The 55,781-nt window shown below is 64.6% G+C and carries 56 protein-coding genes (2 of these 56 running past the window's edge); 24 read left to right on the top strand and 32 right to left on the bottom strand.

The genetic code is table 11. The annotated features are described in order from the left end of the window. On the bottom strand, nt 1-622 hold the 5' portion of the coding sequence (locus RAD10_RS07580) for a 4-oxalomesaconate tautomerase (RefSeq protein ID WP_461616926.1). 452 nt of this gene lie to the left of the window's left edge; only the first 622 of its 1,074 coding nucleotides appear in the window; its start codon is at nt 620-622; the stop codon falls past the left edge of the window. A 119-nt stretch (nt 623-741) separates the two neighbouring features. On the opposite strand from RAD10_RS07580, the gene RAD10_RS07575 reads away from it, so the two are divergent. The 5 genes from RAD10_RS07575 to RAD10_RS07555 all read left to right on the top strand — a co-directional run bounded on the left by RAD10_RS07575 (nt 742) and on the right by RAD10_RS07555 (nt 6,259). Continuing rightward, the gene (locus RAD10_RS07575; RefSeq protein ID WP_461616925.1) at nt 742-1,722 is read left to right on the top strand and encodes a LysR family transcriptional regulator; all 981 of its coding nucleotides are present in this window, start codon (nt 742-744) and stop codon (nt 1,720-1,722) included. Nucleotides 1,723-1,951: 229 nt separating this feature from the next. Continuing rightward, nucleotides 1,952-3,337 carry an ABC transporter substrate-binding protein gene (locus tag RAD10_RS07570; RefSeq protein WP_461616924.1) on the top strand — a complete coding sequence of 462 codons (1,386 nt, stop codon included), beginning with the start codon at nt 1,952-1,954 and terminating at the stop codon, nt 3,335-3,337. A 95-nt stretch (nt 3,338-3,432) separates the two neighbouring features. Beyond that, nucleotides 3,433-4,305 (top strand): carbohydrate ABC transporter permease, encoded by an 873-nt coding sequence (locus RAD10_RS07565; RefSeq protein WP_461616923.1) that lies wholly within the window; start codon nt 3,433-3,435, stop codon nt 4,303-4,305. Further along, complete coding sequence (locus tag RAD10_RS07560; RefSeq protein ID WP_461616922.1) at nt 4,302-5,153, top strand: carbohydrate ABC transporter permease; 852 nt, start codon at nt 4,302-4,304, stop codon at nt 5,151-5,153. Before RAD10_RS07565 ends, RAD10_RS07560 begins: the two co-directional genes overlap by 4 nt. 113 nt (nt 5,154-5,266) lie before the next feature. Continuing rightward, complete coding sequence (locus RAD10_RS07555) at nt 5,267-6,259, top strand: hypothetical protein (RefSeq protein WP_461616921.1); 993 nt, start codon at nt 5,267-5,269, stop codon at nt 6,257-6,259. Here RAD10_RS07555 and RAD10_RS07550 read toward each other — a convergent pair whose 3' ends face one another. The 6 genes from RAD10_RS07550 to RAD10_RS07525 form a co-directional block, all read right to left on the bottom strand. Then, on the bottom strand, nt 6,260-6,757 hold the full coding sequence (locus RAD10_RS07550) for a DUF6622 family protein (RefSeq protein WP_461616920.1): 498 nt from the start codon (nt 6,755-6,757) through the stop codon (nt 6,260-6,262). Nucleotides 6,758-6,773: 16 nt separating this feature from the next. Next, nucleotides 6,774-7,586, bottom strand: a complete 813-nt coding sequence (locus tag RAD10_RS07545) for an ABC transporter permease (protein ID WP_461616919.1) — start codon at nt 7,584-7,586, stop codon at nt 6,774-6,776. A 4-nt stretch (nt 7,587-7,590) separates the two neighbouring features. Beyond that, entirely contained in the window at nt 7,591-8,505 is a 915-nt protein-coding gene (locus RAD10_RS07540; RefSeq protein WP_461616918.1) for an ABC transporter permease, read from the bottom strand. After that, the gene (locus tag RAD10_RS07535; RefSeq protein ID WP_461616917.1) at nt 8,502-9,674 is read right to left on the bottom strand and encodes an ABC transporter ATP-binding protein; all 1,173 of its coding nucleotides are present in this window, start codon (nt 9,672-9,674) and stop codon (nt 8,502-8,504) included. The genes RAD10_RS07540 and RAD10_RS07535 overlap by 4 nt, the downstream gene beginning before the upstream one ends. Nucleotides 9,675-9,748: 74 nt before the next feature. Beyond that, nucleotides 9,749-11,209: a glycerol-3-phosphate dehydrogenase gene (locus RAD10_RS07530; protein WP_461617069.1), complete on the bottom strand. Its 1,461-nt coding sequence runs from the start codon at nt 11,207-11,209 to the stop codon at nt 9,749-9,751. Between the two features lie 130 nt (nt 11,210-11,339). Further along, nucleotides 11,340-14,027: a sensor domain-containing protein gene (locus tag RAD10_RS07525; RefSeq protein ID WP_461616916.1), complete on the bottom strand. Its 2,688-nt coding sequence runs from the start codon at nt 14,025-14,027 to the stop codon at nt 11,340-11,342. Between the two features lie 202 nt (nt 14,028-14,229). Here RAD10_RS07525 and RAD10_RS07520 point away from each other — a divergent pair, with 202 nt between their 5' ends. Next, nucleotides 14,230-15,333: an NAD(P)/FAD-dependent oxidoreductase gene (locus tag RAD10_RS07520; RefSeq protein WP_461616915.1), complete on the top strand. Its 1,104-nt coding sequence runs from the start codon at nt 14,230-14,232 to the stop codon at nt 15,331-15,333. A 174-nt stretch (nt 15,334-15,507) separates the two neighbouring features. Here the strand turns inward: RAD10_RS07520 and RAD10_RS07515 are convergent, their stop codons facing one another. Then, the gene (locus RAD10_RS07515; protein WP_026201910.1) at nt 15,508-15,687 is read right to left on the bottom strand and encodes a YdcH family protein; all 180 of its coding nucleotides are present in this window, start codon (nt 15,685-15,687) and stop codon (nt 15,508-15,510) included. Between the two features lie 329 nt (nt 15,688-16,016). Here RAD10_RS07515 and RAD10_RS07510 point away from each other — a divergent pair, with 329 nt between their 5' ends. The 3 genes from RAD10_RS07510 to RAD10_RS07500 all read left to right on the top strand — a co-directional run bounded on the left by RAD10_RS07510 (nt 16,017) and on the right by RAD10_RS07500 (nt 16,839). Beyond that, nucleotides 16,017-16,223: a YdcH family protein gene (locus tag RAD10_RS07510; RefSeq protein WP_008546179.1), complete on the top strand. Its 207-nt coding sequence runs from the start codon at nt 16,017-16,019 to the stop codon at nt 16,221-16,223. Between the two features lie 122 nt (nt 16,224-16,345). Beyond that, nucleotides 16,346-16,564 carry a hypothetical protein gene (locus RAD10_RS07505; RefSeq protein ID WP_028140284.1) on the top strand — a complete coding sequence of 73 codons (219 nt, stop codon included), beginning with the start codon at nt 16,346-16,348 and terminating at the stop codon, nt 16,562-16,564. Between the two features lie 23 nt (nt 16,565-16,587). Further along, on the top strand, nt 16,588-16,839 hold the full coding sequence (locus RAD10_RS07500) for a hypothetical protein (protein WP_461616914.1): 252 nt from the start codon (nt 16,588-16,590) through the stop codon (nt 16,837-16,839). Here RAD10_RS07500 and RAD10_RS07495 read toward each other — a convergent pair. After that, the gene (locus tag RAD10_RS07495) at nt 16,836-17,471 is read right to left on the bottom strand and encodes a GGDEF domain-containing protein (RefSeq protein ID WP_461617068.1); all 636 of its coding nucleotides are present in this window, start codon (nt 17,469-17,471) and stop codon (nt 16,836-16,838) included. The genes RAD10_RS07500 and RAD10_RS07495 overlap by 4 nt on opposite strands. Between RAD10_RS07495 and RAD10_RS07490 the strand changes: the two genes are divergently transcribed. The 3 genes from RAD10_RS07490 to RAD10_RS07480 all read left to right on the top strand — a co-directional run bounded on the left by RAD10_RS07490 (nt 17,416) and on the right by RAD10_RS07480 (nt 19,291). Further along, nucleotides 17,416-17,607, top strand: a complete 192-nt coding sequence (locus tag RAD10_RS07490; protein WP_461617078.1) for a hypothetical protein — start codon at nt 17,416-17,418, stop codon at nt 17,605-17,607. The two genes, RAD10_RS07495 and RAD10_RS07490, sit on opposite strands and share 56 nt — an antisense overlap. 92 nt (nt 17,608-17,699) lie before the next feature. Further along, nucleotides 17,700-18,188, top strand: a complete 489-nt coding sequence (purE, locus tag RAD10_RS07485; protein WP_018317812.1) for a 5-(carboxyamino)imidazole ribonucleotide mutase — start codon at nt 17,700-17,702, stop codon at nt 18,186-18,188. Continuing rightward, entirely contained in the window at nt 18,185-19,291 is a 1,107-nt protein-coding gene (locus RAD10_RS07480) for a 5-(carboxyamino)imidazole ribonucleotide synthase (protein WP_091956452.1), read from the top strand. Before purE ends, RAD10_RS07480 begins: the two co-directional genes overlap by 4 nt. A 145-nt stretch (nt 19,292-19,436) precedes the next feature. Here RAD10_RS07480 and aqpZ read toward each other — a convergent pair whose 3' ends face one another. Next, a complete protein-coding gene (gene aqpZ / locus RAD10_RS07475; RefSeq protein ID WP_018317810.1) occupies nt 19,437-20,159 on the bottom strand; it encodes an aquaporin Z in 723 nt (240 codons plus the stop codon). Nucleotides 20,160-20,421: 262 nt separating this feature from the next. On the opposite strand from aqpZ, the gene rpsU reads away from it, so the two are divergent. Together rpsU and RAD10_RS07465 are read left to right on the top strand one after the other, a co-directional pair. Next, complete coding sequence (rpsU, locus tag RAD10_RS07470; protein WP_008546194.1) at nt 20,422-20,718, top strand: 30S ribosomal protein S21; 297 nt, start codon at nt 20,422-20,424, stop codon at nt 20,716-20,718. 272 nt (nt 20,719-20,990) lie between these two features. Continuing rightward, on the top strand, nt 20,991-21,641 hold the full coding sequence (locus tag RAD10_RS07465; RefSeq protein ID WP_461616913.1) for a tetratricopeptide repeat protein: 651 nt from the start codon (nt 20,991-20,993) through the stop codon (nt 21,639-21,641). A gap of 25 nt (nt 21,642-21,666) precedes the next feature. Here RAD10_RS07465 and RAD10_RS07460 read toward each other — a convergent pair whose 3' ends face one another. From RAD10_RS07460 to RAD10_RS07400, 13 genes are all read right to left on the bottom strand, one after another. After that, a complete protein-coding gene (locus RAD10_RS07460; RefSeq protein ID WP_461616912.1) occupies nt 21,667-22,668 on the bottom strand; it encodes a hypothetical protein in 1,002 nt (333 codons plus the stop codon). Between the two features lie 92 nt (nt 22,669-22,760). Further along, nucleotides 22,761-23,045: a cupin domain-containing protein gene (locus RAD10_RS07455; protein WP_091956448.1), complete on the bottom strand. Its 285-nt coding sequence runs from the start codon at nt 23,043-23,045 to the stop codon at nt 22,761-22,763. A 27-nt stretch (nt 23,046-23,072) separates the two neighbouring features. Further along, nucleotides 23,073-24,170, bottom strand: a complete 1,098-nt coding sequence (locus RAD10_RS07450; protein WP_461616911.1) for a calcium:cation antiporter — start codon at nt 24,168-24,170, stop codon at nt 23,073-23,075. A gap of 50 nt (nt 24,171-24,220) precedes the next feature. Then, a complete protein-coding gene (locus tag RAD10_RS07445; protein ID WP_461616910.1) occupies nt 24,221-25,699 on the bottom strand; it encodes a sodium:proton antiporter in 1,479 nt (492 codons plus the stop codon). Then, complete coding sequence (locus tag RAD10_RS07440) at nt 25,653-26,450, bottom strand: alpha/beta hydrolase (protein ID WP_461617067.1); 798 nt, start codon at nt 26,448-26,450, stop codon at nt 25,653-25,655. The genes RAD10_RS07445 and RAD10_RS07440 overlap by 47 nt, the downstream gene beginning before the upstream one ends. 28 nt (nt 26,451-26,478) lie before the next feature. Beyond that, nucleotides 26,479-26,649: a hypothetical protein gene (locus RAD10_RS07435; protein WP_461616909.1), complete on the bottom strand. Its 171-nt coding sequence runs from the start codon at nt 26,647-26,649 to the stop codon at nt 26,479-26,481. A gap of 19 nt (nt 26,650-26,668) precedes the next feature. Continuing rightward, nucleotides 26,669-28,066, bottom strand: coding sequence for an NAD(P)(+) transhydrogenase (Re/Si-specific) subunit beta (locus RAD10_RS07430; RefSeq protein WP_028140295.1), 1,398 nt, complete (start codon nt 28,064-28,066; stop codon nt 26,669-26,671). A 39-nt stretch (nt 28,067-28,105) separates the two neighbouring features. Beyond that, nucleotides 28,106-28,423: a proton-translocating transhydrogenase family protein gene (locus RAD10_RS07425; RefSeq protein ID WP_018317801.1), complete on the bottom strand. Its 318-nt coding sequence runs from the start codon at nt 28,421-28,423 to the stop codon at nt 28,106-28,108. Between the two features lie 11 nt (nt 28,424-28,434). Next, nucleotides 28,435-29,562, bottom strand: coding sequence for a Re/Si-specific NAD(P)(+) transhydrogenase subunit alpha (locus tag RAD10_RS07420; protein WP_461616908.1), 1,128 nt, complete (start codon nt 29,560-29,562; stop codon nt 28,435-28,437). Between the two features lie 137 nt (nt 29,563-29,699). Next, nucleotides 29,700-29,852: an aa3-type cytochrome c oxidase subunit IV gene (locus RAD10_RS07415; RefSeq protein WP_018317799.1), complete on the bottom strand. Its 153-nt coding sequence runs from the start codon at nt 29,850-29,852 to the stop codon at nt 29,700-29,702. 97 nt (nt 29,853-29,949) lie between these two features. Next, nucleotides 29,950-30,336 carry a type II toxin-antitoxin system death-on-curing family toxin gene (locus tag RAD10_RS07410; protein WP_461616907.1) on the bottom strand — a complete coding sequence of 129 codons (387 nt, stop codon included), beginning with the start codon at nt 30,334-30,336 and terminating at the stop codon, nt 29,950-29,952. Continuing rightward, nucleotides 30,333-30,599 (bottom strand): AbrB/MazE/SpoVT family DNA-binding domain-containing protein, encoded by a 267-nt coding sequence (locus tag RAD10_RS07405; protein WP_038948412.1) that lies wholly within the window; start codon nt 30,597-30,599, stop codon nt 30,333-30,335. Before RAD10_RS07405 ends, RAD10_RS07410 begins: the two co-directional genes overlap by 4 nt. Before the next feature lie 72 nt (nt 30,600-30,671). After that, the gene (locus RAD10_RS07400) at nt 30,672-32,594 is read right to left on the bottom strand and encodes a M3 family oligoendopeptidase (RefSeq protein ID WP_461616906.1); all 1,923 of its coding nucleotides are present in this window, start codon (nt 32,592-32,594) and stop codon (nt 30,672-30,674) included. A 127-nt stretch (nt 32,595-32,721) separates the two neighbouring features. Here RAD10_RS07400 and RAD10_RS07395 point away from each other — a divergent pair, with 127 nt between their 5' ends. The 3 genes from RAD10_RS07395 (at nt 32,722) to RAD10_RS07385 (ending at nt 38,649) form a co-directional block, all read left to right on the top strand. Continuing rightward, nucleotides 32,722-34,218 (top strand): sigma-54-dependent transcriptional regulator, encoded by a 1,497-nt coding sequence (locus RAD10_RS07395; protein ID WP_461616905.1) that lies wholly within the window; start codon nt 32,722-32,724, stop codon nt 34,216-34,218. Nucleotides 34,219-34,565: 347 nt separating this feature from the next. Then, nucleotides 34,566-36,752, top strand: a complete 2,187-nt coding sequence (locus RAD10_RS07390; RefSeq protein ID WP_461616904.1) for a L,D-transpeptidase family protein — start codon at nt 34,566-34,568, stop codon at nt 36,750-36,752. A gap of 268 nt (nt 36,753-37,020) precedes the next feature. Further along, nucleotides 37,021-38,649, top strand: a complete 1,629-nt coding sequence (locus RAD10_RS07385) for a DUF882 domain-containing protein (RefSeq protein WP_461616903.1) — start codon at nt 37,021-37,023, stop codon at nt 38,647-38,649. Between the two features lie 35 nt (nt 38,650-38,684). On the opposite strand, the gene RAD10_RS07380 is transcribed toward RAD10_RS07385, so the two are convergent. The 3 genes from RAD10_RS07380 to RAD10_RS07370 all read right to left on the bottom strand — a co-directional run bounded on the left by RAD10_RS07380 (nt 38,685) and on the right by RAD10_RS07370 (nt 40,047). Beyond that, complete coding sequence (locus RAD10_RS07380) at nt 38,685-39,119, bottom strand: DUF1801 domain-containing protein (RefSeq protein ID WP_461616902.1); 435 nt, start codon at nt 39,117-39,119, stop codon at nt 38,685-38,687. 147 nt (nt 39,120-39,266) lie between these two features. Then, entirely contained in the window at nt 39,267-39,539 is a 273-nt protein-coding gene (locus RAD10_RS07375; protein WP_014492426.1) for a DUF2312 domain-containing protein, read from the bottom strand. A gap of 196 nt (nt 39,540-39,735) precedes the next feature. After that, a complete protein-coding gene (locus tag RAD10_RS07370) occupies nt 39,736-40,047 on the bottom strand; it encodes a DUF1244 domain-containing protein (RefSeq protein ID WP_028140305.1) in 312 nt (103 codons plus the stop codon). Between the two features lie 179 nt (nt 40,048-40,226). On the opposite strand from RAD10_RS07370, the gene RAD10_RS07365 reads away from it, so the two are divergent. Continuing rightward, the gene (locus RAD10_RS07365; RefSeq protein ID WP_461616901.1) at nt 40,227-40,820 is read left to right on the top strand and encodes a DUF1036 domain-containing protein; all 594 of its coding nucleotides are present in this window, start codon (nt 40,227-40,229) and stop codon (nt 40,818-40,820) included. Next, on the top strand, nt 40,817-42,253 hold the full coding sequence (gene pyk / locus RAD10_RS07360) for a pyruvate kinase (protein ID WP_018317789.1): 1,437 nt from the start codon (nt 40,817-40,819) through the stop codon (nt 42,251-42,253). The genes RAD10_RS07365 and pyk overlap by 4 nt, the downstream gene beginning before the upstream one ends. Before the next feature lie 151 nt (nt 42,254-42,404). Here pyk and RAD10_RS07355 read toward each other — a convergent pair whose 3' ends face one another. Further along, the gene (locus tag RAD10_RS07355) at nt 42,405-43,085 is read right to left on the bottom strand and encodes a TetR/AcrR family transcriptional regulator (protein ID WP_026201906.1); all 681 of its coding nucleotides are present in this window, start codon (nt 43,083-43,085) and stop codon (nt 42,405-42,407) included. Nucleotides 43,086-43,373: 288 nt separating this feature from the next. On the opposite strand from RAD10_RS07355, the gene RAD10_RS07350 reads away from it, so the two are divergent. Then, a complete protein-coding gene (locus RAD10_RS07350) occupies nt 43,374-44,864 on the top strand; it encodes a hypothetical protein (RefSeq protein WP_461616900.1) in 1,491 nt (496 codons plus the stop codon). A 103-nt stretch (nt 44,865-44,967) separates the two neighbouring features. On the opposite strand, the gene RAD10_RS07345 is transcribed toward RAD10_RS07350, so the two are convergent. Continuing rightward, a complete protein-coding gene (locus tag RAD10_RS07345; RefSeq protein ID WP_461616899.1) occupies nt 44,968-45,132 on the bottom strand; it encodes a Flp family type IVb pilin in 165 nt (54 codons plus the stop codon). A 414-nt stretch (nt 45,133-45,546) separates the two neighbouring features. On the opposite strand from RAD10_RS07345, the gene RAD10_RS07340 reads away from it, so the two are divergent. The 4 genes from RAD10_RS07340 to RAD10_RS07325 all read left to right on the top strand — a co-directional run bounded on the left by RAD10_RS07340 (nt 45,547) and on the right by RAD10_RS07325 (nt 50,555). Continuing rightward, on the top strand, nt 45,547-47,037 hold the full coding sequence (locus RAD10_RS07340; protein WP_461616898.1) for a hypothetical protein: 1,491 nt from the start codon (nt 45,547-45,549) through the stop codon (nt 47,035-47,037). 102 nt (nt 47,038-47,139) lie between these two features. Beyond that, complete coding sequence (locus RAD10_RS07335; RefSeq protein WP_461616897.1) at nt 47,140-48,702, top strand: hypothetical protein; 1,563 nt, start codon at nt 47,140-47,142, stop codon at nt 48,700-48,702. A 165-nt stretch (nt 48,703-48,867) separates the two neighbouring features. Then, a complete protein-coding gene (locus RAD10_RS07330) occupies nt 48,868-49,863 on the top strand; it encodes a glycosyltransferase family 2 protein (protein ID WP_461616896.1) in 996 nt (331 codons plus the stop codon). Between the two features lie 8 nt (nt 49,864-49,871). Beyond that, entirely contained in the window at nt 49,872-50,555 is a 684-nt protein-coding gene (locus RAD10_RS07325; RefSeq protein WP_461616895.1) for a class I SAM-dependent methyltransferase, read from the top strand. Nucleotide 50,556: 1 nt separating this feature from the next. On the opposite strand, the gene RAD10_RS07320 is transcribed toward RAD10_RS07325, so the two are convergent. The 4 genes from RAD10_RS07320 to ybgF form a co-directional block, all read right to left on the bottom strand. Further along, nucleotides 50,557-52,002, bottom strand: coding sequence for a hypothetical protein (locus RAD10_RS07320; protein WP_461616894.1), 1,446 nt, complete (start codon nt 52,000-52,002; stop codon nt 50,557-50,559). A 168-nt stretch (nt 52,003-52,170) separates the two neighbouring features. Continuing rightward, complete coding sequence (ftsH, locus tag RAD10_RS07315) at nt 52,171-54,096, bottom strand: ATP-dependent zinc metalloprotease FtsH (protein WP_018317780.1); 1,926 nt, start codon at nt 54,094-54,096, stop codon at nt 52,171-52,173. Between the two features lie 264 nt (nt 54,097-54,360). Next, entirely contained in the window at nt 54,361-55,419 is a 1,059-nt protein-coding gene (gene tilS, locus RAD10_RS07310; RefSeq protein WP_461616893.1) for a tRNA lysidine(34) synthetase TilS, read from the bottom strand. 76 nt (nt 55,420-55,495) lie between these two features. Next, nucleotides 55,496-55,781, bottom strand: partial view of a tol-pal system protein YbgF gene (gene ybgF / locus RAD10_RS07305; protein WP_461616892.1) — the final stretch only. Its footprint extends 755 nt past the window's final position; the window shows 286 of its 1,041 coding nt (coding positions 756-1,041); its start codon lies beyond the right edge, outside the window; the stop codon is at nt 55,496-55,498.

Genomic DNA, 55,781 nt, shown 5'->3' with positions numbered 1-55,781 from the left:
CTGCCGCGCGGACCAGCATGACGGGCATGGCTGCGTCGATGCAGGTCACGTCGATCCCTCCGATGCGGTCGACCGGACGTCCTGTCGGCAGCAGGCGACCGGTGCGTGCGCCGGCGGCGTTGGGGAACGACAGTTCGATCGGCGCGGCCGTTCCCGGTACCCCATCGATCCGCGCTTCGCCCTCATAGGTCACCCGTCCTTCCGGAGTGGCGACCGTCGCGTCGATCAGCTTGCCGGTGTTGACATTGTGAATGCGTACATGCGTGCGATCTGCGCTAGCGGCGACGAGGCCGGCTTCGATTGCGAATGGGCCGACGGCCGCCAGCATGTTTCCGCAGTTCGGCGAGGTATCGACGATCCCTTCGCGAACTCGCACCTGGGCGAACAGGTAGTCGACATCGGCGCCGGGCACCGTTGCCGGTCCGATGATCGCGACCTTGTTGATCACGGCATTGCCGCCGCCGATTCCATCGATTCCGAGATCGTGCCCACCTCCCATTACCGACAACAGGACCGCGTCGCGCGAACTGGGGTCGGCCGGAAGGTCGCGGGCCAGGAAAAACGGTCCGCGCGAGGTCCCACCGCGCATGACCACGCAGGGAATGGCAATCTGATCGTTCATGATGTTCTTCCGTTCGGCGACATGCTCGCCTGAACCAGAGCATCCTCCCTCCGAACTCTTTTGTGAAATGCAAATATCTGAGGTATTATTTCGTCAATCGACATAATGGGAGCCTTGTCATGAACGCAGAACTGCTCGACCTCAAGGCGTTCATCACCGTCGCGGAGATGGGCAGCTTCGTCCGGACCGCGAAGGCGCTGAATCTGTCCCAGCCGGCGCTCAGCCGACGCATTCAGAAGCTGGAGGAAAGTCTCGGTGCGCCGCTGCTCGAACGGTCCACGCGCCACGTCAATCTCACCATGACGGGCCGCGACTTCCTGCCGAAGGTCCGCCGCCTCATCGACGAATTTGAGACTTCGGTGTTAGCCATCCACGATATCGGCGCGCGAAGTTCGGGTTTGGTCTCCGTGGCTGCGGTGCCGACGGCGGTGTTCTATTTTCTTCCGCGAGCGATCGGCCGGTTCGCCGAAGCGTATCCGCGCATTCGCATCCGCATTCTGGATATCGGCGCCAATGAGGGGTTGGAAGCGGTTGCGCGCGGAGAAGCCGACTTCGGCATCAATTTCATCGGCGCTTCGCATGCCGAAATCGAATTCGAGAAATTGGTCGAGGACCCTTTCGTCCTGGCCTGCCGTCATGACCATCCGCTGGCATCGCGCAAGCAGGTGAGCTGGTCGGAGATCGTGTCGCACCGGGTCATCACTGTCGGTCGCAACAGCGGCAATCGCTCGTTGATCGACAATGCGCTGGCGCGGCAGGGCCTGCAGCTGAACTGGTCCTATGAAGTCGCCCACCTCTCCGGCTCGCTTGGCCTGGTCGAGGAGGGATTGGGCATCGCCGTGCTGCCGAGGCTCGCGACGCCCGCCGCCGGTCATCCGATCATTCACACCGTTCGGCTGATCGAGCCGGAAGTGTCGCGGACGATCGGAATCGTGCGCAGGCGCGGGGCGACACTATCGCCGCATGCCAGCCAGTTTTTGAAGATGCTCCTCGAGGCATGGCGCTCTCCTGCTCGAGCCAGCGGGCATGGCAAGCCGCGGCCCCGATCCGCTGAGGCAAGTTCGAACACGATATCGACGGGTCTAAAGCGGAAACGCTGACGGATCGCCAGAGCGGGACGAGACCGTTCCCCAAACTGGAGTTCCTCGGCTGGCGCGAATTGATTGCCGCGAATTGATGCGGCGATTGGATCGATGCACGGGTTAAGCATCTCCGCAAGGCCTATCCCCACGACCTATGTCTGACAACAAGCCGCTAGATCGAGCTACCGCCATGCGCTAGTGTTTTATACGACCGGTTAAAAACACCGGCCGTTTGAGGGAGAAAAACGTGAAATCCAAGGTTATTGGCGCAGTATCACTGGCGGTCGCTGCGGCCGGGCTGTTTGCAGCCGCTGCACCCGCATTTGCGCAGCAGAAGACGATCACGGTCTGGTGGGGCAAGGGCTTCTATCGCTCCGAAGACGACGCACTGATCGAGACCATCAAGAAGTTCGAAGCCAAGACCGGCATCAAGGTCGAATTGTCGCAATACGCGATCCAGGACATGATTCCGAAGACGGTGGCCGCACTGGATTCCGGCACCGTGCCTGATGTTGCCTATTCCGACTCTTATGACGTGCAGGCGCAGGGCAAGTGGGCTTATGAAGGCAAGCTCGAGGATCTCTCCGACGTGATGGAGCCGATCAAGGGCCGGTTCGTGCAGAACACGCTGGATGCGTCGATCCTCTATAACGACGTCACCAAGAAGAAGGCCTATTACGGCTTCCCGCTGAAGCAGCAGAGCATGCACGTCCAGATCTGGAACGACATGCTGGAGAAGTCCGGCTTCAAGCTCGCCGATATCCCGAACGACTGGACGGGCTACTGGACGTTCTGGTGCGACAAGGTGCAGCCGGGGATCCGCAAGGCCACCGGCCAGCGCATCTATGCCGTCGGCCAGCCGATGGGCGTGGAATCCACCGACGCCTTCCAGTCGTTCTACACCTTCATGGACGCCTACCACGTCAAGCTGGTCGACGACGACGGCAAGCTCACCGTCGACGATCCCAAGGTTCGCGAGAACCTGATCAAGGCGATGAAGGACTACACCGACACCTATATCAGGGGTTGCACGCCACCGTCCTCCACGACCTGGAAGGATCCCGACAACAACGTCGCGTTCCACAACAAGACCATCGTGATGACCCACAACTTCACGATCTCGATCGCGGCGAAGTGGTTCGAGGATTCGGGCAACCAGACGCTGACGCCCGAACAGCGCGCGGCCGGCAAGAAGGCGTATGAGGAAGACATCATCACCGCGTCCTTCCCGAAGGCTCCGGACGGCTCGACGATCCGCTACCGCTCCGACGTCAAGACCGGGCTGGTCTTCAACGTCGCCAAGAACAAGCCTGAGGCCAAGCAGTTCATCGCCTTCCTGCTCCAGGAAGAGAACGTCCGCCCCTACATCGAGGGCGCGCTCGGCCGCTGGTTCCCGGTGACGAAGGAAAGCCAGGAAAGCCCGTTCTGGCAGGCTGACAAGCACCGCAAAGCCGTCTACACGCAGTTCAAGGGCGGCACCGCCGCGTTCGACTTCACCAAGAACTGGAAGTTCACGATCCTCAACAACGAGAACGTGTGGGCGAAGGCGATGAATCGCGTCGTCAGCGAAAAGGTTCCGGTCGACAAGGCCGTCGACGAACTGATCGCCCGCATCAAGCAGGTCGCGGGCTAAATCGTCCTTTCCCTCTCCCCGCTGTGCGGGGAGAGGTATAAGAACAACACCGGCCGCGTTTCGCGGCCGGCATCTCTTTGAAGAGTCCGAAAAGAATGGCGATCACGCTCTCTGGCGACCAGGCAATCCCCGCCCCTCCCCTGTCGTCGCGGCTGACTCCGGCGCAGGTCTGGGGCATCGTGCTGCTCGCGCCCTATCTGCTCGTCTTCCTGGCCTTCGTCGTCTATCCCGTCTGCTACGGTCTTTGGCTGGCGCGCGATCCGCAAAACTATGTTGCGCTGTACAACGACCCGATCTTCGCGCGCGCCGCGGTCAACACGCTGATCTTCCTGGTCATTGGCATCAACGTGAAGATGCTGATCGCGCTGTTCCTGTCCGGCTTCTTCGCGCAGCAGCGGCCCTGGATCAAATGGCTCTCGGTGATCTTCATCCTGCCCTGGGCGGTGCCGTCGATCCCGACCATCCTCTCGGTGCGATTCATGCTCAATCCCGAATGGGGCGTGATCAACCACCTCATCTTCTCCTTCACCGGCGACGACGGCCCGAACTGGCTGAACAACCCGGCGGTGGCGCTGACCATGGCGATCGCCGTGCATATCTGGAAGTCACTGCCCTTCTGGACGCTGATCCTGCTGACCGGACGGCTCGCCATCCCCCACGATCTGTACGAGGCATCCGAAGTCGACGGCGCCAACCCGTGGCAGAAATTCCGCTTCATCACCTGGCCGTCGATGCAGACACTCTATGTCACTTGCACGCTGCTCTCGATGATCTGGACGCTCGGCGACTTCAACAGTGTCTATCTGCTCACCGGCGGCGGCCCGGCCGATCTCACGCATGTGCTATCGACGCTCGGCATCCGCTATCTCCGGCTCGACCAGCTCTCGCTCGCGATGGCATCCATCGTCGTCGCGATGCCGCTGGTGCTGCCGCTGGTCTATTTCATGATGAAACGGTTGTCGCGATGAAGCTTCCCACCCTCCAAGAAGTTGGCAAGGAAGCCAAGCTGCTGCTGATCGGCATCCCGGTCTTCATCTGGACCATGGTTCCGATCTACCACATGTTCCTGTTCGCGATCTCGCCGAAGGAGGACGCGTTCTCGGGCAAGCTGTGGCCGGATCATCCGACACTGCACAACTTCCACATCGTGTTCTACCAGGAGCATTATTTCCTGCGCGATTTCTGGATCCAGTTCTGGAATTCGACCGTCATCGCGCTGTCCGCCGGCGCGCTGACATTGTTCATCGCGACCGCCGCCGCATTCTCGATCTCGCGGCTGCGGGTGCCGGGTGGCCGCTGGGTGATGAACCTGGCCCTGTTCACCTACTTCATCCCGGCCGCGTTCCTCGCCGTGCCGATGTACCGCACCATGGGCAATTACGGCCTGCTCAACAATCACTGGTCGTTGATCCTCGCCATGGTGACGATCGCCTCGCCTTACGCGATCTGGGTGCTGAAGCAGGCGTCCGACAAGCTGCCGGTCGAGCTCGACGAGGCCGCCGTGATGGACGGCGCGACCACGCTGCAGCTGTTCCGCCTGGTCTATGTGCCACTGATGATGCCCTCGCTGGTCGCGATCGGTACGTATGCGGTGCTGCTTGCCTGGAACGAATATCTCTACGCGTTCCTGCTGCTGTCCAAGGACACCAACATCACGCTGCCCGTGGCACTCGGCAATTTCCTCGCCGCCGACGACTCGCCGTGGGAGCTGTTGATGACCACGGGCTTCATCTACGCGCTGCCGCCGGCCGCGATCTACTATGCCTTCCGCCGCTACATGGTGGGCGGGCTCACGGCAGGTGCGGTGAAGTCCTGACGCGACAGGACGCATCGAGTCGCCGCAAGCAGGACGTTCGAGCGACAACGTGGACAATTGCGGGTTGTCCACGCCTGCTCTAACCTCCGTGCCCCAATGCAGGGCACGGCATCATGCGCAGCAACGACGCGATCCATCTCGGCCTGATGCTGCTGGCGCTCGCGGCGGCCTATCTGATGCCGTTCGAGCTGTTGCTGCTGGCTTATGTCGTGCTCGGGCCCGCGCACTACTTCACCGAGATTTCGTGGCTGCACGACCGCAGCTATTACCTGCCACATCGCGGGATTGCGGCGGCTCTCGCAATCATCGCCGTGGTCGCGGCCCTGATCGACAACGCCTCCTGGTTCGGCTTTGCGATGTGGGGCGCGCTGATCGTCTGCGCCATGCTCGCGGCCACCACCTCGGCGATCGAGAGCATGTTGCTGTTCATGACGGCGATTGCGCTGTCCGCGCTCATGTATTCGAGCGGATCCTCTCTCGCCGTGATCGGCATCCTGATTCCGACCCTGATTCACGTCTCGCTGTTCACGGTGATCTTCATGGTGCTCGGCGCGCACCGATCCGGCAGCCGCGTCCAGGCTGCGCTGGTGGCTGTCTACCTGGTCGCGATCGCTACGATCCTGCTGCTGCCGCCAACCGCTGAAATCCGGATCGCGAGCTTTGCGCGGGTCGGACAGGATTATTTCGGCAATGTCGGCCCGGCCCTCAGCCGGCTGTTCGGCGTGCCCGGTCTCGTCCTCGACACCAGGCTGACGAGCCTGCTCGCCTTCGTCTATACCTATCATTACCTCAACTGGTTCATCAAAGCCGACGTCATCCGCTGGACCGCAGTCCCGAAGGCGCGGCTGGCGGCGATGGCCGCCGCCAGCGCAGCTTCCACCGCGCTCTATTTCTACGACTACGCGTTCGGCTTTACCTTCCTGCTGGCGCTGAGCCTGATCCATATCCTGCTGGAATTTCCGCTCGACGCCCTGGCGCTGCGGCAGCTCGGGGCGGCGGTGCAGGGCGCAGTGCGCGCGCGGTATGCCGCCCCCGTCGCAGCCGCCGCAACGCGGCCGCGTCCCACAGGCACCAGAGGCTCGAAACGATCGCCCCGGTCGCGCTGATCATCCGAAGGCGCGCTTTCGTCGATAGGCAATCACCAGCGCGATCGTCGAGCCGATGAAGTAGCCGGCGGTCGCGCCCGACACCGCGCGGCCGACGATGATTGCCAGTGCGCGGTCGCTCGCATCGATCGCCGAGATCACCCCGACCGCATATTGCAGCGAGAACACGACAAGGTTGCGGATCAGGGCAAACGCGCTGCCCGGGCGGATGATCTCACCTGTCTTGTGATCGACGTCGAAAGGACGCGGCGTCAGCAGGCCCAGCGGCAGTAGTGCCAGCGCGGCCACGATCCACGCGATCAGCGGCCACGCGCTGCCCTGAGGCCCGAAGCCGATCCGGGACACCCCCCAGATGATGAACACGACCGGCAGGATCAGCGCGCGCCAGATCGGCGTCGTGCGTGGCTGCATCGACTGGATACCCTGCCAGACCAGATAAGCGAGCAAGACCCAGACCCAGAGCGGCGTATGGGTCAGGATCTGGTAGGCCATCGTCATGGTCGCCCTCCTCGGCCTACAGCGGCGCCGCGCTCTCGCCCTGCGAGCTCGACAGTTTTGAGGCGAGCGAAGCGATCACGATGACCACCGCGATCAGGGCGATCACCAGCGTGCAGATTGCGTTGATCTCCGGCTTCACGCCGAGCCGCACCTCGGAATAGATCCGGATCGGCAAGGTCGCCGAGCCCGGCCCGGTCGTGAAGCTCGCGATGACGAGATCGTCCAGTGACAGCGTGAAGGCCAGCATCCAGCCCGCGACGATCGCGGGAGCGATCAGCGGCAGCGTGACCGAAAGAAAGGCGCGCACAGGGTCGCAGCCAAGGTCCATCGCCGCCTCCTCCAGCGAACGATCGAGCGAGCCGAGCCGGGACTGCACGACCACGGCGACGAAGCACATGGTCAGCGTGGTATGGGCGATCGTCACGGTCCAGAACCCGCGCTCGGCGTTCAGCGCCACGAACAGCAACAGCAGCGACAGCCCCGTGATCACCTCGGGCATCACCAGCGGCGCGTAGAGCATGCCGGAGAACAGCGTGCGGCCGCGGAAGCGCTCGCCGCGCGACAATGCGACCGCGGCGAGCGTGCCGAGCAGCGTGGCGATGGTCGCGGAGGAGACCGCGACGCGAAAGCTCATCCAGGCCGCCTCGATCATGGCCCGGTCGTTGAAGAACTCGTGATACCAGCGCAGCGACCAGCCGCCCCACACCGTCACCAGCCGGGAGGCATTGAAGGAATAGATGACGAGAATGAGGATCGGCAAGTAAAGGAACGCCAACCCCAGCGCGAGCGAGCCGACGTTGAAACGGGACAGGCGTGAGACCTTGCGCATCGCGTCAGCGCCCCTGTTCCAGCTGCCGCTTCTGAAGTCGCTCATACAGCAGCAGCGGCACCAGCAGCACCACCAGCAGCACGATGGCGGCGGCAGAGGCAACCGGCCAGTCCTTGTTGGTGAAGAACTCGAGCCACAGGGTCTGGCCGATCATCAGCGAATTGGAGCCGGCCAGAAGGTCCGGAATGACGAACTCGCCGACGATGGGAATGAAGCACAAGAGCACGCCGGCACCGACGCCGGGCCGCGACAGTGGGAAGGTGACGAGCCAGAACACCTGCCACGGCGGCGCGCCGAGATCGGAGGCCGCCTCCTCCAGCACCGGCTCCATCTTGGCGAGCGTGGCGTAGAGCGGCAGGATCATGAACGGCAAATAAGAATAGACGATGCCGATATACATCGCGCTGTCGGTGGAGAGCCAGACCACGGGCTGGCTGACCAGGTGCAGAGCCAGCAGGATCTGGTTCAGCAGGCCGTCGTGCTGGAGGATGTTGATCCAGGCATAGATGCGGATCAGGAATGAGGTCCAGAACGGCACGATCACCAGCACCATTGCCACCGCCTGCCAACTCTTCGGCAGCCGCGCCATGCCGTAGGCGATGGGATAGCCGATCAGCAGCAGCAGCGCAGTCGCGGTCAGAGCGACGGTGAGGCTGCGCACATAGGCGAACACATAGATGTCGTCGGAGACGAGCAGCTTGAAATTGTCGATCGACAGTGCGGCAAAGGCCGCCTTGAGCGCATCCCACCCCGCGGTCAGGTCGAATACCGGCTCGTAAGGCGGCTGTGCGATCGCCGTCTGGGACAGGCTGATCTTCAGCACAAAGGCGAATGGCACCAGGAAGAACAGCGCCATCCAGACATAGGGCGCGATCGCGGCAAAGCGCGCCGGGCGCGCGAAGATACGGCGGGCGCTCATGACGGCAGCACCACGCAATCATCGGGCGTGAACCAGGCGACGATTTGCTGGCCCAGACTATAGGCGTCGACGTCCAGACGCGCGCTGTTGGCGACGGAGGCCCGGACGATTCCGCCGGTATCGAGCTTCACTTTATAGGTGGTGGTGCCGCCGAGATAGCAGATGTCCGCGATCACGCCGTCCAGGCTGTTGATCGTGGTTTCACGACCGGCTTCGCTCACCGGGGCGCGGCGCGACAACTTGATCTTCTCGGGACGAATTGCGATCGAGAATCTTCCCGCACCGACCGGTTCGCGCGGCTCGGCCACCACCAGCGTACCCGCATCACGCGTGCCAATGACCAGACGATGACCGTCGCGCAATCTGGTCTCGCCGTCGAACACATTGACGTCGCCGACGAACTCCGCGATCCAGCGCGAGCGCGGAGCTTCATAGAGCTCGCGGGGGCTCGCGACCTGAGCAAGCCTGCCGGCGTTCATCACGCCGATCCGGCCCGCCATCGTCATGGCTTCCTCCTGATCGTGCGTGACGACGATGAAGGTCATGCCGAGCCGGCGCTGCAGCTCCATCAGCTCGCCCTGCGTATTCTCGCGCAGCTTCTTGTCGAGCGCCGCGAGCGGCTCGTCGAGCAGCAGCAGTTGCGGGCGGCGCGCCAGCGCGCGGGCGAGCGCGACGCGCTGGCGCTGGCCGCCGGAAAGCTGGTCCGGCTTGCGCTTCTCGAGCCCTTCGAGCTTCACCAGGGCGACCATCTCGGCCACACGGGCGGCGATGTCGGCGCGTGCCATGCCGGCGCGCTTCAGGCCGAAGGCGATGTTGTCGCGCACCGACAGATGCGGAAACAACGCGTAATTCTGGAACATCATGTTGATCGGGCGCTCATGCGGCAGCGCCTGCGCGATGTCCTTGTCCCCGAGCAGGATGCGGCCCTCGTCCGGCGCCTCGAAGCCGGCGAGCATACGCAGCAGAGTGGTCTTGCCGCAGCCGCTGGGCCCGAGCAGCGCGAAGAATTCGCCAGCCTTGATGTCGAGCGAGACGCCATCCACGGCGCGGAAGGTACCAAAGGTTTTGACGACGCCCTCGATGCGCAGCAGCGGCTGGCCCGCCGCAGGAAGCGCATCTCCGCCGGCCGCATCAGCCGCGGCCCCTGTTCTGGGCAACTCATCCGTCATGATCCTGCCAACCCCGATTCCGCCGCACGCTAGCCGCCGATCGTCCCCAGCTCAACCGTGCCGGGAGAGATCGATCACATTACATTCGCCATGAACGACGCCAGCGCGTCGCGGTCCGCCGCAGGCATGGTCAAGCCCAGCTTGGAGCGGCGCCACAGGACGTCCTCGGGGAAGCGGGCCCATTCGCGAGCCATCAGATAATGCACCTCGGCGCCGGTCAGTTCGGGACCGAAGGCGGGACCAAGCTCCTCACGGCTCTTTGCCTCGCCGAGCACTGTGGACAACCGCGAGCCATAGGCCCCGACCAGACGCTGCGCCTCGGGCTCCGACAGAAAGCGCCAGCGATCGCGCGCGAGGTCGACTTCGGTGTCGAAACGGTCCCAGGCAAAATCTCCGCCGGGCAGCGCGACGCCGGCAGTCCAGGGCGGCGACATCGGATAGAACGGCGTCAGCTTGGTCACCGCCCACTCCGCGCGCAGGCGCGAGGTGGTGACGTCGCCACCGAACACCGTGAGCAGCGGCGCCTTGCGCCGGCGCGCATGGAACAGCATCGTGCCGTCGCGTCCGCGCGCGGACGCCAGCGTCAGGTTGACGCCGGAGACTGTCCGGACCACGTCGGTCGGGGCGACTCGCTCACGAAAATAGCGGCTCGCCGCTTCGCAGAGATAGCCGACGTCGGCCCCCGGCATCGCCACAATTGCGGGATCGCCGGTGAAGGCGTGTGTGACCGTGCCGATCAGCGTGAAGTCGCGCTCGAAGGGCCGGGCAAAGATCAGCCGCCCATCATTGTTCTGAAAGACGTACACGTTCTCGGAGTCGAACAGCCTGGGCACGATAATCTGGCTCATCTGCGTGGCCGCCATCGCGGGCTGCGGCTGCCGCAGCACGGTCTCAGCGACCATTGGCGTCCAGCCGCCAGTGGCGTTGGCCAGTGCCCGCGCCGTGATGGTGCGGCGGTGGCCGCGATCGACCACCGCGAGCCGCCAGGTATCGGTTCTGTCGGCACGGACGCAACGCGCACCGGTCCGGATCGCCGCCCCATGCTCAGCGGCATCCAGCGCCGTCAGCACCACCAGGCGAGAGTCATCGACGACGCAGTCCGAATATTCGAACGCCGTGCCGAACGGGCGCTTCAGCGCGTTGCCGACCGGATGATGCGTGATGTCGAGGGTGGCCGATGGCGGCAGGCCGCCCCGGTTCGTGAGACCGTCATAGACATACAGGCCGGCGCGCAGCAGCCAGGGCGGCCGCTCGTCGGAATGCGCGGGGATCACGAAGCGCATCGGCCGGACCAGATGCGGCGCGATCCGGAGCCAGGTCCGCCGCTCGGCCAGGGCCCGGCGCACCCGCCGGAACCTGCGCCGCTCCAGCACCGACAGATCGCCGTGGATCAAACGCGGCGTTGCCGAGGATGCCGCGCCGCCGAGATCGCCCTGCTCGAACAGGATCACCCGCAAGCCGCGGCCGGCCGCATCGCGCGCGAGGCTGACACCGTTCAGCCCGCCGCCGATGATCGCGAGATCGTAATCCGCCATGAAGCCGTCGAATGGGAGCAAAGCGCCCCATCATCACTAGAGACATTTCCGTTCCGATGAAATCGGAACGGGGCTCTAGATTGACGCTTTTTCTTGACGCAAACCGGTGTCCACTTCGCTCGAAAACGCTCTAACCGGTCTTGAGCGCAAGCTCCATGACTTCAGCGCGGCCGACCAGCCCGGCATATTTCCCGATCGGCAGGGGCTTGCCGAGCAGATAGCCCTGCACGCCGTCACAGCCCTCCTTGGCGAGGAAGGCGAGTTGCTCGACCGTCTCGACGCCCTCGGCGATGATCGACATTTCGAGGCCGTGGCCGAGATCGATCACCGCGCGCACGATCGCAGCCGATTGCGGGTTGCGGCCGAGATTGGTGATGAAGGCCCGGTCGATCTTGATCTTGTCGAACGGGAACGCCTGGAGATAGCTCAGCGAGGAGTAACCGCTGCCGAAATCGTCCATTGAGATGCGCACGCCGAGTGCCTTCAGGCGGCGCAGCAACGCAAGGCCCCGGTCGAAATCCTCGATCAGCACGCCCTCGGTGATCTCCAGCTCGAGCCGGCCGGGTGCAAGGCCGGTCTCGATCAGGATCGAATGGACGAGGCCAACCACGTCGCCGTGCATGAACTGCGCCGGCGATAGATTGACCGCGACCTGGAGCGGCTTCGGCCAGGACGCCGCCTCGCGGCAGGCCTGGCGCAGGATCCACTCGCCCATCTCGACGATCAGGCCGCTCTCCTCGGCGATCGGGATGAATTCGGCCGGCGAGACCTGGCCGCGTACCGGATGCTGCCAGCGCGCCAGCGCCTCGAAGCCGATGATCTCGCTCTCGGCGACGCTGTGGCCGGCGGCGCCCTGCGGCTGGAAGGCAAGCGAGAGCTCGCCGTTCTTGATCGCCACCGACAGATCCTGGTGCAGCACGCGGCGATCGCGGATCTGATGGTCCATCTCGGGCTGGTAGAGGCTGATCGTGCCGCGCGACTTCTGCTTGGCGCGGAACAGCGCCGCACCGGCATTGGCGAGCAGCGAGGCGCCGTCAGTGCCGTTGTGTGGGAAGATCGACATGCCGGTGGTGACGCCGGCGCGGACCGCCCGGCCGTCGATCTGGAAGTCCTTCGCGACGGCGTCGCCGATCTGCTGCGCCAGCGCAAGACCCGCGTCCGGCTGCTTGCCGTCGATGATCAGGCCGAATTCGTCGCCGGACAGGCGCGCCACCACGCCGCCACGGGCGGAGTCCTGGAGCCGCTGGGCCACCTCGATCAGGAGCTTGTCGCCGAGCGCATGACCGAAAACGTCGTTGACCTCCTTGAGGCCGTCGAGGTCGACGCAGAGGACGGCGAACTCCTCGCCGGTGCCTTCGCAGGCCTCGATCATCTGGGTCAGCGCCTGAAGGAAGGCGGCGCGGTTCGGCAGATCGGTGAGGCCGTCGTGATAGGCCATGTGCGCCATGCGCGACTCGGTCTGCCGGCGGTCGGTGACGTCCTCGTGGGTCTTGATCAGGTATTGCGGCTCGCCGGTATCGCCGAGCACGGTGGCGCGGCGGGTCAGGAACAGCCGCAGGCCGTCCTTGGTGGAGATCGGATGCTCCTCGGTGATCATCCCACGTTTCTTGATCGCGGCCTCGTCGCGCGCGATGATCAGCTTGGCTTCTTTGGGGTTGAAGATGTCGGACGCGGTCAGGCCCGTGGCCTCCTCGCGCCGGCGGTTGAGGATCGTCTCCGCGCTGCGATTGGCAAGCAGATAGCGGCCGTCCTTGACCTGCTCGACGATCAGCGCCACCGGGATGTTGTCGACCACGAGCTCGAGGAACTTCTTGGTGCTCTCCAGCTCCTGCGACAGCGACCGGCGGTCGGTGATGTCCTCGAACACCAGCAGCAGAAACTCGGGCTTGTTGCTCTCGTTGCGGACCACGATCCGGATCGAGGCGACCATGCGCCGCTCGCCGCCGCGGTCGACCTCGAACTCGTTACGGAACTGGCCGTCCGGGGAGTTGAGCGCCGCCCGGTCGGTCGCCTCGATACTGGCTGCCGAGACCGGCGCAAACAGTTCGCGTGCGTTCTTGCCGACGGCATGATCCCGCGAGAACCCCCAGAACCGCTCATAGGCGCTGTTGGCGAAGATGTAGCAGCCGTCCTCGATGTTCTTCGCCGCCACGCAGGCCGGCACATGGTCCAGCACCGATTCCAGGAATTGCTTGGTGGAAGCGAGCTGTCGCGACAGCTTGCGCTGCTCGCTGACGTCCAGATGCGTTGCCACCGAGCCGCCGTTCGGCAGCACGAAAAACTTCACCAGGATGGCTCGGCCGTCGGGCAGCTCGGTGATCAGGCCGTTGTGGCTTGCCGCCTTCTCGTAGAATTCATCGTCGGAGATGCCGCCGAGCACCCCGCGCTTGCGCCTGAGCTCAAGAAGCTCATAGCCGTCCATATTGGCCCAGAGTTCCGACCGCATCAGGCCGTAGATATCGAGATAGCGGTCGTTGCAGAAGATGATGCGGCGCTGCGCATCGGTCATCACCACGCCCTGATTGAGATTGTTCATGGCGGAGGAGACGAAGGCGTTGCGCCGCAACTGCAAACGCCTGGTCCGGCGCAGCGAGGAATGGATCCACAGCACGATTGCAGCGAGGAACGCGCAGACGACGATGCCCGCGATCAGGACTTCCCAGACCACGTTGGGATCGAGCTGGCCGAGATAGCTCGGCGCGGCGAAGCTGTCCGACAGCGCAAAGGCGCGCGCGGGCGCAACCGTGCCGGCCAGGCACACAACGGCCTGCACAGCAATCGGAAGCGTGCTGCCCTCGTGCCAGTTCTTCTCAGCCATCAGCCACCCGCGATTTCAACGTCGGATTGTCTGGCTTCACGCGTTTGGATCGGGTAAACGCCTGTACGCGCAACAGAAAAATGTGACGTGAAATACGGCAATTGCCCTGACATGATAAATTCTTCCTTAACGGAAAATGGCCCCGCGGCATTCTCTCCAGACCTGATGCCACCGGCGCCTCCAGCGGGCCTCCTGCACAACCATGGATAAGGTCGATTGCGTCGTCATCGGAGCCGGCGTGGTCGGGCTCGCGGTGGCTCGAAAGCTTGCGCAGGCCGGACGCGAGGTCATCGTGCTCGAGGAGGCCGAGGCGATCGGCACCATCACCTCATCGCGCAACAGCGAGGTGATCCATGCCGGCATCTACTATCGCGCCGGGAGCTGGATGGCGCGCATGTGCGTCGACGGCAAGCACGCGCTCTACCGCTACTGCGCCGAGCGCGGCATCCCGCACAAGAATTGCGGCAAGCTGATCGTCGCGACCAGCCCGAAGGAGACCGAAAAGCTGCAATCGATCAAGGCGCATGCCGAGGCCAATGGCGTGCTCGACATGCAGCTGCTCACGGGCGAGGCGGCACGCGCGCTGGAGCCGGCGCTGGCCTGCGACGCCGCGCTGCTGTCGCCCTCGACGGGCATCATCGACAGCCACGCCTACATGCTCTCGCTGCGCGGCGAAGCCGAGGAAGCCGGCGCGGCCTTCGCGTTTCACACCCCGCTGATCCGCGCCAAGGCGGCAAACGGCCTGATCGAGATCGACGCCGGCGGCGAGGCGCCAATGACGCTGCAGTGCAGCCTCCTCGTCAACGCCGCGGGGCTCTCGGCGACCAATGTGGCGCGCAACATCGACGGCATGCCGCTGGACCGAATTCCGCGCGCCTATCTCGCCAAGGGAAATTACTTCAGCTGCAATGCCAAGGCGCCGTTCTCGCGCCTGATCTATCCGGTGCCCGAACCCGGCGGGTTAGGAGTGCATTTGACGCTGGACATGGCAGGCCAAGCGCGCTTCGGCCCTGACGTCGAGTGGATCGAGACGATCGACTACGAGGTCGACCCGTCACGCGCCGAGCGGTTCTACCCGGCGATCCGCAAATACTGGCCGACGCTGCCTGACGGCGCGTTGATGCCGAGCTATTCGGGTATCCGGCCGAAGATCGTACCGCCCGCGGTGGCCACGCAGGACTTCCTGATGCAGGGCCCGCGCGATCACGGCGTCGCTGGCCTGATCAACCTGTTCGGCATCGAATCGCCGGGACTGACGTCGTCGCTCGCGATCGCAGATCACGTCGCCGAGCTCGCAGATATCTGAAGCGTTTTCGAGCGACGTGGATATCAGTTCGCGGCAAGACAACGCGTTGCGACAAAAACCAAAAACCGCGCAAACTTCTTTGCACGGTTTCGCACCTTGCTGCAGGGATGAGCGCAAAAGCTCTCACCCCTGCGGGATAAGGGTACGTTCAACTCTACGCTGTTATGGGGGTTACTAGTGGAGCGTGTCGCCGTGCCTCAGACGCTCGATCTGATCCTTGACCATCAACTTCCGGCGCTTCAACTCAACAATTTGCAGGTCGTCTGTTGAAAGGTGCACGAGAGCTTCGTGCAATTCGTTTTCGAGAAGTTTGTGCTTCCGCTCCAATTCAACGAGATGTGCCTGAATTGTCATTCGAAACCTCCTCGGTAGGGTTGAACCTCAGGATTCGATCCGGACAAGGAAGTGTACATCAGCGATCCGTTCTGTCGATGGGTAACCGTCGCCGCAGCTTCATTTTTGAAAATTCATATGTAACGAAGCGTGAGTAAAGGAACCGCGCGGGAAAAATCCATGATATCAATGCGCTTGCGCAGCGTCGCGGCGATCAGCGGAAATATGTCGCTGGAGATCGGCGAACGGTGGTCGCAGATCGCTTGCGATCACGCCGCGCAAGGACGATAATTTCCACAGGGCATCCACAGCCTTAATCCCACGCCTATCGGTTTTCGGCCACCGCAGACATGACCAATGAAGACGAGCGTGAGCTCGAAGCCGAGCTCACCCGGTTGCAGCAGGAACACCGAGATCTTGATGCGGCGATCGATGCACTGCATCAATCGCCCGCCCCCGACCTATTGCGGTTACAGCGCTTGAAGAAGCGCAAGCTGTTGTTACGAGACCGCATCGCGTTCATCGAGGACCAGATTACCCCCGACATCATCGCCTGACCTGCGAGCCGGCTTTTGCTCGCGCGCATGAATCCGCTTGACTCGAAAAGAACAAAATAGGAACATTTGCGAACCCCAGCGCCTCCAGAAAACGCCCAGGACAACTGACAAGGACAATGCAGATGTCGACAGCCGCCCTTCTCGACAACAGCCATTATGAACAGGCCTGCGATCAGGCGATCGCGATGTGCGACGGCAATCTGCGCAGCACCATCAAGGCGCTGATCATGGCCAACGAATATCTGGAGGCCGAGCTGGAGGAATTGCAGGCGGCGATTTCCGCCGGCTGCATTCCGGACACCTCGCGCAGCAAGATGCGGAGCAAGAGCAGCGCCGCCTGAACCGTCAGCTATCGGAGCCGATCATGCCCGACGTCACCTACTACGTTGCATTGCCCTTCCTGATCGACGAGGACGGATCGCCGGTGGCGGGTGCTGCCGAGGAATGCCAGACATCGGCTGCCGCCCTGCGTCGTGCGGAAATGCTGGCGCACGGCGCCGGCCATATCGGCGCCGTCGCCTTCAGCCGCAGCGGCGATCCCCTGACCGGCGAGTTTGGCGACGCCAAATTGCTGCAGAAATTCGGTAACGTACCGCCAGATCTCAGCGCGCTTTAGCTGCCGACCAGCCTGACCCGCGGCTCGTGCCGCCGGTGCGCCTTGCGCACATACATGGCGGCATCCGCCTCCTCCAGGGCGCGGACCGCGTCGGACTGCGCCCCCAGCAACGCGACACCGGCGGAGGCGCCCGCGGTCACCTCCTGGCCGCGAAAGACAAAGGACAATTCGTCGACCGCCTGCTCGAAGATGGCCGCCTTCGCCTTGGCGTCGGTCTCGCTGAGATTCCACAGCAGCAGCGCGAACTCGTCGCCCCCGAGCCGGCCGACCACGTCGGAGGCGCGGACCTGCCGCGTCAGCGTGGCGGCAATCGCCTTGAGCACCTCGTCGCCGGCGCCATGACCGAACGAATCGTTGATCGGCTTCAACCGATCGACGTCGAGCACGATCAGCGCCCCGCTGGCGCGGTAACGCTTCATGTAGGCGATGGCGCGCGCGAGCTCGCGCTCGAAGCCGCGCCGGTTCGGAATCTCCAGCAGGAAATCGGTGTCGGCCGCAGCTTCCAGTTCCGCGACTCGGCGCTGCGCCTCCTTAAGCTTGGTCCGCAAGCCCCGGATCGTCGCCCTGCCGGTATCCTTGACCCCATCGCTCGACGCGCCGCGCCCCGGCGGCCTCGCCGAACGCGTGGTCAGCCCTTTGGCGGCGGCTTTGGATCGGCCGGCGCTGGTCTTCCGGCCCTTTTTGGCCTTCGCAGCGCCTGCCCTTTTTGGTTTCTTCATGGGCATCCTGCTCAATGAAGGCTTGCGGGGATTCACCAAGACAGGATAGTGGATTCCCTTCTCCTTGCCACCGCCTTGCGAGCCGCCGGCCGGAACCGTTAATCTGGCCTATCTTTCTGTTTTTCGGGCACAATTAACGTCATGACCGCGCCGATCGCCATCATCATGGGAAGCCAGTCGGACTGGGACACGATGCGGCATGCCGCCGACACGCTTGCCGCGCTCGGCGTCGCCGCCGACACCCGCATCGTCTCGGCCCACCGCACCCCCGACCGTCTCTTTGCTTTCGCCAAGGGTGCCAAGGCCGCGGGTTACAAGGTCATCATCGCCGGCGCCGGTGGCGCTGCGCACCTGCCCGGTATGGCGGCGGCGCTGACCGAACTCCCGGTGTTCGGCGTTCCCGTCGAATCCAAGACGCTCAAGGGCCTCGATTCGCTCTATTCGATCGTCCAGATGCCCGCCGGCATCCCGGTCGGCACCCTCGCCATCGGCAAGGCCGGCGCAACCAACGCCGCACTGCTGGCAGCGGCCGTCCTGGCGTTGTCCGACCCGGCCTTGTCCGATCGCCTCGCCGCCTGGCGCAAGGCGCAGACCGAGGCGGTCGCCGAGCGCCCGGAGGACAAGGCGTGACCGACACCAGGCAGGTGAAGCTGAAGCCCGGTGACACCATCGGAATTCTCGGCGGCGGACAATTGGGCCGGATGCTGGCCATGGCTGCGGCGCGGCTCGGCCTGCGCTGCCAGGTGTTCTCGCCCGATCCGGACTCGCCGGCTTTCGACGTCGTATTGAACGCGACCTGCGCCGAATATGCCGACGTCGAGGCGCTCGAACTGTTCGCCAACGACGTCGACGTCATCACCTACGAATTCGAGAACGTGCCATCGGCCGCCGCGATGGTGCTGGACGCGCGCCGACCCGTGCTGCCCAACCGCAAGATTCTCGAGACCACCCAGGACCGGCTCGCCGAGAAGGATTTCGTGACGCGGCTCGGCATCGGCACTGCGGCCTATGCCGACGTCACCTCGGTGTCCTCGCTACGCGAGGCGATCGCCAGGATCGGCCTTCCGGCCGTGCTCAAGACCCGCCGCTTCGGTTATGATGGCAAGGGCCAGGCCATCATCCGCGAGGGCGACGATATCGCCAAGGTGTGGACCAGCCTCGCGACCAAATCCGCGATCCTGGAAGCCTTCGTGCCATACGAGCGCGAGATCTCCGTGATCGCCGCACGCTCGGTCACAGGCCAGGTCGAGTGTTTCGACGTCACCGAGAACGAGCACCGCGACCACATTCTGAAGATATCGCGCGCGCCGGCGCCGATCCCGGCTGCGCTCGCCGAGGAAGCACGCAGCATCGCCGGCAAGATCGCAAGCGCGCTCGACTATGTCGGCGTGCTCGCTGTCGAGATGTTCGTGCTCGCCAACGGCACCGGCCCGAAGGTGCTGGTCAATGAGATCGCCCCGCGCGTTCACAATTCCGGGCACTGGACGCTCGACGGCGCGTCGGTCTCTCAGTTCGAGCAGCACATCCGCGCCATCGCCGGCTGGCCGCTCGGCAAGCCCGTGCGCCACGGCGAAATCGTCACCATGACCAATCTGATCGGCGACGAGATCAACGATTACGAAAAGTGGCTGAGCGTGCCGGGCGCGACCGTGCACATCTACGGCAAGGGTGCGCCGCGTCCCGGCCGAAAGATGGGCCACGTCACCGAAGTCAGGCCGACGAAAGGCAAGTGAGGGACCGCAGCAATTGCTGCGATCCCGCTTCGCTCGAAAACGCTCTAAAGCGCGATGAGATTTGGATGAATCGTCATCGCGCTTTAGGTTGTTGTTTGCGCATGATCTTTCCGGAAAACCGCTTAGCACTTTTCCGGATCATGCTTTAGGCCGTCTTCGCGCCTGCGACGACGCCCGTGGGCTCCTCGCTGAGCCAGCGATAGATCACCCCGCCCAGCGCGCCGCCGATCAGCGGTGCGACCCAGAACAGCCAGAGCTGCGCCGTCGCCCAGCCGCCGACGAACAGCGCAGGACCCGTGCTGCGCGCCGGGTTCACCGAGGTGTTGGTGACGGGGATGCTGACGAGATGGATCATCACCAGCGCGAGCCCGATCGCGAGCGGCGCGAAGCCTGCGGGCGCGCGGCCATGGGTCGCGCCCATGATGATGAACAGGAACATCATGGTCATCACCACCTCGGTGAGGAAGCACACGATCATGCTGTACTGGCCGGGCGAATGCGCATCATAGCCGTTGGATGCGAAGCCCTTGCTGACATCGAATCCGGGAGCTCCGCTCGCGATGACGTAGAGGAGCCAGGCGGCCACGATCGCGCCAGCCACCTGCGCGATCACATAGGGCAGGATCTGCCCGGCCGGAAAACGCCCGCCGGCGGCAAGACCGACCGTGACGGCCGGGTTGAGATGGCAGCCCGAGATATGGCCGATCGCATAGGCCATGGTGACCACGCTCAGTCCGAATGCGAGGGAGACACCGACCAGACCGATTCCGACCTGCGGGAAGCCGGCAGCGATCACCGCGCTTCCGCAGCCTGCGAATGTGAGCCAGAAGGTGCCGATGGCTTCAGCGGCGTATTTCTTGATATCCATGTGTCGTCCCCTGCTTTCAAAGATTCCGGAACAAAGCTCCGGAAACGGCCCCATCCCGGGCGTCGAATCGCCCAAATCAGGGCCGCACAGAGGTATTTTCGCCTCATTTAATGGCTGAACTTGGCCCGAATACTCGCTTGTCCGGTGGACATCCCGGGATTTGTCTGATACATCCGCGCCCTCAAGGTTAAGGGCTTGCGCGTTTTCGCCATCCCCTTCGTCTTACCAGAATTCAAATCCGATCCACTGAAGAGGATGCCGCGTGCAGGTTCTCGTTCGCGATAACAATGTCGACCAAGCCCTCAAGGCGCTGAAGAAGAAGATGCAGCGCGAGGGAATTTTCCGCGAGATGAAGCTCCGCGGTCATTACGAGAAGCCCTCCGAGAAGAAGGCCCGCGAAAAGGCCGAAGCCGTGCGCCGCGCGCGCAAGCTGGCCCGCAAGAAGCTGCAGCGCGAAGGCCTGCTGCCGATGAAGCCGAAGCCGGTGTTCGGCGCAGGTCCCGGCGGTGATCGCGGCGGTCGTGGCGGCCCGGGTGCAGGTCCGCGCGGACCGCGCTGATTTACCGATTTTTGCGAGATTTCAATTTCGATAACGCGGGCCTTTGGCCCGCGTTATTGTTTGTGCGCGCTGCCCTTCTGAGCTGGGCACCACGGATGCGGCACGCAAACGCGATGAGATTTGGATTGAACGTCGTCGCGCTTTAATTTGTTGTTTGACCTTGATCTCTACGCAAGCGCGTTCCGCCTTTGTCGCGAGGGAAAACCGCTGCATACTTTGCGCCAACGCGGCCCTTCGGGTCCGGATCATGCTCTAGCGCGAGCGAATCGTAGATGGCCTCCCCCTTCCCCCAGCACGGCTTGGCGTGGCGACGCCCGATCTGGCGGCCGCCGTTCGCGCTGGCGTTGATGGGGATTGCGCTGTGCGGCTGCTCCTTCGATCTGGGATCGCTGATGCCGGAGAAGGACAAGCCGCAGGAGGCCCCCAAGGCGGCCGCGCCCGCCGAGAGCGCGGTGAGCGCCGGCAACGTCACCGAAGCTCAGACCCACACCGCAAAAGCCCAATCCCTGGCCAAGTCAGGCGAGGTCGCGGCAGCGCTCGATGAGTTCAATCGCGCGGTCGGGCTCGATCCCTACAATGCGCAGGCGCTGTATGGCCGTGCCCTGATCTACCAGGGCAACAATCAGCACGACTTCGCCATCGCAGATTTCAGTGCTGCGAGCGGACTCAACCCCCAGAAGGTCGAGCCGCTGCTCGGCCGCGCCACCAGCTATCTCGCGCTCGGCAAGGTCAAGGAGGCCACGGCCGATCTGGATGAGGCCTCCGAGGCCGATCCGCACAATGCGCAGGTCTGGACCACGCGCGGACAGGCCTATGAGCGGCTGGGCGACAGGGCCAAGGCGGCGGCGTCCTACACCAGGGCTGTCTCGCTTCGCCCACGCGACGACGCCGCGCGCAGCGGTCTTGCCCGCGTCGGCGGCTGACGGTTTTGGCGGCGGGGGCGCCGTCTTAATCGGGGGTGGCGCTCTTCGGCAGAACGGAGTGGAACATCGACTTCATGCCCGACAGCATCTCGTCGGCGACATTGGTCTTCTTGGGCCGCGGCATGGAGCCACCGGCGTCGGCGCGCAGATCGAGCGGTGGCGCGATCACCGGCACGGGAATGTCAGCCGGCGGCGTCATCCGATTCGGATCATCGTTGCCGACCGAGGCCGTGTAGGGCGGATTGGCCGGCGAGGAGCCATCCTTGCCGTAGGCCTCCGGTGAGGGCGTCGATACCGTGATCGGCGGCGGCAGCGGACGGACCGTAGCCGGCTCCATGCTGACGACCCGCGGGGCCTCGGGCGTGCGGGCGGCTTCCCGCACGGCAGGCTCAGTCGGCCTCTCGGCTGACTTGGTCTCGGACGGCCTAACCTCGGCAGGTTTGGTTTCGGCAGACGACTTTCCTTCGGAAGACTTGCCTTCGGAAGACTTGCCTTCGGAAGACTTGCCTTCGGAAGACTTGCCCTCGGAAGATTTGCCCTCAGGAGTCTTGCGCAGGCGCTCGATCGCGGCACGCACGAGGTCGTTGGCGTCGGGGGCCGGAGCCGCAGCAGCCGGCGCCGAATTGGCCTCTACCACCGGAGCAGCGGGAGCAGGCGTGCTGGCGGCCGGGGTCGACTTGGCGACCGCCTTCTCGCGCGCCGACGGCTTGCCACGCGGGCTGGCCTCGGCCGGGGCCACATCCGCAGCCTTGTGCTCGGCGGACGGCTGATCGGCAGCCTTTTCGGCCGCCGGCTTGTCCGTCACGCTCTTCTCGGGGATGCCTTTGGCCTTGACGCCGGGTGCAGGGAGATTGGCGACATCGGCGGGTTTGCCGTTCTTGCCGGCCTCGGCAGGGGCCACGACGGCCGCAGGGGCATCAGCCGCCGGCTTGGCGTTGATGTAGTGGTTAACGATGTACGCCCCGATGATCGTCGCGAGCACCGAGGGGAAAATATCCATCGAAATTTTAGCGAGGTATTTCAGCATTCCGGCCACTCCCCGCGCGATCTGATGCGGGAACTTTGGGGCATTGTAAGGGATCAAGTGCGACGGATCGATGGCAAGTGTTAAGGCCGGACCTACGGCTTTAGCTCGATCTCAAGGAACACGATCTCGGTTGAGGTTTCGTTAAGTACGTCATGTTGGACGCCCGCCTTGCGGAAATAGGATTTCCCGGCTGCCAGCTGCGCCTTGGACCGCTCGCCGCCCGGCGCCACGATGGTCATTTCCCCCGCGACGACGGGAACGATCACATAGTCCATGCCGTGGGTGTGATGCCCGGTGGCGCCACCGGGCGGAAGCCGCCATTCGGTCACCCGGACCTCCTCGTTGTCGACCTGGACCTCGGACTTGGCGGCAAGCATCTGGAACCTCTCCTGGGACATCGCGCTTCAGGGCACGAAAACCATGAACACGTAGACGGCAAATACCACCATATGGACCAGCCCGAACAGGACATTGGTCCTGCCGGTGCCGAAGGTCAGCATGCTCAGGAAGAAGGTCAGGAGCAAAAGCACACTGCCCTGGGCGCTGAGGCCGAGCGTGAGCTCCTTGTCGAGCGCGTAGGTGGCGACCCCGACGGCCGGGATGGTCAGCCCGATGGTGGCGAGAGACGAGCCGAGCGCGAGGTTGATGCTCTTCTGGAGGTCGTTCTTGCGGGCCGCCGATACGGCCGCGACGCCTTCCGGCATCAGGATCAGAAGGGCGACCAGAAGGCCAGCAAAGGCCTGCGGCGCGCCGATCTTGGCCGCGACGGCGTCCACCACCAGCGAGAACTTCTTGGCGAGCAGCACCACGGCCAGCAGCGCGATCAGCAGCAGCACGACGCTGACCACCAACATCCGGCCCGACAGATGCGCCTCGCCGCTGCCGCCGTCCGCCCGTTCATGGACGAAGTAATCCTTGTGCAGGACGGTCTGGGTGTAGAGGAACACCCCGTACAGCGCGAGCGTGACCACGTCGACGAAACCGAGCTGAACCGCCGAATAGACCGGCCCCGGCGCGGTGGTCGTGTAGTTCGGCATGATCAGCGTGATGGTCGCGAGCGCGAACAGGACGCTGAGATAGACGTTGGCCCCCGAGAGCTGAAAGCCCTGCTCGCGATAGCGCAGGCCGCCGATGAAGATGCAGAGCCCGACGAGGCCGTTGCAGACGATCATGACCACGGCGAACACGGTGTCGCGCGCCAGTTCCGGGGCGGGCTTGTCGCCCAGCATGATCGTGGTGATCAGCGCCACCTCGATGACGGTCACCGAGAGCGTCAGCACCAGCGTGCCATAGGGTTCGCCGACCCGCTCGGCGATCACTTCGGCATGGTGAACCGCGGCGAACACCGTGCCGAACAGGATAACCAGAAGGACGATGGCGAAGACGAGCCCGCCGAGCGACAGCGTGAAGACGTAGCCCGTCGCGCTGACGGCTGCGAACAACAGCACGGCCAGCGCCGGAAAGATCCAGGCCGACCGGGGCATCGGACTATGCGCGCTCATCTACCGGCTCCAATCACTCAATACGAGCAGTAGCAAATCGGCCGGCAGATTCAATGCCAGCGCAGGATCGGCGCGACCGGCAGCAGCGTCAGCAGCATGAACAGCGGGATCAGCACCGCGCCGGCGCGCACGAGATAGCCGAAGAAGCTCGGCATCTTGATGCCGTTCTCGCTGGCAATGCTGCTGACCATGAAGTTCGGCGCATTGCCGATATAGGTGAGCGCTCCCATGTAGACGGCGCCCATCGAGATCGACGCGAGCGTGCCCGACAGCTGATGCATCAGCGTTTGCGGATCGCCGCCGGCAAGCTGGAAAAACAGGAGATAGGTCGGCGCATTGTCGAGGAACGCCGACATCAGGCCGGTGAACCAGAAATAGGCGACCTCGCGCGGCGTGCCGTCCGGTGCCGTCACGGCCGACAACAGCCAGGCGAAGGCGCCGAGATGGCCGGCATTGAGCATGGCAATGACCGGGATGATGGCGACAAAAATGCCCGCGAACAGTTTTGCGACCTCGCGGATCGGCTCCCAGGTGAAGCCGTTGGCCAGCCTGTGCTCGTCCGGCGTCAACCACACCGACAGCGCCGCAATGGAAAGCAGCGCCACATTGCGCGCGATGTCTTCCAGCTCCAGCTTCGTTCCGAGAATGTCGAAAGCAACAGCAGGCTTCCACATCGCCGAGGCCAGCAGGCTCGCGACGATGGCTGCGATCAGCACGAGGTTGACGAGACCGCGGATGCGGACCGGATCCGCAGGACCGGCGTCGCTGAGCTCAGGCTCGCTGCGGAAGCGCCAGAAGTCGATGGCGATGAAGATCGCGAGCAGCAATCCGGCGACGATCGCGGTCTGCAGCCAGATGCTCCGCGTGGTCCAGAAGAAGTCGACGCCGTGCAGGAAACCGACGAACAGCGGGGGATCGCCGAGCGGGCTCAGCGCGCCGCCGACATTGGCGACCAGGATGATGAAGAAGATGATGACATGGGCGTTGTAGCGCCGCGGCCGGTTGGCGCGGATCAGCGGACGGACCAGGATCATCGCGGCTCCCGTGGTGCCGACGATGCTTGCCATCAGGGTGCCGAGCGCGAGGATGCCGGCATTCGTCGCCGGCGTGGCCTTGATGTCGCCGGTGATGAGGATGCCACCGGCCACGACATAGAGCGCGAACAGCAGCACGATGAAGCCGAGATATTCAGCGAGCATGGCATGGACGAAAGCCGCCAGCGTCGCCATGCTCCCGGCAAAAATGACGAGCGAGGCCAGCGCCAGCAGCGACCAGGCCGCAGCAATCTTGCCGTAATGATGGTGCCAGACTTTTGCAAACAGCAGCGGTCCGAGCGCGATCGACAGCAACAGGCCGGCAAAGGGAAGCGCATAGGGCCAGCGCATCGCAGCACCATCGAGCCCGGTTGCGGCCCAGGCCTGCTGCGGCAACAAAGCGAGGATGGCGGCGAGGGATATGCCCCGGAGCCGGGTGACGAGCCGTTCAGGATCCAATGAAGTGCCTTGCCGTTTCGATCGCACCGAACGCATCGAGATTGTCGTGTCCGCCGCCCGCAAAGCGAACGAACTGCTTCGGTTCATGCGCGAACGCGAACAGACGCTCTCCGAACACGATCGAAATGACAAGGTCATTGGTGCCATGCATCACCAGGAGCGGCACCGTGACGCGCGCGATCCGCTCGTCGGAAGGGAACGGATCGCGCATCAAGAGGCGCACCGGCACGTACCAGAATGACGAAGATGCAATGTCGGCCGTCGACGTATAAGGCGCCTCCAGGACCAGCTTTCCAACACGCTGTTCCGAGGCGAGCGCGACCGCCACGCCGGTCCCGAGCGAGAAGCCCCAGGCGACGATTCGTTCCGCCGTGTAGCGGGCCGTGGTGAAGGCGTAGGCGGCAGCGGCATCGCGCAGCAGACCCTCCTCGCTCGGCGCGCCGCTCGAGCCGGCATAGCCGCGGTAGGACAGCGCGACGAGGCCGGTGCCATCAGCCGTCATGGCCTTGAGGCGGCTGACCCGGCCGGCGAGAAAATCGCCATTGCCCGGAAAATACAGGATCACGGGACGACCGGGCCTCGCCGGCACGTGCCAGACGATGATCTTCTCGCCATCCGAGGTGGTCAGGACATGCTCCTCCGCCTCGGGACAATCTGCCGCCTCAGGCGGGGTCCGCTTGGCGGTCGGTATCGGAAACAGCATCTCGCGCTGCCGGGCATAGAGCAAGACGAGCCCGGCGAGATAGACGGTCGCGAGCAGGATGACGGTCCATTTGGCGATGGTGATCATTGCGCGGCCGGCCCCCGGTTCAGGCTCAGGGCTTGCGACGGCTCCGCAGCAATTTCATGACGTCGGGCCGGAGGCTCCCCGGTACGTCGCGGCAGCCGCACGCCGCCTTGTGGGCGGCATGCCATGCGACGCGCTGCTCGCGCGTCGCCTTGAGCGGCATGCGATGAGACCGGTGCCATTCCTTGTTGATGGCCACGGTCCGTTTCCTTCGCGTGCTACATCGCCTTGACGATGTTCTCGGTGACCTTCTTGGCGTCGCCGAGCAGCATCATGGTGTTGTCGCGGTAGAACAGCGGATTGTCGATGCCGGCATAGCCGGAGGCGAGCGAGCGCTTGATGAACATCACGGTGCCGGCCTTCCAGACCTGCAGCACGGGCATGCCGTAGATCGGCGAGGTCTTGTCCTCCTCGGCCGCCGGGTTGGTGACGTCGTTGGCGCCGATCACGAAGGCGATGTCGGCCTGCGCGAACTCGGAGTTGATGTCCTCGAGCTCGAACACCTCGTCATAGGGGACGTTGGCTTCGGCGAGCAGCACGTTCATGTGGCCGGGCATGCGGCCGGCGACCGGGTGAATGGCGTACTTCACCTCGACGCCTTCCTTCTTCAGGATGTCGCCCATCTCGCGCAGCGCGTGCTGCGCCTGCGCCACCGCCATGCCGTAGCCGGGCACGATGATGACCTTCTGGGCATTCTTCATGATGAAGGCCGCGTCGTCGGCCGAGCCGAGCTTGGCGGGCTTCTGCTCGCCGCCGCCACCGCCGGCCGCCGCGGTCTCGCCGCCGAAGCCGCCGAGGATGACCGAGATGAAGGACCGGTTCATCGCGTGGCACATGATGTAGGACAGGATCGCGCCCGAGGAGCCGACCAGCGCGCCGGTGATGATCAGCGCGGAATTGCCGAGCGTGAAGCCGATGCCGGCTGCAGCCCAACCCGAGTACGAGTTCAGCATCGAGATCACGACCGGCATGTCGGCGCCGCCGATCGGGATGATCATGAGCACGCCGAGCGCCAGCGCCAGGATGACGATCAGCCAGAAGTCGAGCGCGCCGCCGGTCAGGACCAGGCGGACGATGAAGAACACCAGCGCCACCGCAATCGCGATGTTGATGATGTGACGGGCGGGCAGGATGATCGGCGCGCCGCTCATCCGCGCGGACAGCTTCAGGAACGCGATCACCGAGCCGGTGAAGGTCAGCGCGCCGATGGCGACGCCGAGCGACATCTCGACCAGGCTCTGCGGATGGATGTTGCCGGGAGTGCCGATGTCGAAGGCCTCGGGCGCGTAGAACGCGCCGGCGGCGACCAGCACCGCGGCCATGCCGACCAGCGAGTGGAAGGCGGCGACCAGTTCCGGCATCGAGGTCATCGGCACGCGGCGGGCGATCACCGCGCCGATCGCGGCACCGATGGCGATACCGACGATGACGAGCACCCAGGCGAGGCCGTCTGCCGGCGGATGGTTGGCCAGCGTGGTGGCGACCGCAATCGCCATGCCGATCATGCCGAACAGATTGCCCTGGCGCGACGAAGCCGGGCTCGACAGCCCGCGCAGCGACAGGATGAACAGCACTCCCGCCACGAGATACAAAAATGCAGAGAGGTTGGCGCTCATCTCAGGTCCCCATTGATCCCTTCAGCCCGAGGTGGCCGCTTACTTCGACTTCTTCTTGTACATCGCCAGCATGCGCTGGGTGACAAGGAAGCCGCCAAAAATGTTCACGCAGGCGAAAATGAGCGCGACAAAGCCGAAGGCGCGGGCCCAGCCCGAGCCACTCGAGACGTTCGCGACGCCGCCGGCAAGCAACGCGCCGACCACGATCACCGAGGAGATCGCGTTGGTCACGCTCATCAGCGGCGTGTGCAGGGCCGGTGTCACCGACCACACCACGAAATAGCCGACGAAGACGGCGAGGACGAAGATCGACAGCCGGAAGATGAAGGGGTCGACGACCTGTGCAGCATGCTCCATGGCGGGTCTCCTTAAACCTTCGGCTGGAAGTTCGGGTGGATGACGGCGCCGTCTTTCGTGAGCGCGGTCGCCTTGACCAGTTCGTCGTCCCAGTTCACGGCGAGCTTCTGCTCTTTCTTGTCGACCATGGTCTCGATGAAGGAGAACAGATTGCGCGCGTAGAGGCTGGAGGCAGAGGCCGCGACGCGGCCGGCAACGTTGGTGTAGCCGACGATCTTGATGCCATCGAGGTCGACGACCTCGCCGGCCTTGGCGCCCTCGACATTGCCGCCGCGCTCGACGGCGAGATCGACCAGCACCGAGCCCGGCTTCATCGACTTGACCATCTCGCCGGAGACGAGCTTCGGCGCGGGCCGGCCCGGAATCAGCGCCGTCGTGATCACGATGTCCTGCTTCTTGATGTGCTCGGCGGTGAGGGCGGCCTGCTTGGCCTGGTATTCCCTCGACATTTCCTTGGCGTAGCCGCCGGCGGTCTGGGCGTTCTTGAACTCCTCGTCCTCGACGGCGAGGAATTTCGCGCCGAGCGATTCGACCTGCTCTTTGGTCGCGGGCCGCACGTCGGTCGCGGTCACGATGGCGCCGAGACGGCGCGCGGTCGCGATCGCCTGGAGGCCGGCGACGCCGACGCCCATCACGAACACCTTCGCGGCAGGCACGGTTCCGGCAGCGGTCATCATCATCGGGAAGGCGCGGCCGAACGCCTCGGCGCCCTCGATCACCGCGCGGTAGCCGGCGAGGTTCGCCTGCGATGACAGCACGTCCATCACCTGCGCGCGGGTGATGCGCGGCATCAATTCCATCGCGAAGGCGGAGACGCCGGCATCGGCGATCGTCTTCAGCGCGGCCTCGTTGCCGTAGGGGTCCATGATGGCGATGACGAGGGCACCGCGCTTGTACTGCGCGAGTTCGGAGGCTTCAGGGCGCTTCACCTTGATGATGATGTCGGCATCCTTCAGCGCGTCTGCGCTGACGGCGGCCCCCACGGCGGTGAATTCGGAATCCGGCAGGCCCGACTTGAGGCCGGCGCCCGGCTCGACGGCGATCTCGGCGCCAAGCGCCTTGAACTTCTTCACCGTATCGGGCGAAGCGGCGACTCGCGGCTCGAGCGGATCGATTTCCTTGGCAACGGCGATCTTCATAGGTCCTCCGGCGGCGCGGGACAGCGCGCGCGCAAACTAAGCGTTACTCCCGCGGCGTTCGATACCGGTTTTGGCACCGGCTTGGATGCAAATATTCTGGGCAGCTGCTGCCGCTGGCGTGTGCAGCTGCCGACAGATCAGGTCAGGAAGATCGCCATCAGGATCACGATGAGCGCGACCGAGGCCGTGCCGTACTTCACCAGCTTGATGAAGCCCTCGTAGGTCTGCTCGTGGGCAACGTAGTCGTTGCCGTCGGCGGTGCTGTACGCCACTTCGCTATGATCAGCCATGGATTGTCCCCAGTCGAAAGTCGAATTCTTGGGCTGGGATACCGCAAAGTTTCGGGCAGGGCAACGGCACCGGGACGCGGTTTTCCCGCAAATCAGGTCATTTGGAATCCCAATTGTCGCGGATCCAGCGCGTCAGGTTCTCCTCGCTGACCTCGCCGGCAGCGAGCGACAGGATGATGGCTGCCGCTTCAGCCTCGGGTACAACGAAGTCGATGTCGTTCACGCCGAGAAACGTGTACAGCGCCAGCAGCGACGTGCGCTTATTGCCGTCGACGAACGGATGGTTGCGCGCGATGCCGAAGGCGTACGCCGCCGCCAATTCGGGAAGATCGGCGCTCTCGTAAGACCATTTGTTTCTGGGCCGATCGAGCGCGGATTCGAGCATGCCTTCATCTCGAAGGCCGCTTGCGCCGCCATGGATCGCCAGTTGTTCGTCGTGGATCGCAATGATGATCCGACGCGTCAGCCAGAACGGCTCATTCACTTGGCAAGCTCGGCGAGAGCGTTGTGATAACGCTTCATGCCTCGCCGTGCGACTTCCATTGCTTTTTCGAAGTCAGGATCATGTGGCGTCAGCAACACGCCACCGTCCGACTGCTCGACCGGAAACAGCCTGTCGCCCTCTTTGAGATTCAGACGACCCGCGAGCTCCTTCGGCAGGATAACACCGATCGAATTGCCTATCTTGCGCACCTGAAGCACGGTGGATTCGTTCTTCAAATCCTTAGAGCTCGCGTTCTCGTTCATGGCAGCACCTCGTTATACATTTGTATAACACGACCCGCCCAATTGTTCAACAAATGTTTTACGGCCCTACCCTCAGCCCATCGCCTCCAGCTCGTCGATCATCCCGGCGATGACACTCAGGCCGCCGTCCCAGAACTTCGGGTCCTTGGCATCGAGCCCGAACGGCCGCAGCAACTCGGAATAATGCTTGGTGCCGCCGGCAGCGAGCATGTCGAGATAACGCTCGGCAAAGCCCTCGTTCGCGTTCTCGTAGACCGCGTAGAGCGAGTTCACGAGGCAATCGCCGAACGCGTAGGCGTAAACGTAGAACGGCGAATGGATGAAGTGCGGGATGTACATCCAGTAGTTCTCATAGCCCGCCTTGATCTCGATCGCCGGACCCAGGCTCTCGCCTTGCACCGACAGCCAGATCTCGCCGAGCCGCGTCGCGGTGAGCTCGCCGTTCTTGCGCTCGGTGTGGACCGCGCGCTCAAACGAGTAGAACGCGATCTGCCGCACCACGGTGTTGATCATGTCCTCGACCTTGCCGGCGAGCAGCGCCTGGCGCTGTTTTGCATTTTTGGTCTGGGCAAGGAGCCGCCTGAACGTCAGCATCTCGCCAAACACACTGGCGGTCTCGGCCAGCGTCAGCGGCGTCGGCGCCATCAGCGCGCCGTTCTTCGCCGCCAGCACCTGATGCACGCCATGGCCGAGCTCGTGCGCGAGCGTCATCACGTCGCGCGGCTTGCCCTGGTAGTTCATCAACACATAAGGGTGCGCCGACGGCGTGGTCGGATGCGAGAATGCGCCGGGCGCCTTGCCGGGACGCACCGGCGCGTCGATCCAGCGATCGGTGAAGAAGCGCTCGGCGATATCGGCCATTTTGGGCGAGAAGCCGCGATAGGCCGTCAGCACCATGTTGCGCGCGTCGGGCCAGCCGATGGTATCGGTCGCGGCAAAAGGCAGCGGCGCATTGCGATCCCAATAAGCCAGCCGCTTCTTGCCGAACCACTTCGCCTTCAACGCGTAATAGCGATGGGACAGCTTTGGATAGGCCGCCCGCACCGAGGCGACCAGCGCATCCACCACTTCGCGCTCGACGCGGTTGTTGAGATGGCGGGAATCCGCGACGTCCTGGAAGCCGCGCCAGCGATCGGAGATGTCCTTGTCCTTGGCGAGTGTATTGGTGATCAGCGCAAAGGTGCGCTCATTGGCCTTGAAGGTTTTTGCCAGTGCCTCGGCCGCGCTCTTGCGCTTGGCGCCGTCGCGGTCCTGCAGCAGATTGAGCGTCGGCTCGATCGCCAGCTCATTGGCCCCGACCTTGAAGCGCAGTCCGGAGATGGTCTGGTCGAACAGCCGGTTGAAGGCGGAATAGCCGGTCTGCGCCTTCTCCAGGAAGAGCTGCTCGAGCTTGTCGTCGAGCTGATACGGCTTCTCCTTGCGCAGATCCTCGATCCAGGGACGGTAGTGCGCGAGCTCGGGCGCTTGCATGGCCCGGTTCAAAATATCGTCATCGACACGATTGAGCTCGAGCGCGAAGAACAGCAAATGCGTGGACGCCGCCGTCAGCCGCTCCGACACATCGCCGTAAAACTTTGAAATCGCAGGATCCACGCTGTCGCCGGCGTGGACGAGCCCGGCATAGGAACCGAGCCGGCCGGCAAGATCGTCGATTGCCTCATAGCGTCGCACGGCTTCCGCGAGCCATTTTCCGCCATCTTCGTTTGCTGTCCCTGTCGCCAGCTTGCCCTTGTAGTCCGTCTCGAACGCGACGCAGTCGGCATCCATCGTTTCGAGATCGCGCGCCACTTCCGGCGCATCGATCCCGGAATAGAGATCGGCAAGGTTCCACTCCGGAAGCTTGCCGGTCTTGCTCGCGGGCTTTGCGAGTGAAGACCCGGAGGACTTCGTCTTGACGGCAGATTTCTTGGCGGCAGATTTCTTGGCGGGGGATTTCTTGGTGGCTGGCTTGTGGAGAGCGGACTTTTTAAGGGCAGGCTTGGAGCGCGAATTCATTGTGTGGGAAACCTGTGTTCAACAAGCGCGACGGCGGGCGGAGGCATCAAGGTTTAAGAGTGCGTTAATCGGCTTCGGCCAGAGTGCCCCGATTCGAGACAGATAGTAGTAGCGTGCGGGGAACACCATGGCTGCCAGTATTTTGATCGCCGACGACGACGCCGTAGCCCGCCGGCTGGTCGAGAACATGGTGCAGAAATGCGGCTATGAGACGGTCGTCGTGGACTCCGGTGACGCCGCGATCGCCGCCCTTACCGCCCCCGACGCGCCGGCCATCGACGCCGTCATCCTCGATCTCGTGATGCCCGGCCTCGACGGCATGGGCGTGCTGGCGAAAATCCGCGAAGCAGGTCTCAGCGTCCCCGTCATCGTGCAGACCGCCCATGGCGGCATCGACAACGTGATCTCGGCGATGCGCGCCGGCGCGGCCGATTTCGTGGTCAAGCCAGTTGGTGTGGAGCGGCTCCAGGTCTCGCTGCGCAACGCGCTCAACGCCTCCGCGCTCAAGGGCGAATTGCAACGCATCCGGCACAGCCGCGAGGGCCGGCTGACGTTCTCCGACATCATCACCCGCGCCGAGGCGATGGCCGGCGTGATGCGCGCCGCGCAGAAGGCGGCGAACTCCGCGATTCCCGTTCTGATCGAAGGCGAGTCCGGCGTCGGCAAGGAGATGTTCGCGCGCGCCATCCATGGCAGCGGCGAGCGCAAGGCCAAGCCCTTCGTCGCCGTCAATTGCGGCGCGATCCCCGACAACCTCGTCGAGTCCATTCTGTTCGGCCACGAGAAGGGCGCTTTCACCGGCGCGACCGAGCGGCACATGGGCAAGTTCGTCGAGGCCCATGGCGGCACGCTGTTTCTGGACGAGGTCAGCGAGCTTCCGCTGACCGCGCAGGTCAAGCTGCTGCGCGCGCTCCAGGAAGGCGCCGTCGAGGCGGTCGGCGGCCGCAAGCCCGTCAAGGTCGACGTCCGCATCGTCTCGGCAACCAATCGCCGGCTGCTGGAGCGGGTGAAACAAGGACACTTCCGGGAAGACCTGTTCTATCGCCTGCACGTGCTGCCGCTGACGATCCCCTCGCTCCGGGCGCGGCGCGAGGACATCCCGCATCTGCTCCGGCATTTCCTGGCGCGGTTTGCCGCCGAGGAGAACCGCGCGATCACCGGCATCAGCGGCGAGGCCATGGCCCATCTTGCCCAGCTCGACTGGCCCGGCAACATCCGCCAGCTCGAGAACGCAGTCTACCGCGCCGTGGTGATGAGCGACGGCGACCAGCTCGGCCTCGGCGACTTCCCTCTGCTCGCTTCGCAGCCGCATCCCGTAACCGAGATTCCGACCGCTCCGCTGATGCTCGAGCCGGCGGCGACCCCTTCGGTGGTATCGGGTAATGAAATACCAATCGCGCCGCTCCCGGCGGTGGGCACGCTCGCCCTGCTCACCGCGACCGGCGATGTCCGCTCGCTGGAGGACATGGAGAACGAGATCATCCGCTTCGCGATCTCGCACTACCGCGGCCAGATGTCCGAGGTGGCTCGCCGCCTCAAAATCGGCCGGTCCACCCTCTACCGCAAACTCGACGAGGCCGGGGTTCCCGGACATGGCGGGAAAAGCGGCGAGGAGACGCACTGAGCCTCATGCGAACGAGGGTTCGCGCGGCGATGCGGGAGCGGCTGTAAGCCGTTCGCCTGACGACAGAATTCGACTGCTTCTTGAACCGTGACTTGGAAGTGACAGACACAGGGAAAAGCGCGCTGTGCAGGCGCACAATCCGTTGCCAAGAGGCTCCCTTGAAGTCAGTTTGGCGTGAGTTGTCCCGGTTAGCGCTGGCTGCAAAACCGGGGCCTGTATATCGTCTGCGTATGAATCGTTGCGTGCAGGCGTGCAACTTTCGAGAGGCCGGCGCGATTTAGCCGAAGCTCAATAGGCGATAACAAAGCTGTTCCACGAGGGACAGTTCACCCGAGGGGTGCGACACAATGCGTGACTGTTTGAACCACCGTGCGGGCTTCGACCGTGTCTTGATGACGGTCGCAGCGACCTTCCTCACGGTGTCGGCCAGCTCAGCCCTGGCGCAGGATCAGGCGCGCAGCAGCGCTGCCGAGCTCGCGATCGAAGCCGCGATCCCGCGCCCCGAGCCGGCCAACGTCCCGCCCCCGACCGCCTCCGATATCAAGCTCGACACCACCGCCACGGTGCAGGATTCCGCCAAGGAGCCGGCGAAGGAGCCTGTAAGGGCTGACGTCGCGCCGGCCCCCGACAAAGTCGAGACCAAGCCTTCCGACGTCGCCACCACGCCCGCCACCGAGGCGCCGAAGAGCGAGACCGCCAAGACAGAACCTGCGAAGACCGAACCTGCCAAGGCTGACACCGCTGCGCCTGCGGCACCCGCCACGGCTGCGGCTCCTGCCGCTGAGCCCGTGAAGGCCGCGAGCAACGTTCCCGCTGCCGACCAGCCGGTCGCCGACAAGCTCAAGGACATCATCGGCGCCAAGACCTCGCGCCATTTCGATCGCAAGAACGAGCGCGCGGCGATCGAGAAGTTTTATGGCGCACGCGACTTCGCGCCGGTCTGGACGCAAGGCGGCAGCCTGACCACCGCGGCCAAGGGCGTCATCGCGCGGCTGAAGGACGCGGCGTCCGACGGCCTCAATCCCGCCGACTATCCGGCGCCGGACTTCGCCAGCGCCACCACGCCCGATGCGCTGGCCGATGCCGAGCTCAAGCTCACCGCCAGCATGTTCGACTATGCGCGCCAGGCCCAGAGCGGCCGCATGCATTGGTCGCAGGTCAGCGGCGACATCCTTTATCCCGAGCATCCGGTCGACCCGAACGAGGTGCTCGCCAAGGTCACGACCGCGACGGACGCCTCCGCTGCGCTCGACAGCTACAATCCGCCGCACAAGCTCTACAAGGAGCTGAAGGCCAAGCTCGCGGAGCTTCGCGGTCAAGGCAACGGCCCGGTGATCGAGATCGCCGACGGTCCGGCGCTGAAATACACCCCGGCCAGCAAGAAGCAGGCTGAGATCGTCGTGGAAGATGCGCGCGTGCCGCAACTGCGCGCCAAGCTCGGCCTTGCCGAGAACGCCAGCGACACCCGCTATGACGCAGCGGTCGCCGACGCCGTGCGAAAATTTCAGAGCGGCGCCGAGATGAAGGCGACCGGCATCCTCGACGACAAGACGGTCAAGGCGCTCAACACCCCGAAGCGCGACAAGCAGATCGACGTGGTGCTGGTGAACATGGAGCGCTGGCGCTGGCTGCCGCGCGATCTCGGCGCGCCCGCGCTGGGCGATGCCTATGTGATCCTCAACATTCCCGACTACACGCTGAAGGTGATGCAGCGCGGCCAGCAGGTCTGGACCACCCGCGTCGTCACCGGTAAGCCGGGCACGCACGCGACCCCGCTGCTCACCGAGACGATGAAGTACATCACGGTCAATCCGACCTGGAACGTACCGCCGTCGATCGTCTACAACGAGTATCTGCCGGCGCTTCAGCAGGACCCGACCGTGCTGCAGCGCATGGGCCTCAAGCTCGAACAGAACCGCGACGGCTCGGTGCACATCTCGCAGCCGCCCGGCGAAGCCAACGCGCTCGGCCGCATCCGCTTCAACTTCCCGAATAAGTTCCTGGTCTATCAGCACGACACGCCGGACAAGAACCTGTTCGCCAGGGAAGATCGCGCCTTCAGCCATGGCTGCATGCGCGTGCAGAACCCGGATCAGTACGCGTCCGTACTGCTCAACATCACCATGCCGAACGAGAAGTACACGCCCGAGCGCGTGCGCAGCATGTACGGCAAGAGCGAGATCGACCTGAAATTCCCGACTCCGGTCCCGGTCAACATCACCTATCAGACCGCCTTCGTGGACGATGCCGGCAAACTGCAGTTCCGCAAGGACGTCTATGGCCGCGACGCGACCATGATCAACATCCTGAAGAACAACCGCGGCAAGGATCTCGAGGCCGTCGTTGCGCACTCGCAGCCGAGCTATTCGCGCCCGGCGACGACCCTGCCCTCAGGCGTGGCCGTGGCCAACAATGGCGGTGGCTTCGGCTCGTCGGGCCCGAACTTCTTCGAACGGCTGTTCGGAGGCGGGGCGCCGACCCCGCCGCCGGCTCCGGTCGGCCGCCGGCCCCAGCAGCGGGTGTTCACCCGGTAAGGCTGCGGGACCTCAGCTTTTCGAATTCCACAACGATATCAACGGCCCCGTCCCATGGATGGGGCCGTTTAACGTTAACCATTGTCCACCTGGCTCCCGGCACCGGGCGTTTTTTTGCCACACTCAACGGGTTAGGATTGTAGTCTGACTTGGTTTGGGCGCGGGAAGGTCAACCTCGAATTAACCTTCTCGCTTTAAGAAAGCGTTCATCCTCTTTCGCACTGCTACGGGGTTGGCGGGAGAGTCCATTTGAACGCTCGTCGACTGGGTGGGCTCACACGTGCTGACTGGTCTCGCACGCCAACTTACTGTGCTGTCGTTGTCCCATGCGGGAGTGAAGGCCGGATCCCGGATCGGCCTAGCTGCCGTATTGCTGCTTGCTGCCGCGGGCTCAGTCCATAACGCCGCCGCGCTGAGCGAAACCAAGACGCTCTCCTTCCACCACACCCATTCCGGCGAAGACCTGACCGTCACCTTCAAGCGCGATGGCCGTTATGACGAAGCGGCGCTGAAGCAGCTCAATCACTTCCTGCGCGACTGGCGTACCCAGGACGAGACGGTCATGGACCGTCGCCTCTTCGATATCCTCTGGGAAGTGTACCGCGACGTCGACGCCAAGCAGCCGATCCAGATCATCTCCTCCTACCGCTCCCCCGCCACCAACGCCATGCTCCGCCGCCGCTCCTCCGGGGTGGCGCGCTTCAGCCAGCACATGCTGGGACATGCAATGGACTTCTACATTCCGGGCGTGCCGCTGGAGCAGATCCGCTTCGCCGGCCTGCGCCTGCAGCGCGGCGGCGTCGGCTTCTACCCGACATCGGGCTCGCCCTTCGTGCATCTGGACACCGGCAGCATCCGGCACTGGCCGCGCATGACGCATGACCAGCTCGCCCGCGTCTTCCCGGACGGAAAGACGGTGCATCTGCCGACAGACGGCAACCCGCTCAAGGGCTATGAGCTCGCCAAGGCCGAGATCGAGCGCCGCGGCAATGGCGACGACTCCAGCAGCAGCAAGCCGAACTTCTTCGCCGCTTTGTTCAAGGGCAAGTCCGCCGCTCCGGCCGCCAGCAGCGACGAGGACGACGAGGGCGCGCCCGCCCCGGCCGCCAAGCCGGCGGCAGCAACTGTCGTCGCAGCCGCAGCCAAGCCCGCCGATCCGGTGCCGACGCCGCGCGCCAAGCCGCAGATCGCCGCCGCGATCCAGCTCGCCTCGGCCGACGCACAACTGGTCGCGCCGCCCAAGCCGAAGCCCGCGCCGGTGGCTGACAAGCCGGCACCCAAATCTGCGGACGGCAAGCCGGAGACCCCGGCCGACATCATCAATGCCCGCGGCTTCTGGGATGATGTCCCGGCCGCGCCGCAGCAGGCGACGCCGGCGCAAATCGCTGCGCTGAAGGCCCGCCAGGCGCTCGCCTCTGCCACCGATCCGCAACCGACCGCGAGCGTGTCCAACACGGCCCTTCAGGCGCTGGCTTTCGCGCCGGCCGCCTCCCCGGTCGACCGCGCCAATGTCGTCGCCGCCTCGGCACCGATCCCGCGTTCCGCCCGTCCCGCGTCGCGCAGCATGGCTCAAGCAACCGAAATCAACACCGTGGTCGGCAAGAGCGTCGACGGCGCGGTCGCGACCGCGACCCGCCTCTCCGCTGCAAAGGGCGAGAGCATCTGGCTCAAGATCGTGATGCTGTCGCCGAGCGCCAGCCGCGCGATGTCGGTCACGCTGATGGGCGAGCTCGATACGGCCGCGCTGCGCGGCTATTTCGTCAAGCCGCAGGCCGTGATCGCGATGGGCTTTGTCGATGACCCGATGCACGGCCTGTCCTGCGACAGTTTTTCGGGCAGCGCGACCGCGAAGCTCCAGACGACGTCGTTCGTCATGCGCACCGCCGCGCTGCGCTGATAGAAGCGGCGATTTCCACGAACTCGATCTCCGGGCTACAAGTGCCCTACCGCTTTCCTCGCTCGCCGGTCCAGATGATACTTCAGCGCCAGCGACAGGCAGACGGATAATTCCCGCTTCGGCAGCCTGCCCGCCACCGGCAACAACAGCGCCCGCGTCTGCCGATATTCGAACCGATCGGGAAAGCGTTCGCGGAAGCTATCGATCAGCGTCGTCTTGCAATTGAACAGGATGGCGGCGTGTGCGGAGTCCTTGACGCGGCCGAGCCGGATCGTCGAGCCGCTGCCGGACTCGTCGGTCAGATATGCCGGCTCGCCCCATTTCAGCGTCTCGGTGAGCCGGCCGACCTCTTCATACGCCGCGGCCGTCGCGAAGATCAGCGCCCGCACCTGAAGCAGCCGCTTGCCGATCGGCGTTGGAAGAGCGCCGAAGGCACGGTTCACCTCGCGCGGCAGCGGTGGCGCAGTCATTCGCGACTCCGTTCGCAAACGAAACACGCGCAATTTGTAGCCCGGATGGAGCGCGGCGCAATCCGGGGATTGCTTTCACACTGCGAGAACCCGGATTTCGCTGTCGCTTATCCGGGCTACGGCAGTCGTGCTTGAGGCGCGAACGCCTCAGAGCATGCCCAGCGCCTGCATGTAGGTCTCGAGAATCGTCTCGGCCTCGGCGCGCTCGTTGGGGTCCTGCTTGCGCATGCGCACGATGGTGCGCAGCGCCTTGACGTCGTAACCGTTGCCTTTGCTTTCGGCATAGACGTCGCGGATATCGTCGGAGATCGCCTTCTTCTCTTCCTCCAGCCGCTCGATGCGCTCGATGATGGATTTGAGCTGGTCCTTGGCAAATTTCGTCGCGGGCTCGTCGTCGCGGACGGCGGCGGAGGTGGCCATCTAGGTACTCCCAATGGAACTGGCAAAACGAGGTGACGCCGGCATCCCTCACCGCGCGTGCTGGTAGACCCTTAGGGTTGGTACCGACTGCGTTCAAGGCAGCATCGCGCTCGTCCACAGCGCGCCCACACCTTCCTGCGGCGAGGCCAAGAAAGCTGTTGTGTGGTGCGACTCAGGCGAGGCACGTCCGGGCCGTTCAGTGCCCGTGGCCGTGGGGATGGACCTTCTTCATCGTCTCGAGCTGTTCTGGCGTGGCCGTGCCCTGGTATTTCGACTTCCAGGTCTCGTAAGGCATGCCGTAGACGGCCTCCCGGCTCTCGTCCTTGCTTAAGGCGACGCCTTGGGCGTCGGCGGCTTCCTTGAGCCAGTTGGACAGGCAGTTGCGACAGAAGCCAGCCAGATTCATCATGTCGATGTTCTGGACATCCGTCCGCGACTTCAGATGATCGACCAGACGCCGGAAAGCGGCCGCCTCGAGCTCCGTTCTGGTTTTGTCGTCGATTGCCATGGCTGTGTCCCTTGATATCCCTTTGGGCCTGCCCCGATTGCGGTCACCCTTACGGGATCAGGTGGGTCCTGTCACAGATTTTGCCATATCCCGGCGCAAACCGACCCGAACCCGGACTTGAGGCAGTTCCCCGGCCCCCTACGCCAAATCGCCAATGATCTGATATAGCTTCCGCGACAATGATCGCCGAATCTCCCCGCTCCCCCCTTCGCATGCTCGCCCGGTTGGTCCCGGTGCTGGCGGTTGGCCTGCTGTGCTTTTGGAGCAGCCCGGCCTCCGCCGATTTCCGTCTCTGCAACAACACGTCGAGCCGGGTCGGCATTGCGCTCGGCTACAAGGACGCCGAGGGCTGGACCACCGAGGGCTGGTGGAACATCTCGTCACGCTCCTGCGAGACCCTGCTGCGGGGAACGTTGGTCGCCCGTTACTATTACATCTACGCCATCGACTATGACCGCGGCGGCGAGTGGTCGGGGCAGGCCTTCATGTGCTCGCGCGACAAGGAGTTCACCATCCGCGGCACCGAGGATTGCCTCGCACGCGGCTATGACCGGACCGGCTATTTCGAGGTCGATACCGGTGAGCAGCGGGCGTGGACGGTGCAGCTTACCGATGCCAACGAACAGCCGGCGCAGCAACGCGTACCCGGCCTCCCCGGTCCGGTTGGCCCGGGCGGGGTTCCGGGTTTGCCCAATAGCCCGCCCGGTGGTACGCCCCCCGCCCCGCCTGGCCTCCCGCCAGCCCCCTCGCCCCCGTCTGGAAATAAGCCATGAGGCGTCTTCGCCGTATCAAGATTCTCGCGACCCTGGGCCCAGCCTCTTCAGACCTCGCGATGATCCGCCGCCTGTTCGAGGCCGGCGCCGACCTGTTTCGCATCAACATGAGCCACACCCCGCATGACAAGATGCGGGAGCTGGTGGCGACGATCCGCAACGTCGAGAGCAGCTATGGCCGGCCGATCGGCATCCTGGTCGACCTGCAGGGCCCGAAGCTCAGGCTCGGCTCCTTCGCTGAAGGCTCGGTGCAGCTGCAGAACGGCCAGACCTTCACGCTGGACTCCGACAAGGCCCCCGGCGACACAACGCGCGTCCACCTGCCGCATCCGGAGATCCTGGCGGCGCTGCGGCCCGGCCACGCGCTGCTGCTCGACGACGGCAAGGTGCGCCTGATCGCGGAGGAGACCTCGAAAGAGCACGCGGTGACGCGGGTCGTGGTCGGCGGCAAGATGAGCGACCGCAAGGGCGTCAGCCTGCCCGACACCGACCTACCGGTCTCCGCCATGACTTCGAAGGACCGCGCCGACCTCGAGGCGGCGCTCGTCACCGGCATCGACTGGATCGCGCTGTCCTTCGTGCAGCGCGCCGACGACGTGATCGAAGCCAAGAAGATGATCCGCGGCCGCGCCGCGGTCATGGCCAAGATCGAGAAGCCGCAGGCGATCGACCGTCTCGCCGACATCATCGAGGCCTCCGACGCGCTGATGGTGGCGCGCGGCGACCTCGGTGTCGAATTGCCGCTCGAGCGCGTGCCGAGCCTGCAGAAGCAGATGACGCGGATGGCGCGCCGCGCCGGCAAGCCGGTGGTGATCGCAACCCAGATGCTGGAATCGATGATCCAGTCGCCGGTGCCGACCCGTGCCGAGGTCTCCGACGTCGCCACCGCCGTCTATGAGGGCGCCGACGCCATCATGCTGTCGGCGGAATCGGCGGCCGGCAAATTCCCGGTCGAGGCGGTCTCGACCATGAACCGCATCGGCGAGGAGGTCGAGCGCGACCCGATTTATCGTTCCGTGCTCACCGCGCAGCGCCCCGCGCCGGAATCCACCGCGGGCGATGCCATTGCCGACGCCGCGCGGCAGATCGCCGAGACGCTCGACCTGCCCGCCCTGATCTGCTGGACCTCATCGGGCTCGACCGCCGTGCGGGTGGCGCGCGAGCGGCCGAAGCCGCCGATCGTGGCGATCACGCCGAACATCACCGCCGGCCGACGGCTCGCGGTGGTCTGGGGCGTGCATTGCGTGGTGGCGGAAGACGCGCGTGACCAGGACGACATGGTCGGCCGCGCCGGCCAGATCGCATTCCGGGACGGTTTCGTCCGCGCCGGCCAGCGCGTGATCATCGTCGCCGGCGTGCCGCTCGGCATCCCCGGCACCACCAACATGGTGCGCATCGCCTCGGTCGGCCCCGAGGGCGACGCGATCATGTAGGCCCGCCAGGGCACGCCAAACAAAAAGTCGAAAAACAACCCCATGCAAAGTAGCCGGAGGGTCCGGCGAGCCTGCTGTGGTTTTGCGAAAAGGCTCGCTCAGTCAACCACCTGAGCGCCGTCAGGCCGGCCACTTCGTCCGCACCGCGATTTCACGCCCCAACGAGCGCCTTCGCGGTCGGCAGCAGCGTCTGCTGCACCACCAGACCCCGGGCGCGGGCATCCATGACGCCGACCGCACGCAGCGCCAGCAGCGTCACGGTCTGCACCGCATCGCGCATCTTGACGGGATCATCGAGATTGTCAGGCGCAAGCGGCCCGACCAGGGCCTCATGCAGCGCGCCGAGCAAGGCGGTGGCAGCGAGTGCGGTGTCCTGCGCCGGCAGGTGACCGGCACGCACGGCGGCGTCGATCCGGGCGGCAATCTCGCCGGCAATCTCCCGCCGGCTGGCAAGGCGGGAGGCGCTGACATCGACATCAACAGGTTCGGCCAGAATGCCCCAAGCCAGCCGCCGCTGCGACAGGGTATGGACCGCCACGGTGGTGACGGCGGCCGCCAGCGCCGAGGACGGCCCCGGCGCGGCATCGGCCGCCCGGCGGATCGCCGCGAGCTCATCGCGGGAGACCTCGGCAATGAGCTCGGAGATCAGCTCGGCCTTGGAGGGGAAGTAGCGGTAGACCGTGCCGGCCGCGACATTGGCCCGGACTGCGACCGGCGCGATCTGCACCGCCGCCATCCCGCCTTCCGCTGCAGTCTCCCGTGCCGCCGTCAAGATCGCACTGCGCCGCGCCGCAAGGCGCTTCACCACTTGATGCGTCCGCCGATAAACCATGGCGCGCTTCCTGTCCCACACGCCTGCCGCACGCCCTGCGGCTAAACGCTTCGTCACGCAAAAGATGCAAATCGCCCCGCAAGGACTGAACAACTATTCAGGCGGGAAGACAAGACGCAAATGAGCATCCGAACGCCCGGCACCTCGGGAGGGCAGCGTAAGCGTAATAAACGCATCCTTACGCGGGATGACCGCGGTGGATTAGTTCGGTTTACCTCAACTTAAACGCGAGCATGCTGATGTGCGGATGCGCCGTCACTGCGTGGGCGATCCAACTCCGAGAGTTCAATGTCGGTTTCCATGACAAGCAGCGCGCCCGCGCGCGGCGTAGCGCGCTGGATCTTGCCGTTCTGCATCGGTGCCGGTGCCTACCTGTTCTTTCTCGGCATCGGTGACATCATGCTGCGGGATTCCGACACACTGTGGCAGATCAAGATCGGCCAGTGGATCCTCGAACACCGCGCGCTGCCCCACAACGACATCTATTCGTTCACGCGCGACGGCGAGCCCTGGATCTCGAGTTCCTGGCTGTCGCAAGTTTTGTTCGCGCTGGTTTACGAACCGTCGAACTGGGCGGGCGTGGTTATCCTGACGTCGCTCGCAATCGGCGCGACCGCGGCGATTTTCGCGCACCTGATCGACCCCTATCTGGATCCCGCGCGCGCCTTGCTGCTCATCGCTCCAATTCTCGTGATGTCGATGGGCCATTTTTTCGCGCGCCCGCACATGCTGGCCCTGCCTGTCATGCTGGCCTTTGTCGGCGGACTGCTGGCGGCCGCCGACCGGCGCACCGCACCATCCTGGCTGTTGCTGCCCTTGATGGCGCTGTGGGCCAATCTTCACGGCGGCTTCGTCATGGGTCTAGCGCTGATCGGAGCTGTTGGCCTCGATGCGATCGCGTCCGCCGATCGCAAGCAGCGCTTTGCACTGGCCGCACGCTGGACCGTGTTCGGGCTGGCCGCGCTTGCGGCAAGCTGCTGCACACCCTATGGCTGGAACACGCTCCTCGCGTCGACGAAAATCCTCAACCTCGGTAAGCTGCTCTCGATGATCGGGGAGTGGAGGCCAGCCGACTTCAGCTCGCTCGATCTGTTCGGAGTCAGCCTGCTCGGCTTGATCGGCATTGGCTACTACAGCGGCGTGGTGCTGACCGCGACCCGTATTCTACTGCTGCTCGGCCTGGTCTGGGCGGCTCTCAGCCACTTCAGGAACATCGAGGTTTTTGCGCTGTTGACGCCGCTCGTGCTGTCGAAACCGTTGGCCGAACATTTTGGAATGACGAGGGCCGTCGCACCCAGGGGAACGGAAACGCGGCCCTCTTTTGCGCTGACCGCGACCGCGGCGCTCGCGATCGTCGCGGCCGGCTGGAGCATCACGCGGTCCTATGCCACGCCGCACCGCTATGCTTTCATCAGCGATCCGTCTCCTGCGGCCGCGGTCGACCTGCTCGAGCGGCGGCACGCGCAGCGGATCTTCAGCACCGCGCCGATCGGCGGCTATCTGGTCACCCGCAACATCAAGACCTTCATCGACGGCCGCGCCGAACTGTATGGCGAGCAATTCGTGCTCGACTATTTCGCGGCTGTCGAAGGCAAGGACGTCGAGACCCTGCTGCGTCTGCTCGAAACCTACCGGATCGACGCGACGTTGCTGAACAGGACGGTCCCGGCATCGATGATCATGGACCATTTGCCGGGCTGGAAGCGGCTCTACGCGGATGACATCGCCGTGGTCCACGTCCGCGACGACGCACCGACCAAATCCTCCACGTCACAGTGAGCCACGAACCAAATTCTTGAGCATGGTCGGGCGGCAAGCCCTCGCACAAAAGAAAAGAGCCTCGTCGCGGACGAGGCTCTCAGAATTCTCAGGTCGGCCAGCCTTACTTGAGGCTGCTCGAGATCGAGGTGAACTTGGCGTTCAGCGTGGTGCCGAGATTGTTGACGACGGTGATGATGGCCAGCGCGATGCCGGCAGCGATCAGGCCGTATTCAATGGCGGTGGCGCCGGATTCATCCTTCAGGAAACGCGAAACGAGGTTCTTCATAGAGTGCTCCAAATGAGTACACGAGGCTACAACTGATCTGGTCTTTTCGGCTTCCCAGCGCCGCCCGACCATGGAACCCAACGTAGAGGCAAAGAATTGCGCCGCAGTTAATTCGTCTGCGTAAACACCGAGCGGTTTGCGTGTATTCGCCGATGGTAAATCGAAATCTAAAACAATCCGTTAAATTTGTCGGGACATGAAACCGGCGTAGCCTGCCGGTTTACCCGAAGTTATGACCGCCCGTGATCCAATGCCGCCCGCTCGGACTGGCGCGCGATGAGATGAAACGTTCATCGCGCTTCAGTGATTGCTTGAGCATGATCTTCTCGGAAACCGCACCACACTTTGCGCCAACGCGGCCCGCCGGGTCCGGATCACGCCCGACCGACAAGAACAACAGGACGACGAGGCGGCATGTCACTTTCCTTTGCCAACAGCATCGCGGCGCAGAGCCGCGCGAGGGCCCTGGTGCCGCTGTGCGTCGGCGCCGGCGTCTATCTGTTCTTCCTCTACCTCGGCGACACCCGGCTACAGGACTCCGACTCGTTCTGGCAGGTCAAGATCGGGCAGTGGATCCTCGATCACCGCGCCATGCCCACCACCGACTTCTATTCGTTCACGCGAACGGGCGCGCCATGGATCTCGACGTCGTGGCTGTCGCAGGTGCTGTTCGCCTATTCCCATGCGCAATGGGACTGGGCAGGTCCCGTCATCCTCACCGCGGTCGCGGTCGCGGTCACGGTCGCGATCTTCGTCTATCTGCTCGACGCTCAGATCGAGGCACCGCGCGCAGTGCTTTTCGCGATGCTGGCGCTGCTGCTGTCGGCCCATCACGTGCTGGCGCGCCCGCATATCCTGGCGCTGCCCGTCATGGTAGCGTGGGTCGGCCTGCTGATGGCAGCTGCCGACCGCAAGAGCGCGCCATCCTGGTATTGGCTGCCGCTGATGGCGCTCTGGGCGAATTTGCATGGCGGCTTCGTGCTGGGCCTCGTGCTGATCGGCCCGATCGCGCTCGAGGCTGTCGAGCACGCCGAGAAGGGACGACGGCTCCAGCTGTTCATGCGCTGGGTGTTGTTCGGAATCGGTGCTCTGATCGCGAGCTGCTGCACGCCGTATGGCTGGCGGACGCTGCTGGGCGCGACCAATATTCTCGGCCTCGGCGAACTTCTGTCGCTGATCTTCGAATGGATGCCCGCAAACTTCTCCACGTTCACCCCATTCGAAGGCGCCCTGCTCGGCCTGATCGCATTCGGCTATTATCGCGGCCTGGTGCTGTCGGCGCCCCGGATCTTCCTGATCCTGTTCCTGACCTGGAGCGCGCTGACCCATGTCAGGAGCATCGAGGCATTTGCGTTCGTGGTGCCGCTGGTGCTGGCAAAGCCGCTCGGCGAGATGTTCCCGCGCCCGGCGCCTGACGCCACCGGTGCCGGGCGCTTGCCCGCCCGCTATGTCACCGCGCTTGGCGCGCTGATGATCGTGGCGGCGAGCTGGACCTCGACGTCGCTCTACATGGAGCACCACCGCTTCACCTTCACGACGACGCACACGCCGGTTGCGGCCGTCGACGTGCTCGAGCAACGCAAGATGCAGCGCGTCTTCAATGCCTACCAGTTCGGCGGCTATCTGATCTCGCGCGATATTCCGGTCTTCGTTGACGGCCGTGCCGAGCTCTATGGCGAGAAATTCGTCATGGACTTCTTCAAGGCGACGGAGGGCAAGAAGCCCGAGCTGCTGCCGCGCCTGCTCGACGAGTACAAGATCGACGCGACGCTCCTGGTTGCCGATGCGCCGGGCCCACAGATCCTCGACCAGCTCAAGGGCTGGAAGCGGATCTATGCGGACGACATCGCGGTGATCCATGTGCGAGACCATGCGGACAGCGCGACCGCGACGCCTTCGAAGTGAGAACCTCCTTGAGGGCGCGTATTCGTAACCGTGAGATGTCCCTCCAAAGGCGACGTGGACGCGACCTGGCACACCACGCTCAAACCCCGGCGATCCCGCGACATGTCTTCCTTTGACAGGCCGACTTTGACAATCCCGGCTCGGCTCGACTCGGAGCGGTCCGTGGCGATCGCCGTTCTTGCGGTGCTGGCGGCGGTCTCCTTTCTTCCGGTGCTGCTGACGCCCATTCCCGCGATGGTGGATTATCCCAATCACCTTGCCCGCATGTACATCCTGAGCCGGAACGGCACCCCCGACGCCAATCCGTATTACGAGGTGGCCTGGGCCTTCTATCCTAACCTTGGAATGGATCTGCTGGTGCCGCAGCTGGCGCGGCTGATGAGCGTCGAGCACGCCACACGGCTGTTTCTGCTGCTGAGTCAATTGCTGATCGTCGGGGGCGCGCTGCTGCTGGAATGGGCGCGGAAGGGACGGGTTCATCTTGCCGGCTTCGCTGCGCTCGCTTTCCTCTACTGTCTGCCGTTCAGCTGGGGCTTCGTGAATTTCGAGTTTGGCCTCGGCCTCGCCCTCTGGGGCATCGCGATCTACCTGATGCTGGCCGAAGGCCCATGGCCGCTGCGTTTCGTCGCCAACGTGCTGTTCGTCGCTGCGCTGTATGCGGCGCATTTCTTCTCTCTCGGCATCTACGGCGCGACGCTCGGCCTCTACGAGCTCTCGCGCATTGGTCAGCAGCGAATATCGTACCGGGTGGCAGCCGCGCGGCTCGGCGCGCTCGCCCTGCCGGCGCTCGTGTTGTTTGGGGTCATGCAAATGACTGCGGGCTCGATCGGAAGCGAAGGGACGAGCTGGTTCCTCGGATTCAAGCCGATCTGGCCGTTGCGCATCCTGAACGGCTACAGCCTGACGGCATCGGCAGTGACCGGTCTGGCGCTGATGATCTCGTTGCTTTTCGCCGCAAGGCGCGGCGTCCTCAAGCTCGAGCCGGCCGGCCTCTGGCTCGCGATCGGCTTTGCGCTGCTTTACCTGGTCATTCCCTCGAAGCTGTTCGGAACCTCGTTCGTGGACCTTCGCGTGATCCCGGCTGCAGCTCTGGTCCTGCCGGCCTTCTGCTCGCTGTCGCTGCCGAGCCGGGCCTGGAGAACGGCTGCGCTCGCCGCGATCAGTGGGATCACACTGATCAATCTCGCGGTCGTTTTCGCGGTGTGGCTGCCTTACCGCGCCGACTATGCGGCGATCATCGCCTCGTTCCAGAAGATCGAGCGCGGCTCACGCGTTCTCGTTGGAAGCACGGGCGACAATGGTGATCCGCCCTTCGCCGACCTCTCCTCGTATCCGATGTACTATGCGCCGACGCTGGCCGTGCATTATGCCAACGCGTTCGTGCCCAACCTCTTCACGGAAGCGGGCAAGCAGCCCGTGCGGCCACGCGAGGGCGTGCGCCGCCTTGCCATTCCCTATGGAGGGCCGGTGCCGTCGGATTTGCTCACCGCGATTGCGACAAGCCAGCCGCCGGCGGACGTTCCGCCGTTCGTCCGCACCTGGTACCGGGACTACGACTATCTCTATGTGCTCGGACCGCCGGCCGCGAACCCGCTGCCGGATCTGCTGGAGGTGCTGGACACCTCGGAGCGATTTGTCCTCTACAAGATCCGCCGCAGGCCCTAGACCGAAGCCACGGCTGCGCAAGCATGGTTAATCGTGCATCGCCATTCCGGTCTGCCTCCGCCCTCAAACGCCCGAGGGCCCTAGATCCTTAACAGTTGCGGCAAGGCGACCTTAACCACCGTTGAACTAGACTCCCGCCCCTGCAACCCAGCCGGAATCTCTCGCATGGCGGCCAATTCCAGATCGATCCGCTACAGCCTCGTCATCCCCGTGTTCAACGAAGAAGCCGTGCTGCCGGTCCTGCTGCGCCGGCTCGACCTGGTCTTGTCCCGGCTCGACGGTCCGGCAGAAGCGATCTTCGTCGATGACGGCAGCAGCGATTCCAGCTCGATCGTGCTCCAGGCGCTCGCCAAGCGAGATCCGCGCTTTCGCTATATCGGCCTGTCGCGAAACTTCGGCCATCAGGTCGCCATCACCGCCGGCATGGACGCCGCGGAAGGTGACGCGATCATCGTGATGGATGCCGATTTGCAGGATCCGCCCGAAGTGATCGAGCAATTGATCGCAAAATGGCAGGAAGGCAACGACGTCGTCCACGCCCGCCGCCTGTCACGCGAAGGCGAAAGCCGGTTCAAGCGTGCGACCGCTCATCTGTTCTACCGGCTTCTCGGCAGGATGTCCTCGGTCGGCATCCCCGCCGATGTCGGCGACTTCCGCCTGATCGATCGCAAGGTGCTCGACGCACTCAGGCAGATGCCGGAGCAGGATCGCTTCGTGCGCGGCATGATCGCCTGGCTCGGCTTCCGGCAGGCCGAGGTCGCCTTCCACCGTCTCGAGCGCGCTGCGGGCGAAACCAAATACCCGCTGTTCAAGATGGTGCGGCTCGCGGTGAACGCCGCGCTCGGCTTTTCCGATCTGCCCCTGCGGCTTGCGATCTGGTGCGGATTGACGGTTTCGGGGCTGGCCCTGCTCTACGGCGCCTGGGTGATCCTGCTGTGGCTCAGCAAGGACAACCATCTCGTGACCGGCTGGTCGTCGACGATCGTCGTCGTGTCCCTGCTGTGCGGAATCAACATGCTGATGACCGGTATCGTGGGGCTGTATGTCGGCCGCATCCATGCCGAGGTGAAGCGCCGCCCGCTTTATGTGGTGCAGACGCGCGCCGGCTTCGATCGCAACGAGGCGGCGGCAGCACCGGCGATCCGCGCCGTCAACGAGTGAGCCGACGCATGAGCGAACTCTTCGACGGTTATCACGCCAACTACCGTGACGTTGTCCAGTCCTCGATCGACTTCTCCGGCTTGCCGCATGATTTCTTCATGCGTGCGAAGGCCGATCTCCTGGGCGATCTGATCGCGCAGCGGCTGAACACCGAGAGGCCCGACATGCTGGACGTCGGCTGCGGCGTGGGCAGCCTTCATCCCCTGCTGCAGGGCATGATCGGCCGCTTGAGCGGTATCGACGTTTCGTCGGCCAGCCTGGCGCAGGCCCGCGGGGCCAATAGCGGGGTCGACTACCGCGAGTTTGACGGCCGCACGTTTCCCTTCGAGGACGCCAGCTTCGATCTCGTCACGGCCATCTGCGTGATGCACCATATCGTGCCGGCCGAATGGACGCATTTCATCACCGAGATGCGGCGGGTGGTGCGCCCCGGGGGGCTCGTCTGCGTGATCGAGCACAATCCCTACAACCCGCTGACACGCCTTGCCGTTGCGCGCTGTGAGTTCGACCGGGACGCCGTCCTGCTCAGTGCCGGCAAAGCCCGAAAGCTGATGGCCGCGGGCGGCTTGCGCGAGATCGGCGCCCGCCATTTTCTGCTGCTCCCCTGGGACACCAAACCGGCGCGTCGCCTCGAAGATGCCCTGAGCGGCGTGTCGCTTGGCGGCCAATACGCGGCCTTCGGTACCGTCTGACTTATCTTTGCGGCATATCCCGCCGCTTGTGCACGACCGCCACGTCGTCGCTGTAGACGCGTTGCCACTGCGGCAGCCGGTCGAGCATCGCGACCGCCGGTGTCCGCGGCGCGAGCAGCGTCGCGCCGATGTCGTATTCGTCGAGCAGCTTGAGAAAATCTGCGAGGTCAACCAGCGCCAGGGCACGATTGTAGCGGTCGATGAACGGCCCGCCATACAGTTCGCCGCGACCATCGATGAAGGTGGGAATGCCGGCAAAAATCAAATAGCCGCCGAAGGAATAATCGTTGAGCACGCGCCCCGCCTTGGCGAGGTCGGCTTGCGCGACGGCAGCTTGAGGGGTGTTGACGGGAGCCGGCCGTATGTCGCGCGCCAGCGCCGCCCCGCTCATCGCGATCAAGACACCGAACGCGGCCAGATTCAGGCCGCGCGACGCGCCCTCCGCATCGTCCGTGATCCGCCCGCCGAACTTCCGACCCAAGGGGGCCGCCAGATAGAGCGGCGCCAGCATGGCCAGCAGATCCGCGTTGCGGACCTGCGCCAATGCGAAATGGAGCAGGCCGATCACCACCAGGGCCCGCACGACCGGCAACGTCACGCCGCGCGCGAGCGCAAAGATGCCAGCCAGCAGCAGCAACTCGAAGCCACCGACACGGCTGAAATCCTGCGGCCGCCATTCCCCGATCCAGGCGAGCGCAGAGCCGAGGCCGAGTGTCGTCAGCGGCATCAGCAGCGGCTCCGGCCCGTGCGGCGTCAGACAGGACGCTGCGAGGGCAAGGGCCGAGAAGGGCAGCCATCGCAGCAGCACGCGCGGCCATTCGCTTCGCTCCTCACGCAGCAGCGCCTCGAGCACGGCCGGACCAATCAGCCCGAGCGCGAGCACGACGCTGCCATGCAGATTGGTCCACAGCACCAGCAGCGGCAGCGCCCAGTATGGCGGAGGGCCGCCGCGATCCATGCAGCGCACCAGGGCCGCCGCCCAAATCACCATCACCGGCAGCACGAGGACATGTGGCCGCGCCAACATATGCGGCGCCAGCAGGATGACGGCCGCGATCACCATGAGCAGCGTCAGGGCCGGCGAGAGCTCACGCAGCAGGAAGAAGGTGAACAGGCCAAAGGCGAGCGCTATTGCCGCTGCTGCGACGACGACGACGCCGGGCCAGCCGGACAATGCGTAGGCTCCGGCGTAGACGATTTCCGAGAGCCATTCGAAGGTGATCCAGGGCGCGCCATGCTTCGAAAACGAAAAGGGATCGCTCTCCGGCAGGGTGCCATGCGCGATGATCCAACGCCCGACCTCGATATGAGAATAGCTGTCGGGATCACCGAGCAGCCACGGCCCAACGATCAGCAACAGGGCATAGACGCCGAGGCCCACTGCCCAAGGGAGCGCTGCACGTGCCGAAAACGGTTGAACCGCGCTGTGGACGACCTGGTCAGTCATGGCGGGCCAAAATAGGACGCAAGCGTTAAGTTCTTCTTTAGTGATTCCCGCGTTTGCCCCGGATGCCGCGTGCCGCGCTCCGCCGGGACGTTCTGCATCCACGAACCGCCAGCCAACAAAAAACGCGGCGTTTCCGCCGCGTTTTGCAACCTCATCTGCCGCTCGCGATTACGCCTGCGGCTGCGGCTCCAGGCCGGGATCCGCATCGGGCCGCGGGCGCGGCGACTTGCCGGCCGGGGGCACCGCGGAGGCGCGCGGCGTGCTCGGCTCGAGCACGGACTCGCGGTTCGGCTTCTTGCCCTTGAGCAGATCGACGATCTCGTCGCCGCTCAGCGTCTCGAACTCGAGCAGGCCCTTGGCGAGAGCTTCGAGATCGGCGCGCTTCTCGGTGAGAATACGCGTCGCTTCGTTGTAGCCCTCTTCCACGAAACGCCGGATCTCGGTGTCGATCTTCTGGACCGTCGCCTCCGATGCGTTCTGGGTGCGCGACACCGACATGCCCAGGAACACCTCGTCCTGGTTTTCGCCATAGGACACGGTGCCGAGCGCCTCGGACAGGCCCCAGCGCGTCACCATCATCCGGGCCAGGCGTGTCGCCTGCTCGATGTCGGAAGACGCACCCGAGGTCACCTTCTCGCGGCCGAAGATCAGCTCCTCGGCGACACGGCCGCCCATCATGATCGCGAGCCGCGAGGTCATCTGCTCCAGAGACATCGACAGCTTGTCGCGCTCGGGGAGCTGCATGACCATGCCGAGCGCACGGCCGCGCGGAATGATGGTCGCCTTGTGGATCGGGTCGGTCGCGACGACGTTGAGGCCGACGATGGCGTGGCCGCCCTCGTGATAGGCCGTCAGCAGCTTCTCTTCCTCGGTCATGACGAGCGACTTGCGCTCGGCGCCCATCATCACCTTGTCTTTGGCCTCTTCGAATTCGGCCTGCGTCACCATCCGCTTGTTGCGGCGGGCGGCGGTCAAGGCGGCCTCGTTGACGAGGTTCATCAGGTCGGCGCCGGAGAAGCCCGGGGTGCCGCGCGCGATGGTCTTGAGGTTGATATCGGGGGCCAGCGGCACCTTGCGGACGTGAACCTTGAGGATCTGCTCGCGGCCGACGACATCCGGATTGGGCACCACGACCTGGCGGTCGAAGCGGCCCGGACGCAGCAACGCGGGATCGAGCACGTCGGGACGGTTGGTTGCGGCGATCAGGATCACGCCCTCGTTCGCCTCGAAGCCGTCCATCTCGACCAGCAGCTGGTTCAGCGTCTGCTCGCGCTCGTCATTGCCGCCGCCGAGGCCTGCGCCACGATGACGACCGACCGCGTCGATTTCATCGATGAAGATGATGCAGGGCGCGTTCTTCTTGGCCTGCTCGAACATATCGCGGACGCGGCTCGCGCCGACGCCGACGAACATCTCGACGAAGTCCGAACCCGAAATCGTGAAGAACGGCACGTTGGCTTCGCCCGCCACCGCACGCGCGATCAGGGTCTTACCGGTGCCGGGAGGGCCGACCAGCAGCACGCCGCGCGGAATGCGACCGCCGAGGCGCTGGAATTTGCCGGGGTCGCGGAGGAATTCGACGATCTCCTGAAGGTCCTGCTTGGCCTCGTCGACGCCGGCGACGTCCTCGAAAGTGACGCGGCCATGCGCTTCGGTCAGCATCTTGGCGCGCGACTTGCCAAAGCCCATCGCCTTGCCGGCGCCGCCCTGCATCTGCCGCGAGAGGAAGATCCACACGCCGATCAGGGCGATGAACGGCAGCCAGGAGACCAGCAGCGAGACGAACCACGGCACGTTGTCGCCCGGCGGCTTCGCGGTGATCTGGACCTTGCTGTCATAGAGGCGCTTCACCAGCGTCGGGTCGCTGGGCGCATAGGTCTGGAAGCTGGAGCCGTTGGTGAAGGTGCCGTGAATGTCCGGCCCCTGGATCACGACGTCGCGCACATTGCCGCGGTCAACCTCGCTCAGGAGCTGCGAGAAGGCGATGTCCTGGGAGGAGGCCCGCTGACCTGGATTCTGGAAGAGCGTGAACAACGCCAAAAGCAGCAAGACAATGATGACCCAGAGGGCGAAATTGCGCAGATTGGCGTTCATCGATCTTCCTTCGTGGTCGCGCGGATCGCGGCCTCATCCTTGGGCTCTACGAGGAAATCCCCAAGGAATCCTCATCGTTAGACGCATACAATTTAGGTGCCGCCCCGGTCGCTGCCAAGGGAACGAGATGGGACTATTTATCCCATCTTAGAGCGATTCCCGCTGAAATAATGGCGACCTGACCGGGGTTTTTCCTGCCTGGTTAAGGTGTCCTGACGGCACGGGGCCGAATTGGCCGGTGTCATGATCCGCCCTCGTGCGCGCCTATCCGCCCTTGCGACGCCGGGCCGGCGCCGATGCAATGTGGATACGCCCGCCGGCAAGGCTGATCAAGGCTCCCGCAAGGGTCTGCCTCAAGGCCGGCCGGCCATTTGCGCCTGTGCGAGGGCTTGCGGCGATGGCCTGGTCGAGCACGGCCAGGAGGGATTCAACCTTGCCGAGTTCCGCAGGCCCTTCATGCCCGAGCGCGTTGATGGCCCGCAGCAGGAGCCGCAGCCGGACCTCCTCGGGCAGGCCGGCAAAGGTCGCGGCCTCGAAGCTTCGAACGCCCGCCTGCGGCGCATCGCCGCGATCCCGCAAACGGAGGAAGCGCTCGGCGCCGTCGGCCAGCAGCTCGACCGCCGCATTGGCCCGCGCCAGCCGGGCCGCGAGCCGCACCAGCGTGCGGGCATCGCCACCCTCGGCCGCAAGGAGCGGCAGCAGCGCGCGCAGCCGCGGCCGGGTGAAGGCGGTGTCGCGGTTGGTGGGATCGTCGGCAAAGCCGACCTTGGCCCGCCTCAACGTCGCGATCAGCTGCGACTTCGGGACCTCGAGCAGCGGACGCGCCAGCACGATCCCGTCGCGCTCGCTGAGGGAGGCCATTGCCGACAGCCCGGCAAGTCCGCTGCCGCGCAACAGGCGCATCAACAGGGTCTCGGCCTGGTCGTCGCGGGTGTGGGCGGTCAGCACATGGCTCGCGCCGACGGCACGCGCGGCCTGCGCGAGCAGGCGGTAGCGCGCCGCGCGCGCCGCCGCCGGCAATCCAGTCTTCGGCTTTGCGCCGCGCCAGCGCAGGGTCCGGTGCGGCAATCCGAGCTCAGTGGCGAGCCGCTTGACCTCGCGCGCCTCACGCGCCGCCTCTGGCCGCAGGCCGTGATCGATCGTGACGACGGTGAGATTTGGGCCGCGCGCAAGACTGCGCTGCCAGCGCGCCGCAAGCCACATCAGCGCGACCGAGTCGGGGCCGCCCGACACGGCGAGCACCAGCGCCGGCGCACTCTTCAGGCCGGCGAAGAGCCGCCTCGCCTCGCGCGTCGAGATCGGAGAATTGTCGTCGTCTGACATGACGCGGCCCTGACCGTCGCAGGCGGATGGTTACGATGTCTAGCGCAGCACCATCCGCATTGTCAGGACCCCGACGTCAGCACTTCACCCGTTTCTGCTCGCGGTCGACCGCGGCTTTGACGCCGGCGGAGGCGCGCGGATATTTGCGGCCGACCTCGCCGAAGGCGGCGCAGGCGGCCTCCTTCTCCTTCAGCGCGGCCAGCGACTGGCCGAGCCGCAGCAGCGCATCCGGGGCCTTGGCCGATTTCTCGTATTTGGTGGTGACGGCGAGAAAGGCTTCCGCGGAGTCCCGATATTGCTGGCGCTGGAAGTAGCTTTCGCCGAGCCAGTATTGCGCGTCCCCGAGCAGCGGGTCGCTCGGA

This window comes from Bradyrhizobium sp. 23AC, assembly GCF_054863025.1.
This window is presented reverse-complemented; position numbering and strand designations above follow the sequence as displayed.

What these genes read in the sequence shown, in the direction of transcription:
- RAD10_RS07400 (WP_461616906.1), bottom strand. Translation starts at nt 32,594, where the DNA reads ATGAATTCGCGCTCCAAGCCTGCCCTTAAAAAGTCCGCTCTCCACAAG.
- ftsH (WP_018317780.1), bottom strand. Translation starts at nt 54,096, where the DNA reads ATGAACGCCAATCTGCGCAATTTCGCCCTCTGGGTCATCATTGTCTTG.
- pyk (WP_018317789.1), top strand. Translation starts at nt 40,817, where the DNA reads ATGAGGCGTCTTCGCCGTATCAAGATTCTCGCGACCCTGGGCCCAGCC.
- RAD10_RS07450 (WP_461616911.1), bottom strand. Translation starts at nt 24,170, where the DNA reads ATGAGCGCGCATAGTCCGATGCCCCGGTCGGCCTGGATCTTTCCGGCG.
- RAD10_RS07455 (WP_091956448.1), bottom strand. Translation starts at nt 23,045, where the DNA reads ATGCTTGCCGCCAAGTCCGAGGTCCAGGTCGACAACGAGGAGGTCCGG.
- RAD10_RS07365 (WP_461616901.1), top strand. Translation starts at nt 40,227, where the DNA reads ATGATCGCCGAATCTCCCCGCTCCCCCCTTCGCATGCTCGCCCGGTTG.
- RAD10_RS07330 (WP_461616896.1), top strand. Translation starts at nt 48,868, where the DNA reads ATGGCGGCCAATTCCAGATCGATCCGCTACAGCCTCGTCATCCCCGTG.
- RAD10_RS07500 (WP_461616914.1), top strand. Translation starts at nt 16,588, where the DNA reads ATGCCCGACGTCACCTACTACGTTGCATTGCCCTTCCTGATCGACGAG.
- RAD10_RS07325 (WP_461616895.1), top strand. Translation starts at nt 49,872, where the DNA reads ATGAGCGAACTCTTCGACGGTTATCACGCCAACTACCGTGACGTTGTC.
- RAD10_RS07555 (WP_461616921.1), top strand. Translation starts at nt 5,267, where the DNA reads ATGCGCAGCAACGACGCGATCCATCTCGGCCTGATGCTGCTGGCGCTC.
- RAD10_RS07390 (WP_461616904.1), top strand. Translation starts at nt 34,566, where the DNA reads ATGCGTGACTGTTTGAACCACCGTGCGGGCTTCGACCGTGTCTTGATG.
- RAD10_RS07420 (WP_461616908.1), bottom strand. Translation starts at nt 29,562, where the DNA reads ATGAAGATCGCCGTTGCCAAGGAAATCGATCCGCTCGAGCCGCGAGTC.
- RAD10_RS07565 (WP_461616923.1), top strand. Translation starts at nt 3,433, where the DNA reads ATGGCGATCACGCTCTCTGGCGACCAGGCAATCCCCGCCCCTCCCCTG.
- RAD10_RS07535 (WP_461616917.1), bottom strand. Translation starts at nt 9,674, where the DNA reads ATGACGGATGAGTTGCCCAGAACAGGGGCCGCGGCTGATGCGGCCGGC.
- RAD10_RS07340 (WP_461616898.1), top strand. Translation starts at nt 45,547, where the DNA reads ATGTCACTTTCCTTTGCCAACAGCATCGCGGCGCAGAGCCGCGCGAGG.
- RAD10_RS07505 (WP_028140284.1), top strand. Translation starts at nt 16,346, where the DNA reads ATGTCGACAGCCGCCCTTCTCGACAACAGCCATTATGAACAGGCCTGC.
- RAD10_RS07430 (WP_028140295.1), bottom strand. Translation starts at nt 28,066, where the DNA reads ATGAGCGCCAACCTCTCTGCATTTTTGTATCTCGTGGCGGGAGTGCTG.
- RAD10_RS07575 (WP_461616925.1), top strand. Translation starts at nt 742, where the DNA reads ATGAACGCAGAACTGCTCGACCTCAAGGCGTTCATCACCGTCGCGGAG.
- RAD10_RS07525 (WP_461616916.1), bottom strand. Translation starts at nt 14,027, where the DNA reads ATGGCTGAGAAGAACTGGCACGAGGGCAGCACGCTTCCGATTGCTGTG.
- RAD10_RS07405 (WP_038948412.1), bottom strand. Translation starts at nt 30,599, where the DNA reads ATGAACGAGAACGCGAGCTCTAAGGATTTGAAGAACGAATCCACCGTG.
- RAD10_RS07465 (WP_461616913.1), top strand. Translation starts at nt 20,991, where the DNA reads ATGGCCTCCCCCTTCCCCCAGCACGGCTTGGCGTGGCGACGCCCGATC.
- RAD10_RS07520 (WP_461616915.1), top strand. Translation starts at nt 14,230, where the DNA reads ATGGATAAGGTCGATTGCGTCGTCATCGGAGCCGGCGTGGTCGGGCTC.
- RAD10_RS07460 (WP_461616912.1), bottom strand. Translation starts at nt 22,668, where the DNA reads ATGCTGAAATACCTCGCTAAAATTTCGATGGATATTTTCCCCTCGGTG.
- RAD10_RS07375 (WP_014492426.1), bottom strand. Translation starts at nt 39,539, where the DNA reads ATGGCCACCTCCGCCGCCGTCCGCGACGACGAGCCCGCGACGAAATTT.
- RAD10_RS07560 (WP_461616922.1), top strand. Translation starts at nt 4,302, where the DNA reads ATGAAGCTTCCCACCCTCCAAGAAGTTGGCAAGGAAGCCAAGCTGCTG.
- RAD10_RS07445 (WP_461616910.1), bottom strand. Translation starts at nt 25,699, where the DNA reads ATGCGTTCGGTGCGATCGAAACGGCAAGGCACTTCATTGGATCCTGAA.
- RAD10_RS07355 (WP_026201906.1), bottom strand. Translation starts at nt 43,085, where the DNA reads ATGGTTTATCGGCGGACGCATCAAGTGGTGAAGCGCCTTGCGGCGCGG.
- RAD10_RS07345 (WP_461616899.1), bottom strand. Translation starts at nt 45,132, where the DNA reads ATGAAGAACCTCGTTTCGCGTTTCCTGAAGGATGAATCCGGCGCCACC.
- RAD10_RS07515 (WP_026201910.1), bottom strand. Translation starts at nt 15,687, where the DNA reads ATGACAATTCAGGCACATCTCGTTGAATTGGAGCGGAAGCACAAACTT.
- purE (WP_018317812.1), top strand. Translation starts at nt 17,700, where the DNA reads ATGACCGCGCCGATCGCCATCATCATGGGAAGCCAGTCGGACTGGGAC.
- aqpZ (WP_018317810.1), bottom strand. Translation starts at nt 20,159, where the DNA reads ATGGATATCAAGAAATACGCCGCTGAAGCCATCGGCACCTTCTGGCTC.
- RAD10_RS07530 (WP_461617069.1), bottom strand. Translation starts at nt 11,209, where the DNA reads ATGGCGGATTACGATCTCGCGATCATCGGCGGCGGGCTGAACGGTGTC.
- RAD10_RS07545 (WP_461616919.1), bottom strand. Translation starts at nt 7,586, where the DNA reads ATGCGCAAGGTCTCACGCCTGTCCCGTTTCAACGTCGGCTCGCTCGCG.
- RAD10_RS07370 (WP_028140305.1), bottom strand. Translation starts at nt 40,047, where the DNA reads ATGGCAATCGACGACAAAACCAGAACGGAGCTCGAGGCGGCCGCTTTC.
- RAD10_RS07550 (WP_461616920.1), bottom strand. Translation starts at nt 6,757, where the DNA reads ATGACGATGGCCTACCAGATCCTGACCCATACGCCGCTCTGGGTCTGG.
- RAD10_RS07425 (WP_018317801.1), bottom strand. Translation starts at nt 28,423, where the DNA reads ATGGAGCATGCTGCACAGGTCGTCGACCCCTTCATCTTCCGGCTGTCG.
- RAD10_RS07320 (WP_461616894.1), bottom strand. Translation starts at nt 52,002, where the DNA reads ATGACTGACCAGGTCGTCCACAGCGCGGTTCAACCGTTTTCGGCACGT.
- tilS (WP_461616893.1), bottom strand. Translation starts at nt 55,419, where the DNA reads ATGTCAGACGACGACAATTCTCCGATCTCGACGCGCGAGGCGAGGCGG.
- RAD10_RS07395 (WP_461616905.1), top strand. Translation starts at nt 32,722, where the DNA reads ATGGCTGCCAGTATTTTGATCGCCGACGACGACGCCGTAGCCCGCCGG.
- RAD10_RS07540 (WP_461616918.1), bottom strand. Translation starts at nt 8,505, where the DNA reads ATGAGCGCCCGCCGTATCTTCGCGCGCCCGGCGCGCTTTGCCGCGATC.
- RAD10_RS07380 (WP_461616902.1), bottom strand. Translation starts at nt 39,119, where the DNA reads ATGACTGCGCCACCGCTGCCGCGCGAGGTGAACCGTGCCTTCGGCGCT.
- RAD10_RS07350 (WP_461616900.1), top strand. Translation starts at nt 43,374, where the DNA reads ATGTCGGTTTCCATGACAAGCAGCGCGCCCGCGCGCGGCGTAGCGCGC.
- RAD10_RS07335 (WP_461616897.1), top strand. Translation starts at nt 47,140, where the DNA reads ATGTCTTCCTTTGACAGGCCGACTTTGACAATCCCGGCTCGGCTCGAC.
- RAD10_RS07415 (WP_018317799.1), bottom strand. Translation starts at nt 29,852, where the DNA reads ATGGCTGATCATAGCGAAGTGGCGTACAGCACCGCCGACGGCAACGAC.
- RAD10_RS07510 (WP_008546179.1), top strand. Translation starts at nt 16,017, where the DNA reads ATGACCAATGAAGACGAGCGTGAGCTCGAAGCCGAGCTCACCCGGTTG.